Raw genomic sequence first — 57,671 nt, 5'->3', positions numbered from 1 at the left:
GTTATTCGGACACGCGCTGCGTGCGATAAAAATAGGTGCAGGCTTACACCCGCTGCAGGGTGCGCATCTTTAATTCACATTCGAAAAGAAACTCGAACGCCTCGATTTGCCGTAGTGCGTCGCTCATTTGTGCGCCCCAGGTATACAGACCGTGCCCCCGGATCAGATAGCCGACGCAGTCGGGATGCTCGTCCAGCCAGGGCTGGACGCGTGAGGCGAGCCGCTCGATGTCCTGATCATTGTCGAAGATGGGCACGGTGACCCGCGACTCATGAGTCGCGACGCCACTGAATGCCTTTTGCAGCTCGTAGTCGGCGAACACCAGCGAATCGCTCAAGCACAGGCGCGATAGCACGGTAGCGTTGACCGAGTGAGTGTGCAGCACGGCACCGATTTCCGGCTTCCAGCGATACAGCTGGGTGTGCAGCAAGGTCTCGGCCGACGGTTTCTTGCCCGTTTCCAGGCTACGACCATCCATGTCGACGGCCAGCAGGTCATCCATCGTCAGCTGACCTTTGTGTTTGCCGGAAACGGTCAGCAGCGCTTCGCTAGGGGTCAGACGCGCCGAATAATTACTGCTGGTTGCCGGCGACCAGCCGCGGCCATAGAGAAAACGACCCGCGTCGATGATGGCCTGTGACAAGTGTTCACGAATGGCGGTCATGCCCGGTTCTCCTGCTTGGGGATGGCAATGATAACGGCTGCGGCCAGTGCCGCCAGACTGGCGATGGCGAAGGTCCATAGCGGCCCGAGGCTGGCCCAGCTGTAGCCGGAATAAAGGGCGCCGATAGCTCCGCCGACACCCGCGAGCGTCGCGTACAAGGCTTGGCCCTGCCCTTGCTGACGATGGCCGAAACTACGTTGGACGAAATGGATCGCGGCGGCATGAAAGCTGCCAAAGGTTGCTGCATGCATCAACTGGGCGACCAACAATACCGCCAGATGATCAGCCAGCGTCCCCAACAGCAACCAGCGTATTGCCGCCAACACAAAGCTCGCCGCCAGCACTTGGCGTAGCGAGAAACGCGCCAGCAGCGGAGCCATCACCAGAAAAATCAGGATTTCGGCGACTACGCCCAGCGCCCAGAGCAGCCCGATGGTGCCCCTGCCATAACCAAACGCTTCGAGATGGATGGAGAAAAAGGTGTAATAAGGCCCGTGACTGACTTGCATCAGGCCAACGCAGACGAAGAACGCCAGTACACCGGGACGACACAGCTGGCCAAGAAAACCGCCCTGCCCGTCCAGCTCCGGCCGCTGCTCCGGCACGGCGTCAGGCACCCAGACGCTACTGATGAGGATGCCGGCCATTACCCACATTACCGCCGCGGGATATACATCCAGGCCCAGGCGTTCGAACAGCGCACCGAGCCCCACTACCGCCACGATGAAACCGATGCTGCCCCACAGGCGGATCTGACTATAGCGTGACGCCTGCTCGCGCAGATGCGCCAGGGTGATCACCTCGAATTGCGGAAGCACCGCGTGCCAGAAGAACGCGTGCAGCGCCATTACCAGCGCGAGCCAGGCGTAGCTCTTACTGTAAAAGATGAGGCTGAACGAAAGCAGCGTACAGAGTGCACCGATGCGAACGATCGCCAGGCGCCGCCCCGTGACGTCACCGAGCCAGCCCCACAGATTCGGCGCCAGGCAACGCATCAGCATCGGGATTGCGACCAGCTCACCAATCCGCTCGGCGGTGAAGCCCAAGTGATCGAAGTACAGTCCTAGAAACGGTGCGGCCGAGCCGAGCAGTGCGAAGTAGAAAAAATAGAAGCCGGACAGGCGCCAATAAGGAAGGGAGACAGTCATAAGCGGAAAGCCAGAAGCTGGAAGCGAAACCGTGGCGTAAAGATGAACTCCACCCCCGGCCTCAGGCTCCCAGCTGCAAGCTCATCGTTGTCCTAGCACCGGGGTCGTCACCCGCACATCGGCATTCTGGCCACGATGACGCAACAGATGATCCAGCAACACGATCGCCATCATCGCTTCGGCGATCGGTGTGGCGCGGATGCCGACACAGGGGTCGTGTCGGCCTTTGGTTACGACATCCACCGAGTTGCCGGCAACATCGATCGAGCGTCCCGGCGTGGTGATGCTGGACGTCGGCTTGAGCGCCAGATGCGCAACGATCGGCTGACCGGAAGAGATGCCGCCGAGCACGCCGCCGGCATTGTTCGACAGGAAACCTTCCGGGGTCATCTCGTCACGGTGCTCGGTCCCGCGCTGGGCGACACTGGCGAAACCGGCACCAATTTCCACGCCCTTGACGGCGTTGATGCTCATCAGCGCATGCGCCAGGTCCGCATCCAGGCGATCGAAGATCGGCTCGCCAAGACCGGGAGGTACGCCGTCGGCAACGACGCTGATTTTCGCACCGACCGAGTCCTGATCGCGCCGCAACTGGTCCATATAGGCTTCGAGTTCCGGCACCTTGTCCGGGTCGGGACTGAAGAAAGCGTTCTGCTCGACGCTGTCCCAGGTCTTAAACGGAATCTCGATCGGACCCAACTGGCTCATGTAACCACGTACTTGAATGCCCAGGCTTGCCAGGTATTTCTTGGCGATGGCACCGGCGGCGACGCGCATGGCCGTCTCGCGCGCCGAACTGCGTCCGCCGCCGCGGTAATCGCGCAGACCATACTTATGGTGGTAGCTGTAGTCGGCATGGGCAGGACGAAACTGATCCTTGATGGCCGAGTAGTCCTTGGATTTCTGATCAGTGTTGCGGATCAGCAAGCCAATCGGGCAACCGGTGGTGTACCCGTCGAATACTCCGGAGAGAATCTCCACCTCGTCCGCTTCCTGGCGCTGGGTGGTATGCCGGCTGGTGCCTGGCTTGCGTCGATCAAGGTCTCGCTGCAGATCCTCAACGGTCAGTTCCAGCCCTGGAGGGCAACCGTCGACGATGGCGACCAGCGCCGGACCATGGCTTTCGCCAGCAGTGGTGACGGTGAACAGCTTGCCGTATGTGTTGCCGGACATGCAGGGCGCTCCGCGATCGACCTAAACAGGGGCCGGAAGTATACCCGAGCCGCCGTAGGTTTCACTGCCCCTGGTGACGGCGCATACTGCCGATCGGCGAACTCATTTGCTCGCCTCGCATCCAACCCGCTCCCCCGACGGTTGACTTCCTACCCATGCGTTTCCTCTTACTGTTCACCCTCCTCGCCATGCTCGCCTCTCATACACAGGCCCGAACGCTGCTCAACCAGACGATTACCGTGCAGGTCCCCGAAGGCCGTTTGCACGGCAGCCTGTTGCTTCCGAAATCCCACGAGCCCTTGCCAGTTGCCCTGCTGATAGCCGGATCGGGTCCGACCGACCGCGACGGCAACAACCCAATGGGCCGCAACGATAGTCTCAAGCGATTGGCGCAAGCGCTGGCCAGGCGCGGTATGGCCAGTCTGCGTTATGACAAGCGCGGGGTTGGTCGGAGTCTGGCGGCGGCGCCAGACGAGCGCCAATTGAGCGTGGATCGCTATGTCGCCGATGCAGTGGCCTGGACCAGGCTGTTGAAGGCGGACCCGCGTTTCTCCAAGGTGGTGCTGATCGGCCACAGCGAGGGCGCATTGATTGCCAGCCTGGCGGAGCCGCTCGTGAAACCCGCCGCATTGATCAGTATTGCAGGCAGCGGTCAGCCCATCGACCTGCTGCTACGCGAACAGCTTCAGGGTCGCCTGCCACCACCGCTACTGGCGACCGCGCAATATTTGATCGACGAACTCAAAGCGGGACGCACGCATGAGCAGGTACCGGAGCCGCTGCAGGTCCTGTTTCGTCCGAGCGTACAGCCCTATCTGATCACCCTGTTCGGTCAGGATCCGGCACGAGCCCTTGCCAACACAACAGCGCCTGCGTTGCTCATCCAGGGGACGCATGACATCCAGGTTGGGCGCGACGATGCCTACGCTTTGCAGCGTGCCCGGGAAGACGCCGAGTTGGTGCTGATCCCAGGAATGAACCACGTCCTGCGCATCATCCCGATGGAGCGCGACCGGCAGAGAGCATCCTACAACCAACCCGAACTGCCCATCGCGCATGCTCTGCCCCAGCAGATCAGCCAATTTCTGCGGAAACATAGCTTATTGCCATCCTCCAGTTAGTCATCCGTCAGCCGATACGCTGCTTGCCTGCCGCAACGACTCGACCGCGCAGGCCCAGGACGCCGACATGACCGATAGCTCACCAGCACCAACCGACAGTAAGGCCCAAACGCCCGCCACACCGCAGCCGCATCCTTGGGCAGCCCTTGCTCCGGATCGTTTTCGATTGCTGCGTCTGTCGCCATTGCCTACCGACCGGGATACCGGTACTCGGCCGTTGAGGTTCGTTGAGCTGGCCCAGATCGAGCGGCACACGCCACAGCAGAGCCTGCTGAGGCTTTTCGTCCGGCTGCCGGGTCAGATCGTGTCGAAGAAGCACAACGTGCTGGAAATTTGGGCGGACCATCGCGCCAAGGAGGTGCGCTTCGGTCCCGACTCCGGCCTGCATGTAGAACCGATCAATCGCGGCCTCGGACGTTTTCTCCTGGCGCAAGGAGCGCTCTGGGCGCAAAGGCGCTGGGCGCACTATCTGGTGGAAGGCGGCGCACTCCCGGCCAAGGACATAACCGCCAACGACATGCGTCTGCGACGCGACCACTGCCTGCTGAGTCAGGGTTTCGAGGTGCTATATCCAGACCCTCAGCAACTCAAGGCAACCTACGGGGCCCCTCGCGTCAGCACGCTGCGCCCCGACTGGAACAACGACAAAGTACAGATCATCGAGTTGACGGACGCCGCCGCAATGCTCGAACAAGCCGATCGCAATCTACTGGAGCAGGAAAGCACGATTCGCGACATGCAGGAGCGTCTGAACAGGTTTCGCCGCGAAGATGGCGGTCTCAGGTTCACTATCGCGTGTCTCATCGCATTTGCGCTATTCCAGGCGGGGCTGCTGATCTGGATCGCGACTCGCTGATGATACCGGCGCCCAACATGACGTTGCCTTATTACAACTAATCCCTGAGCCGCTCGCGAAACAGTGCCTGGTGCTCACGGCACTGGCTCGCCGCAAGCAAAAACACGCCATGGCCACCCTCGGCGAATTCCAGCCAAGTGAAATCCACCTCGGGATAAAGCGCCGCTACATGTACTTGGCTGTTACCGACTTCGACGATCAGGGTGCCGGTTTCAGTGAGGTGGTCTGCGGCCTCAGCCAACATGCGCCGCACCAGATCCAAGCCATCATCGCCGCAGGCCAGCCCCAACGCCGGTTCATGATGGTATTCCTCAGGCATGTCGGCGAAATCTTCGGCATCCACGTACGGCGGGTTAGACACGATCAGGTCGAAGCGCTGCCTCGGCAAGCCGTTGAATCCGTCGCTCTGCACCGTATAGACCCGATCCTCCAGCCCGTGCTGCTCGATGTTGCGGTTGGCCACCTCGAGCGCGTCGAAGGACAGATCCGCCAATACCACCTCGGCGTCGAGAAACTCATAGGCGCAGGCAATGCCGATGCAACCGGAGCCGGTGCACAGATCGAGGATCCGTGCAGGGACGCGCGACAACCAGGGTTCGAAGCGTCGCTCGATCAATTGCCCAATCGGCGAACGTGGAATCAGCACGCGCTCGTCGACGATGAATGGAAGCCCGCAGAACCAGGCCTGCCCAAGAAGATAGGCGGTGGGCACGCGCTGCTCGATGCGCCGACGCAGCAAGCCCTGCAGATGCTCCCTTTCATCATCTTCAAGGCGGCAATCGAGATAGCTATCGGCCATTTCCCAAGGCAGGTGCAGAGCGCCGAGCACCAACTGACGCGCCTCGTCCCAAGCATTGTCCGTGCCGTGGCCAAAGAACAATTGCTCGGCATGGAAGCGGCTGACTGCCCAGCGAATGTGGTCACGTAAGGTGCGCAAGCGGGAAAGCGAAGCGGTCACGAATCATCTCCTGTCAAAAAGCGCGAAAGTTTAGCCGATGGCCGAGAGAGTTTCTCAGCGTTATCTGGCGACCATAGTGGCGTATTGCCGGTTATCATCGATTCAGATGGCGAATTCATTACGTTGGGCTGTTCACATATCGCTCAACTGGCGCCACAATCATGCCCCTCTCAAAACAAGGAGTCAGTCATGTCCAAGCCACAGACCATGCTTCAGCTCAGTGGCCGCAGTTATGCACCGGCGACTCTGGCTAACGCGACCCTTGTGGTCATTGACGTTCAGGAAGAATATCGGACCGGGACCCTTGCACTACCGAACCTGAGCTCAGCACTCGAAGAAATCAGCACCTTGCTGGCTACAGCCCGGGCCGCTGGCGCTCCCGTCGTACATGTTCATCATCTTGGCATTCCAGGCGGTCTCTTCGATCCGCAGGGCCTGCGCGGCCAGATCATGCCGGAGGCAGCTCCTCTTTCCGGCGAAACCGTGATTGGCAAAACGCTGCCCAATGCGTTCGCTGGCACCAAACTGCACGAGCTGCTGCAGCAACACGGGCGATTGGATCTCATCGTCTGCGGCTTCATGACTCACTCCAGCGTGAGCACCACGGTCCGCGCGGCGAAAGACTATGGCTATCGCTGTACCCTGATCGACAAGGCCTGCGCCACCCGCGATCTACCGATGGGAGACGGTGCGATCGAGGCGGCACAGGTGCATCGCATGGAAATGACCATTCTTGCGGACAACTTCGCCGTCTGCGTGGCTGATACCGGAGCACTGGCGTAAGCCTTCGAGCTGTAAAGCGTTACCCGAGAATGATGAACCTGACCGGACGGCCCCGGTCATAGCCTGTTCTGACGAGGTAACCGGAATGAAACGAACCGATGGATTCGATGCACGCCGCCTCCGGCCTCGCCAGCAGCGGAGCTGGGGCGCACGCATCGGCGCAGTGCTCGGCCTGTTGCTGATCATCTTCGGCGTGCTCATGACCGGCTCTGGCGCGATATCCTTGTTCAGCAACAACGAGGCGCTAGCCAACATGGCGCTGGATCGCGAAGCTGCCGTGACACTGTTAGCACTCGGCCTGTTCCTTCTTATGCTCGGCATGTTCATCCGGCGCCGCGTTCGCAGGCGCTTGAAGGGACCCGTCGGATTGAGCCTGTCTCCCAGACTGAAAAACAAGCGCTGATTGCGCAGCCGCACCGTCCGGGCCCGCCTGTGGGAGAAGCGGTAACGACAAAAGCTTTGGGGTAAAATTACCCGCAATGCGGAGGCCCCAATGAAAGAAGATGATTTTTCCCTGTTCAGATCGGCTGTTCGCGGCGTCAAGCCGATCGAACACGATCGCGCGGACACCGGTAAACCGCGTGGCAACAAAGCGCAGATAGCCACGCGGCGAGCTAATGCCGTGATCATCGGGGACGAAACCCGTATCGACGGGCTTTCCGATCAATTTGTCATCGATGTCGCCGCAGAAGACGAATTGTACTGGGTACGCGACGGGGTTCAGGACAGTCAGATGCGCAAGCTGAAGGCTGGCCAGATTCCCTTCGAAGGCAGCCTGGATCTGCATGGACTGAGCGTCGAGAAAGCCCGCGAGCTGCTCTGGGATTTTCTCGCCGAAGCGTGCAAATTCGAGATCCGCTGCGTGCGGGTCACCCATGGCAAGGCGGCGCGAATCGACGGCAAGCGCCCCCTGATCAAGAGCCACGTCAACACTTGGCTACGCCAGCATCCCCAGGTGCTCGGTTTCACTTCATCCCTGCCGAGGCATGGCGGTACCGGCGCCGTTTATGTGATTCTCAAACGAACCATGCTCGAAGGACGCGATGAGTGAGCAGCGTCAGGCGCATCGATCGGCTCATGGTACCGCGTATTGCTTGCAGCCCAGCGGCCGAGCCCCTAACCTTCGCATTCGCGCTCTCTTGCATGCCTGACAGGTAGTTATATGTCCCTGGAAACACATTACACCGCGATCCTTGGCCAGCTGGGTGAGGACGTCAACCGCGAGGGCCTGCTCGATACGCCCAAACGCGCCGCCAAAGCCATGCAATACCTGTGCAAGGGCTATCAGCAGACACTCGAGGAAGTCACCAACGGTGCGTTGTTCAGCTCCGACAACAGCGAAATGGTTTTGGTGAAGAACATCGAGCTTTATTCGTTGTGCGAACACCATATGCTCCCGTTCATTGGCAAGGCACACGTTGCCTATCTGCCCAACGGGAAGGTGCTCGGTCTCTCGAAGGTTGCGCGTATCGTCGATATGTACGCTCGCCGTCTGCAAATTCAGGAAAATCTCACCCGGGAAATCGCCGAGGCGATTCAAACGGTCACGGGTGCCTGGGGCGTGGCAGTGGTCATCGAGGCCCAGCACATGTGCATGATGATGCGTGGCGTCGAGAAGCAGAATTCTTCGATGGTCACTTCGGTCATGCTTGGCCAGTTCCGCGAGAACGCTGCTACCCGTAGCGAGTTCCTCGGCTTGGTGAAGTAGTCCAGCTGGCGGCTGGACAGCCTCTAGACCTTTGGTCTTCTTTTATTCATACATACCCACATGTCGCGGATGGCTTGCAACGCGCTGTAGCCAAGCACAGATCGCAGGGTACCTGGCCAGCCAAAAGCCACCCTCTTCAGCCACGTGCGTGTAGGCATACAGCGCTATATCCGCAATCGAGTAGCGGTCGCCAACGAGAAACGGCGTGCGCTGCAGTTGCTGCTCCATGACATCCAACGCGCGATAGCCGTCCAGTTGCTTGGCCGCATACTCATCGAGGCGATCATCGGGCAACCCCAGATAAACCTTGATGAATCGCGCTACAGCAATAAACGGCTCATGGCTGTACTGCTCGAAGAACTGCCACTGTAGAACCTGGGTGCGCAGACGCGGATCCGTGGGCAAGAGCTCGGATCCCTCCGCGAGGTAATTGAGAATCGCGTTCGACTCCCACAAGCAGGTACCGTCTTCCAGTTCGAGCACGGGAATCTTGCCGTTGGGATTCTTCTTCAGAAACGCGTCCTCACGGCTCTCACCACGAAGAATGTCTACTGGCACCCACTCGTAATCTCGCCCGAGTAGATGCAGCATCAGCTTCACCTTGTAACAGTTACCGGAACGATAATCGCCGTAAACCTTGTACATCTCCCCCTCCTGCGCAACGCAAGCACCCGCGCCTTGACTAGGCCGCATCGACCATCTCGTACCCGCGAACCACTTTAGCCAACCGATGCACGCCTTCGTCCAGCCGCTCCGGAGCGACATGACTGAAGTTCAGCCGCAGATAGCCGAGATTCTGTTCGGGATCGATGAAAAAAGGCTCACCTGGCATGAATACCACATTCTGTTCCAGGGCCGGCCTGAGCAAGGTTCGCGTGTCGATAGGGCGTTTCAGCTGCAACCAGAAGAACAAACCGCCCTGCGGGACCTGCCAGTTGGCCAGATCGCCGAAATGCTCCTCCAACGCAACCTGCATCGCATCGCGACGCAGACGATAGAAGCGGCGTAGTTCGCTCAGGTGCGAACGATATCGTTCGCTTCCCAACCACTGCAGCGCCTGCCACTGACCAATGCGGTTGGTGTGCAGGTCAGCCGACTGCTTAAGCCGCAGCAAGAGGGGGAAAAGATCGGGCGTTGCGATCAGGTAACCCACCCGCAGCCCTGGCAGCAACGTCTTGGAGACTGTGCCGGTATATATCCAGCTTGCCTTGCGCATGCGGCTGACGATGGGCCTGGCGCTGCTTTCGTCGAAAACCAGTTCGCGATAAGGCTCATCCTCAATCAGGACTACATTGAACTCGTCGAGCATAGCCGCGACCGCATCGCGCTTTTCTTCGCTGTAACGCACCGCGGAGGGATTTTGAAAAGTCGGAATCATGTAGGCAAACGCTGGCTTGTGCTGCTCCAGCCGTTGGCGCAACGCGACCAACGATGGACCGTCGGTCTCTTGTGGCACAGCCAGACAGTCCGCACCGAACAATTGAAAGATTTGAAGCGCAGCCAGATAGGTCGGGGCTTCGAGCAGCACCTCGGTACCGACGTCGATGAACAGCTTCGATGCGAGATCCAACGTCTGCTGAGAACCACTGACGATAAGCACTTGGCTAGCGGAGCAATCAACGCCGAGTTCGCGCGCTTCGGCGGCGATGGCTTCGCGCAGTGCCGGCTCGCCCTCGCTCATGCCGTACTGCCCCATGCTCGCCGGCATCTGCGCCCAGTCGACCTTGGGCAACATCGACTCGGCAGGCAGCCCTCCGGCAAACGACATCATCTCCGGACGCTGCGCTGCGGCAAGGATTTCGCGGATCAGCGAGCTTTTCAGGCGGTCGACACGTTCGGAGAAGGCCATGGGGCACCAGATGCAGGAAGGAATAAAATGAGTCAAACTACTTGACCAAAATTACGCCCACCGCCGCGAATACGTCAATATGCCTGACCTAAAAAAAAGCACGATTCAACGCCAGATCATGGAAAATTTCTTCCTCGGTTATCAGGCCTTCACCGCCAAGCCGGACGAAATGCTCGCGCGCCGAGGCCTATCCAGGATGCACCACCGCGTTCTGTTCTTCATCGCCAGTTATCCCGACCTCAGCGTCAAGGAACTGCTCGGATACCTGGGCGTGAGCAAGCAGGCATTGAACATACCGCTGCGACAGCTTATCGAAATGCACTTGGTCGAAAGCAGAACGGCGGAGGACGACAAGCGCAAGCGCATGCTGCGCTTCACCCCCGAAGGCGCCAAACTGGAGCAGGTACTCAGACGCGAACAGGTGCGCCTGTTCGAGCGAGCGTTCAAGCAGGTGGGCGAAGATGCGGTGACAGGCTGGCTGGCGGTAAACCAGGCACTGGCGGCCGGTACCGTTCGAGATTAGCTGAGTGCGAATAGTCCCGCTGGCTGCGCGGCGCACCTTCTGTATGAGCGTTCTCGCGATGAGTAAGGTATGAAGGTGTAAACCCTATTCAGGACGGGACACGGGACAACAGACAAAAAAAGGGCGACCGAAGTCGCCCTTTTTTGATGGATTGCAGAACTTAGTTCTGGTTTTCCATTTGCGCGCGGATCAGATCACCAATGGTGGTCGGACCAGCAGCCGGCTCTACGTCCTGCTTGGTACGCAGTTCCTTCATCGCGTCCTTCTCGTCTTCTACGTCTTTCGACTTGATAGACAAGCTGATTACGCGGCTCTTGCGGTCGATGCTGATGATCTTGGCTTCGACTTCTTCGCCTTCCTTCAGAACGTTACGCGCATCTTCAACGCGGTCACGGCTGATTTCGGAGGCTTTGAGCGTCGCTTCGATGTCGTTACCCAGGTCGATGATGGCGCCTTTTGCGTCAACTTCTTTCACGGTACCGCGAACGATGCTGCCCTTGTCATTGACGGCGGCGTAGTTGGAGAACGGATCGTCTTCCAGCTGCTTGATGCCCAGGGAGATACGCTCACGCTCCGGATCGACCGACAGGATGACGGTGTCCAGCTCGTCGCCCTTCTTGAAGCGACGCACGGCTTCTTCGCCGGCTTCGTTCCAGGAAATGTCGGACAGGTGAACCAGGCCGTCGATGCCGCCGTCCAGACCAATGAAGATACCGAAATCGGTGATCGACTTGATGGTGCCGGAGATGCGGTCGCCCTTGTTGAACTGGCCAGAGAAGTCTTCCCATGGGTTGGACTTGCACTGCTTGATACCCAAGGAGATACGACGACGCTCTTCGTCGATGTCCAGAACCATGACTTCCACTTCGTCGCCGACCTGTACGACCTTCGACGGATGGATGTTCTTGTTGGTCCAGTCCATTTCGGAAACGTGCACCAGACCTTCGACACCCTCTTCCAGCTCGGCGAAGCAGCCGTAGTCGGTGAGGTTGGTGACGCGGGCCATGACACGGGTGTTTTCCGGGTAGCGAGCCTTGATAGCAACCCATGGGTCTTCGCCCAGCTGCTTCAGACCCAGCGATACGCGGTTACGCTCGCGGTCGAACTTCAGCACCTTGACATCGATCTCATCGCCAACGTTGACGATTTCCGATGGATGCTTGATGCGCTTCCAGGCCATGTCGGTGATGTGCAGCAGGCCGTCTACGCCGCCCAGGTCCACGAAGGCGCCGTAGTCGGTGAGGTTCTTGACGATACCCTTGACCTGCTGGCCTTCCTGCAGCGATTCCAGCAGCGCTTCACGCTCGGCGCTGTTCTCGGCTTCCAGGACGCTACGACGGGAAACGACAACGTTGTTGCGCTTCTGGTCGAGCTTGATGACCTTGAACTCGAGTTCCTTGCCTTCCAGGTGAGTGGTATCACGCACTGGACGGACATCAACCAGGGAACCTGGCAGGAACGCACGGATGCCGTTAACGTCGACAGTGAAGCCGCCTTTAACCTTACCGTTGATAACGCCCTTGACCACTTCCTCAGCTGCGAAAGCCGCTTCCAGAACAATCCAGCACTCTGCACGCTTGGCTTTTTCGCGGGACAGCTTGGTTTCACCGAAGCCATCTTCAACCGCGTCCAGCGCAACGTGAACTTCGTCACCCACGCTGATGGTCAGCTCGCCCTGCTCGTTGTAGAACTGCTCGACCGGGATGACGCCCTCGGACTTCAGACCGGCATGGACAGTGACCCAGTCACCGTCGATGTCGACCACGATGCCGGTGATGATCGCACCCGGCTGCATGTCGAGGGTTTTTAGGCTTTCTTCAAAAAGTTCTGCAAAGCTTTCGCTCATGTTTATTCCTGCTGTTTTCGGGCGAGGATCCGCCCAATCTCCACATCCCAGATAGAAGTGGGTTCATTCATATAAAAAAAGGCTTGCGGGACTAGATCTGGTCTCCCACATGCCTCCTTGTTAACAGCCCTGAATCTCAGGAGCCGTCATGGCCGCCCGCAGCGACCGGTCATCAGGCGAAATCGCGCTTGGCAACCTCGCTCAGAATCTGTCCTAACACCTGCTCGATAGAGAGATCCGTCGAATCCAACTGCACCGCATCATCTGCAGGCTTCAACGGAGCCACTTCACGCTGGGTGTCGCGCTCATCGCGCACCCGTATCTCATCGAGAAGACTCGCGAGATTAACATCATCACCCTTGTCCTTCAACTGCAGGAAACGGCGGCGAGCCCTTTCCTCGGCACTTGCGGTGAGAAATATCTTCAAGGGCGCGTCAGGGAAAACAACAGTTCCCATATCTCGGCCGTCCGCGACCAGCCCAGGTGCTTCGCGAAACGCTTTCTGGCGCTGCAACAACGCCTCACGCACTACCGGCAATGCAGCGACTTGAGAGGCTCCAGCACCGACCTGCTCGTTACGAATTGCAAGAGTGACATCTTCGCCCTCGAGAATAATTTGCATGCCATGGCCGCTTTTTGCTGCGCCGAATTGCACATCCAAATGAGCCGCCAGCAGCTTGAGCGCCTCCTCGTTGGTCAGATCGACACCATGATTACGCGCAGCAAAGGCAAGCAACCGGTAAAGCGCACCGGAATCGAGAAAATTCCATCCCAGTTTCGCCGCCAACAGCGCCGCAACCGTACCCTTGCCGGAACCGCTCGGGCCGTCGATGGTGATGACCGGGATCTGGCTGATCATGAGTTACCCTCCACACCCACCCGCATCCCGGCCCGCTCGGCCAGCGCAAGGAAGTTCGGAAACGAAGTGGCCACATTGGCGCAATCATGAATGCGGATCGGTGCACTGGCTCGAAGCGCAGCAACACTGAAAGACATCGCGATCCGATGATCGCCGTGCGCCCAGACTTCGCCGCCTGCAATGGGACCGCCGCCCTCGATGATAATCCCATCCGGCGTCGGTGTGGCCTTCACGCCCAGCGCCTGCAGACCGTCGGCCATAACCTGAATACGGTCGGACTCCTTGACCCGCAACTCTTCGGCGCCACGCAAGGTGGTTCGGCCTTCGGCGCAGGCGGCGGCCACGAACAGCACTGGGAACTCGTCGATCGCCAGCGGGACGAGACTTTCAGGTATATCGATGCCCTTGAGCTGAGCAGCGCGTACACGGATATCGGCAACCGGCTCACCGCCCACTTCACGCAGATTGCTCAGCTCGATGTTGGCGCCCATGAGTTTGAGAATATCGATAACACCGGTACGCGTCGGGTTGATCCCGACATGCTCCAGGGTAATGTCGGAGCCCGGTGCGATGCTGGCTGCAACCATGAAAAAAGCCGAGGAGGAAATATCGGCCGGCACTTCGATCTGGGTCGAACGCAACGTATGACCAGATTCGACCCTCGCGGTATTGCCTTCCACATGCACCGGATAACCGAAACCTTGCAGCATCCGTTCGGTGTGGTCCCGCGTCGGGGCCGGCTCCGTGACCGAGGTTTTTTCTGCCGCATAAAGCCCAGCCAGGAGCAGGCAGGATTTGACCTGAGCGCTGGCCATCGGCATTAGGTAATGCATCCCCGAAAGCTTCTGGCCGCCACGGATGATCAACGGCGGGCGCCCTTCGGCAGCAGTCTCGATCACCGCACCCATTTCGCGTAGCGGCTTGGCCACACGGTTCATAGGGCGTCTGGACAGCGAAGCGTCGCCTGTCAGGGTGGTATCGAACGGCTGGGCGGCGAGCAAACCCGACAGCAGGCGCATCGAGGTACCGGAATTGCCGAGATAGATCGGGCCCGGCGGCGGCTTCAGGCCATGCAGACCAACCCCATGAACGGTAACGCGCCCCTGATTTGGCCCTTCGATGACCACACCCATGTCACGGAATGCCTGAATGGTCGCAAGGGCGTCCTCACCCTCGAGAAAACCCTCTACCTCGGTAGTACCTTCAGCAAGCGAGCCGAGCATGATCGAACGGTGGGAAATGGATTTGTCGCCTGGCACACGCAGTTGGCCGCTGAGGCTGCCGCCAGGGCTGGCGAGGAAGATCAGATCTTTGGAATGCATAACGTCCACATAGGCTCTGCGAGCCAGTATTTTGCTGAAATGTTCTCGGGCTGCCTTGGCGCGCGTGAACACGCCCAATAAGGTATGCCCGTCTCCTTCATCGACCGCGGCGCGCAGCGCGTCGAGGTCGGCACGAAAATCGTCCAGCGTATGTAACACCGCCTCACGATTGGCGAGAAAGATGTCATGCCACATCACCGGATCACTACCCGCTATACGGGTGAAATCACGAAATCCACCCGCTGCGTAGCGGAATATTTCGAGATTCTCGTTGCGTTTCCCCAGCGAATCCACCAGGCCAAACGCCAACAGGTGCGGCAGATGACTGGTAGCTGCCAATACTTCGTCATGGTGCCGTACTTCCATGTGCTCGACATCAGCCTCCAGCAAGCGCCACAACCCGTCGACAAGCGCTAGAGCGGTTGGATCGGTGTCCGCCAACGGCGTCAGAATCACCTTATGCCGTCGAAAAAGCGTGCTTTGGGCAGCCGAGACGCCGCTCTGTTCCGAGCCGGCTATCGGATGGCCGGGCACGAAACGTGGCGGTGTCCGGCCGAACTGCTCGCGGGCACAGCGCACCACGTTGCCTTTGGCGCTGCCGACATCGGTCAGCACTGCATTGCCGAGATCGAGCGCCGCTAGCTCTGCCAGCAAACGCTCCATCGCCAGGATCGGTACAGCCAGTTGAATGACGTCCGCCCCCCGGCAGGCCTCTGCGAGACTGTCAGCACAGCGATCCACGACGCCGAGCTCGACGGCCAGTTCGCAAGATCGTGGATCCAGGTCGAAACCGATCACTTCGCCGCAATGCCCGCCTTCGCGCAGCCCTTTGGCGAACGAGCCACCAATCAGCCCCAGGCCGACGACGACTAGCCGCCGCACCATGGGCACGCTGGGAAGCGGTTCCACCTTTCGGCTCAACGCCCGAGCGCCTGGCGCAGGGCGCTCAGGAAGCGGGTGTTTTCCGCTTCGGTGCCGATGGAAACCCGCAAAAAGGTCGGCATTCCATAACCAGCGATCGGTCGAACAATGACGCCGTCGCGCAGTAATGCCTGGTTGATCGGAGCCGCGTCGCGACCGAAATCGACCGCAATGAAGTTGCCTTTCGAGGGTATCCAGTTTAACCCCAACTGCCTGAAACCGGCCTCGAGCTGAATCATGCCATCCGCGTTGCAAGCCCTGCTTTGGGCCAGATAGCGGTCATCGTCGAGCGCGGCACAGGCGGCCGCAAGCGCCAGGCTGTTTACATTGAACGGCTGGCGTACACGATTCAGCACGTCAGCGATCTGCGCCGAACAGATCGCATAGCCCACCCGCAGCGCAGCCAGTCCGTAGGCTTTGGAGAACGTCCGAGAAACCAGCAAATTGGAATGCGATGCCAGAAACGCCAACCCATCCGGCAGCTCACCGCCCTCGGCGTACTCGATATAGGCCTCGTCCAGTACGACCAGAACGCGCTCCGGAACGCTGGCAAGAAAGCTGCCCAGCGCATCAGCGTCGAACCAGGTACCAGTGGGGTTATTAGGATTGGCGATGAATACGACACGGGTGTTTTCGTCGATAGCCGCCAGCATGGCCTCGAGATCGTGCCCCCACTGGCGGGCCGGAACAGCCTTCGCTCGCGCACCCACTGCCTGCGTAGCAATCGGGTAGACCGCGAACGCATGCTCACTGAAGACTGCGTTGAGACCAGGCGCCAGATAAGCACGTGCGACCAGCTCGAGGATGTCGTTGGAGCCGTTACCGAGCGTCACCTGCTCGATGCCGACGCCGTATCGCTCCGCCAGCTTATGCTTGAGCACGAAGCCATTGCCATCCGGGTAACGGGTCAGTTCGTCGAGCTGCGCCTTGAGCGCTTCGATGACTTTAGGGCTGGGGCCCAGCGGGTTTTCGTTGCTGGCCAGCTTGACGATCGTCGCAGGATCGAGATCGAGCTCACGCGCCAGCTCGTCCACCGGTTTGCCCGGCACGTAAGGCGACAGCTTTTGCACACCCGGTTGAGCCAGGGCGAGGAAATCACAGGACATGTTCGGCTCCGCTGAAGCTGAAAGCCTGAGCCTGAACCTGAAACCTGAAGCACTCGGCGTTGCTCACGGCTTCCAGCTCCCAGCGTCCGACTTCCAGCTGCTTTTTAAAGTACCGCTTTCGGATAAGACCCCAGCACCTTCAATGCCACCGCTTCGCGGCCGATCTTCTCCAGCACGTCTTTGATCAGCGGATCCTGGTGATGGCCTATGCAATCGATGAAGAATACGTAGGTCCATTTTCCGCTGCGTGAAGGACGGGTTTCGATCCGCGTGAGATCGATGCCATTGGAGTGAAACGGCATCAGCAACTCGTGCAGTGCGCCCGGCTTGTTACGCATAGAGACGATGATCGACGTCTTGTCGTCGCCGGTGGGTGGCACTTCCTGGTTGCCGATGATCAGAAAGCGCGTGGAATTGTCCGGGCGGTCTTCGATCTTCTCGGCGATCTTGGTCAAGCCGTAAAGCTGAGCCGCCATATCGCCCGCAATCGCGGCGGAGTTCCACTCGCTCTTGACGCGTTTGGCCGCGTCGGCATTGCTGGAAACCGCCACGCGTTCGACGTTCGGGTAATGCGCATCAAGCCACTTGCGGCACTGCGCCAGCGACTGTGCATGGGAATAAATACGTGTGATGCGATCCGTCTTGGTCGTTTCGCCCACCAGCAGATGATGGTGGATCCGCAACTCGACTTCGCCGCAGATGACGATATCGTGCTCGAGAAAACTGTCGAGGGTGTGGTTAACCGCGCCTTCGGTAGAGTTTTCTACAGGCACCACGCCGAAATTGACCGCACCGGCGACCACTTCGCGAAAGACTTCGTCGATCGCTGCCATCGGCTTGCTGATCACCGCCTGACCAAAATGTTTCAGTGCAGCAGCCTGGGAGAAAGTCCCTTCAGGTCCGAGATAAGCGACCCGCAGCGGTTGCTCCAGCGCCAGGCAGGACGACATGATTTCGCGGAAAAGGCGCGCCATCTCCTCGTTATCGAGAGGCCCTTTGTTCAACTCCATGATGTGCTTGAGGACCCAGGCTTCACGCTCGGGACGGTAAAACACCGCCTCCTCACCCTCGGCCAGTGATGCGGTCTTGACTCGCGCCACGTCCTGAGCGCAACGGGCCCGCTCGCTGATCAGCTCGAGAATCTTCTCGTCGAGACTGTCGATGCGTACACGCAGCGCCTTCAGCCGATCGACATCGCTCATCAGCCGTGCTCCTTCTCGAACTCGCGCATGTAGGCCACCAGAGCTTCGACGGCATCCAGGCCGACCGCGTTATAGATGGAGGCACGCATGCCGCCCACCGAGCGATGACCTTTCAGGTTGAGCAGGCCGCGCGCCTCGGCGCCAGCGAGGAACGCCTTGTCCAGCTGCTCGTCGGCCAGCCTGAACGGCACGTTCATCCAGGAGCGGGCGTTCGTGGCGATTGGATTGGAATAGAAGTCACTGGCGTCAATTACGCCGTAGAGCAGTTCCTTCTTGGCGCGATTGCGTTGCTCCATCGCCTCGACGCCGCCCTGTTCCTTCAGCCACTCGAAGACCAGGCCAGAGAGGTACCAGGAGAAGGTCGCCGGCGTGTTGTACATAGAACCATTGTCGGCTGCGATCTTGTAATCCAGCATGGTCGGGCAGCTGGAACGCGCGCGACCCAGCAAGTCCTCGCGAACGATGACCACCACCAGCCCCGACGGGCCGATATTCTTCTGCGCGCCGGCATAGATCAGACCGAACCGGGAAACATCCAGCGGCCGCGAGAGGATGTCCGAGGACATGTCGACCACCAGCGGTGTGTCGCCAAGCTCCGGTATCCAGTCGAACTGCAGTCCGCCGATGGTCTCGTTGCTGGCGTAGTGCAGGTAGGCCGCATCCGTACTGAGCTTCCACTCGTTCTGCCCGGGGATGGCGAAATAGTCGTAGGGCTTGGCGCTGGCAGCAAGGTTGACATGGCCGAAGCGCTTGGCCTCTTCGATGCTTTTGCGCGACCAGATGCCGGTATCGATGTAGTCGGCGACACCACCCTCGGGCAGCAGATTCAGCGGAATCTCGGCGAATTGCTGGCTGGCACCGCCCTGCAGGAACAGCACCTTGTAATTGGATGGGATGCTCAACAGATCGCGCAAGTCCTGTTCGGCCTTCTCGGCGATCGCCGTGTATTCGTTGCTGCGATGGCTCATTTCCATCACCGACAGGCCTCGACCTTGCCAGTCGAGGAGTTCGGCCTGGGCGCGCTGCAGGACGGCCTCGGGGAGCGCAGCCGGACCGGCGCAGAAATTAAAGGCGCGTTTGCTCATCATCGTTCTCTCAAAAACGGTCGATACCATGCTCGCTCCGCCCGTCGCCAAGGCGCTCAGGTCCAGCGCTTGCAATCCCTTCACCCACAGCGGGTTTCCGTTCGATACCGACATGCGTAGCCCGAAAGCTTCGCATGCCGTCCGAATCAGTTTTCGTCGTCGGTAGGCACTACGTCCGGCGGAACGTCTCCGCCCCCTCCGAGCAGCTCATCCTCGCTGGGCTCGGTGCTGACGACAGGCATTTCCTTCTCCAGTGCCTCGTCATCGAGAACCGCCTCGATATCTTCCAGAACGTCCTCTTCGGAGGGTTCCTGAACTCTTTCGAGGCCGACCAGATGCTCGTTCTTGCCAAGCTTGATCAGCGTCACGCCCTGGGTATTTCGGCCCAGCGATGAGACCTCATCGACACGGGTACGAACCAGTGTGCCCTGATCGGAAATCAGCATGATTTCCTCGCCCTGCTGCACCTGAACGGCACCGACCAGTCGGCCGTTGCGCTCGTTGGTCACCATGGCAATGACACCCTGACCGCCACGCCCGCGGCGCGGGAACTCATCGATCACCGTGCGCTTGCCGTAGCCGTTGAGGCTCGCGGTGAGAATCTGGGCATCCGGCTCGGGAATCAGCATGGAGATCAGGCGCTGCCCTTCCGGCAGACGCATGCCGCGAACGCCACGGGCGGTTCGACCCATGGTGCGAACGTGCTTCTCCTTGAAGCGGATCACCTTGCCTCCGTCGGAGAACAGCATGACTTCACGCGCGCCATCGGTCACCGCAGCGGCGATCAGGGTATCGCCCTCTTCCAGGCCGAGCGCGATCAGACCGACACTGCGTGGGCGGCTGAATTGCGAAAGTGGGGTCTTCTTCACGGTGCCCTTAGCGGTCGCCATGAAGATGTAGGTACCGGTCGGCTCGTCTACCGACTCGTCGGACTCTTCGCCCTCGAGCGACTCTTCCGCCTCATCGGCCTCGCTGATGATTTCCGCATCCTCGACATCGTCCTCGCCGTTCAGCTGCTGCTGACGCGCAGCCTCGATATCGACCTGCAACATGGCGGTGATGTGCTCGCCTTCGGAAAGCGGCAGTAGATTGACCAAAGGGCGCCCGCGGGATGTGCGGGAAGCTTCGGGAATTTCGTAGGTCTTGAGCCAGTACACCTTGCCCTTGCTGGAGAACAGCAACAGCGTCGTGTGGCTGTTGGCGACCAGCAGATGCTCGACGTAATCCTCTTCCTTGACGCCGGTGGCCGCCTTGCCACGCCCACCGCGACGCTGCGCCTGATAAGCAGCCAACGGCTGCGACTTGGCGTAGCCGCCGTGGGAAATGGTGACGACGCGCTCTTCTTCGGTGATCAGGTCCGCCAGGGTCAGATCCAGACGTGCATCGAGGATTTCGGTACGACGGGCGTCGCCGAAGTCGCGCTTGACGCCTTCGAGCTCCTCGCGAATGACTTCCATCAGACGCACAGGGTTGGTCAGAATACGGATCAGCTCACCGATCTGGGTGAGAATCTCCTGGTATTCGCTGAGCAGCTTTTCGTGCTCCAGGCCCGTCAGGCGGTGCAGGCGCAGATCGAGAATAGCCTGAGCCTGCTCCGGCGACAGGTAGTACTTGCCATCACGCAGACCGTACTGCGGATCGAGCCCCTCGGGGCGACAGGAGTCGGCACCGGCACGCTCGACCATCGACTCGACGGCGCTCGACTCCCAGGCCTCGGCAATCAGCGCTTCCTTCGCCTCGGCCGGGGTCGGCGACGCCTTGATCAGGGCGATCACCGGGTCGATGTTGGACAGCGCGACCGCCTGGCCTTCGAGAATATGCCCACGTTCGCGCGCCTTGCGCAGCTCGTAGACCGTCCGGCGGGTCACGACTTCGCGGCGATGGCGAACGAAGGCCTCGAGCAGTTCCTTGAGGTTCAGCGTACGCGGCTGGCCATCGATAAGCGCCACCACGTTGATACCGAACACACTCTGCAGCTGGGTCTGGGCGTAGAGGTTGTTGAGGATGACCTCAGGCACCTCACCGCGACGCAGCTCGATCACCACGCGCATGCCGTCTTTGTCGGACTCGTCGCGCAACTCGGTGATGCCCTCGAGCTTCTTCTCTTTAACCAGCTCGGCGATCTTTTCGATCAGACGCGCCTTGTTCAGCTGATAAGGCAGCTCGGTGATGACGATCTGCTGACGACCACCGACCTTGTCGATATCTTCGATGATCGAGCGGGCACGCATATATATGCGCCCGCGCCCCGTGCGGTAGGCCTCGACGATACCGGCGCGGCCATTGATGATGCCGGCAGTGGGAAAATCCGGGCCCGGGATGAACTGCATGAGTTCGTCGATGGTGATGTCGGCGTTCTCGATCAGCGCCAGGCATCCATCGATCACTTCACTGAGGTTGTGAGGCGGAATGTTGGTCGCCATGCCCACGGCGATACCGCTGGAGCCGTTGACCAACAGGTTCGGGATCTTGGTCGGCATGACCGCCGGAATCTGCTCGGTGCCATCGTAGTTGGGCACCCAATCGACGGTTTCCTTGTCCAGATCGGCCAGCAACTCGTGCGCCAGCTTGGCCATCCGCACTTCGGTGTAACGCATGGCGGCAGCGTTGTCGCCATCGACCGAACCGAAGTTGCCCTGGCCATCGACCAGCATGTAGCGCAGCGAGAAAGGCTGCGCCATCCGAACGATGGTGTCGTATACCGCCGAGTCGCCGTGAGGATGGTATTTACCGATCACATCACCGACCACACGGGCGGATTTCTTGTATGGCTTGTTCCAGTCGTTACCCAGTTCGCTCATGGCAAAAAGCACACGGCGATGCACGGGCTTCAATCCGTCGCGCGCATCCGGCAGCGCTCGACCGACGATTACGCTCATGGCGTAGTCGAGGTAGGACTGCTTGAGTTCGTCTTCGATATTGACCGGGAGGATTTCTTTGGCCAGTTCGCCCATGGAAGCCTGGTTCCTTGTAGTCAGCAGGGTCCTGCGATTAAGCGCGGGATGGTATCACAGCTGGCGAGCCGGAGGCTCCAGGATGCACACCCGAGAAGAGATGTCCGGGTTTTGCCTAAAGTAATCAATGAAGTCGTTTGCGGCTCATCAAAGCGGCGAGCTTGGCTGCGTTCGGCCGTTCGACCACGCCCTTTTCGGTCACAATGGCATCGATGAGGTCCGCCGGTGTCACATCGAAAACTGGATTGAACGCATCGACTTGCGCCGCAAACCGCTGGCCGTTGACTTCCAGCAACTCGCTGCCGGCACGTTCTTCGATGGGAATGTCGTCGCCGGTTTCCAGCTCCATGTCGATGGTGGAACTGGGCGCTACCACCATGAATCGCACACCATGATGCATGGCAAGCACGGCGAGCTGATAGGTGCCGATCTTGTTGGCGACATCGCCATTGGCCGTGATTCGGTCGGCCCCCACAATTACCCAGGTAATGCCGCGCGTCTTCATCAGGTGCGCCGCGGCCGAGTCGGCATTCAGTGTGACCGGCACGCCCTCGCCGGCCAGCTCCCAGGCTGTCAGACGCGAGCCTTGCAGCCATGGACGGGTCTCATCGGCGTAAACGCACTCGACAAGCCCCTCCAGATGCGCCGCACGGATCACGCCGAGCGCGGTTCCGAACCCCCCTGTAGCCAGTGCACCGGTATTGCAGTGTGTGAGCAGATTTTGCGGATTGCCCTGATGCTTGCGAATCAGGTCGACACCGAATTGCGCCATGGTCAGATTGGCTTCGCGATCACTGGCATGGATGGATGCCGCCTGAGCTTCGGCAGCAGTCAACGGGTCCTCACCTGGCTTCAAGCGGTCGAGACGCTCGCGCATCTGATTCAGCGCCCAGAATAGATTGACTGCAGTTGGACGCGAATCGGCGAGCACCTTGAAATCGGCTTCCAGCGCCGTACGCCAGTCATCGCCTTCGGCGAGCCGAGCCCTGAGTCCCAGAACCAGTCCATACGCCGCGCTGATGCCGATCGCCGGAGCACCCCGCACGACCATTTCGCGAATGGCCGTGGCTACAGCAGCTGCGGAATCGTAGGAGTGCCAACGCTCTTCCAGCGGCAACTTGCGCTGGTCGAGCAAACGCAGCTGCCCGTTCTGCCACTCGATAGCCTTCACCTTTTCCGCGGCCAGCAAGCGTTCGCGCATGGCAATCCCCTCATTTGTTCACTGATTCCCCTGTCATTCAGGGGCGGAACCGGTCCGTAGACAGATTGCGGGCCGGCACAAAAAAGCCCGGTCGTCTCCGAACCGGGCTTCAACATTCGAAAGGGTCATGCGGAGTGATATGGCACTCACGCCCCATACCCGGGCGCGAATCCTAATCGACTGATTTTTCCAGCACAAGCAAAGGCCGCCTGGCGTGATCGATAGGCGTGAAGCGCTTCACCTCGCAACCTAGTCGCGATTCGGCTGTGGGGTGAGGCGCAGATAAGGCTTCACCGCGCGGTAGCCCTTCGGGAAGCGCTGCTTGAGCTCCTCTTCATCCTTGAGCGAAGGCACGATCACCACTTCGTCGCCATCCTGCCAGTTAGCCGGCGTCGCGACCTTATGGTTATCGGTCAGCTGCAGCGAGTCGATCACGCGCAGAATCTCGTGGAAATTGCGGCCAGTGCTCGCTGGGTAGGTAATGGTCAGTCGTACCTTTTTATTCGGATCGATGACGAACAGCGAACGAACCGTCAGCGTGTCGTTGGCATTGGGATGAATCAGGTCGTACAGCTCGGACACCTTGCGATCGGCGTCAGCCAGAATCGGAAAGTTGACTTGCGTGTTCTGGGTTTCGTTGATGTCATCGATCCACTTCACATGCGAATCTACCGGGTCCACTGACAGCGCAATGGCTTTGACGTTGCGCTTGGTGAACTCGTCCTTCAGCTTGGCGGTAAAGCCGAGTTCGGTGGTGCAGACCGGCGTGAAGTCCGCCGGGTGCGAAAACAGCACGCCCCAACTGTCGCCGAGCCATTCGTGAAAGCGAATGCGTCCTTCGCTGGAGTCCTGTTCGAAATCGGGGGCGATGTCACCGAGACGGATGCTCATGTCTTCACTCTCCTCATGCGGTTGATGCTGATAACGACCACGTTAGAGTGGTCGGGTCCTTGTCCTTTGTTTCATGCCCTCTTGCGGTCCTGCCGGACAATGCGATTCTGCAGGCGATACAAGTAGGCAAAGCCCTGTTCCCAGCGGCTATGCCCCGACTCGGTATTGATGTGGCCGACACCGCTCAGGATGACGATGTCGCTCCCCCAGTCCGTACCCAGCTCGGCGGCTCGACAGGCTGTCGCGGCGGCATCGTTATCGGAGCCGACCAGCAGACTGGGAAAGGGTAGTACCTGGCGTGGAATCGGCGCGAAATTGCGCAGAGCGTCGGGGCAGCCGTCACGCTGCACGTCAGCCGGAGCGACCAGCAGCGCACCACGAACCCGCTGCAGTCTGTCGACCGACGCCTGCATGGCCCAATGGGCGATGGTGATGCAGCCCAGACTGTGCGCGACGAGAATTACAGGTTGGGTGCTCATTGCGATGCTGTGGTCGAGTTCGGCAATCCATTGTTCACGGCGAGGGTTTAGCCAGTCGGCCTGTTCTACCCTGGCGCTGTCAGGAAGCCTGCTCTGCCAATGGCTTTGCCAGTGAGCGGCAGGCGAGCCTTTCCAGCCAGGCACTATCAGATAACGGACCGATTCGCTGCGCATCGAGGTGTGCTCCCGAAATAATGGGAGCCAGTCTAGCCACTTGCACATCTCCCCCAAAAAGAATAAGAAATTATTTATTTATAACTTAAAAATGTTTTAGATCACGCAACGTCAGCACTCGACCAGCGCCAGAGTAAGTCGCCCCCCTCAGGTGACCGGCATGGCACCTTTCTCACCTGCCCTGACGCTGCGCTTTTCATCGCACCAACTTGACCGGCATTTCGCGAACCCAAATACTGTATCCATATACAGTATTTGGAAGATCCCATCGCCATGGCATCTGTGGTCGCACTCAATCATCTGCTCGATGCGCGCCGTATATGGCGCGGCCAGTCCAGCCTCGTCTCGACCAGTAACCAGCCGACCGGACACCCAGCGCTGGATGCCGCCTTGCCCGGCGGCGGTTGGCCGGAATCGGCACTGAGCGAACTGCTGATCGCCACGACCGGTATCGGCGAATTGCGCCTGCTCTGGCCGACCCTGGCGCGATTGACCGCTGCTGGTGAACGCGTGGCGCTGGTAGCGCCCCCGCATGTGCCCTACCCCCAAGCTTGGCTGGCAGCCGGTGTGGACTTGCGTCAGCTGTCGATCATCAACGCGGAAGGCCGCGAGGCTTTGTGGGCCGCCGAGCAATGCCTGCGCTCGGGCAGCTGCGGCGCGGTACTGTGTTGGCCGCAACAGGCCGATGACCGAGCCCTGCGCCGCCTGCAAGTCGCCGCCGAGACCGGTCAAACCCTGGCCTTCGCCTATCGACCACTGCGCGAGGCGATCAACCCCTCGCCGGCGGCACTACGCCTGGCGGTCGAAGTTCAGCCGGCACAATTGCGTGTACTCAAGTGCCGCGGTGGGCTGGCTCAGGCGCGTCCGATTCCCGCCGCGGCGTGGCTTTGAGATGGGCACGCTCTGGGCCTGCATCCTGTTGCCACAACTGGCCATGGACGGCGTGCTCCGCGGTCGGGCCGATGCCGGCACGCCGCAGCGCCGGGTGCTGCAAGCGGTCAACCCGGCGGCGCGGGCGCTCGGCCTCAAGCCAGGGCAATCGCTGATCGCCGCCCAGGCGCTGACTCGCACTTTCACGACGGCTGAATATGATCTGGCTTCGATTGAGCGCTGGCAGCAATTCCTTGCCGCCTGGGCCTACGGCTTCAGCTCGCATGTCAGCCTGCATTACCCGCGCTGCTTGCTATTGGAAGTGCAATCCAGTTTTGGCCTGTTCGGCCCTTGGCCTTGCCTGGAGGCGCGCCTGCGGGAGGAACTGCATGCGCTGGGCTTTCAGCATCGCATTACGCTGGCACCGAACCCTGCCGCTGCACGGGTACTGGCCAACGCGCATGACGGCTTGGCCGTGACGGATACCGAGACGCTGCAGAGCATGCTGAATCCATTGCCAGTAGAGCGCATCGGTCTGCCGCGCGAAGTGACAACCGCCTTTGTGCGCATGGGCTTGCGCACCCTGAAGCAGGTGCTCGCGCTACCACGAGCGGGTCTTGCGCGACGCTTTCCGGCAGAAGCGCTGAAGCACCTCGATACCTTGCTCGAGCATCGTCCCTTGGCGCTGGACTTCTACCGCCCGCCAGACCGCTTCGATGCCCGGATCGAGCTGAACTTCGAAATAGAGTCCCACCAGGCACTGCTGTTCCCACTGCGTCGTCTAACCGCCGATCTTGCCGCCTACCTGGCCGGTCGCGACAGCGGAGTGCAACGCTTCACCCTGCATCTGGAGCACCGCAGTCTGGCCGATAGTCAAATGACGGTTGGCCTGCTCAGCGCCGAGCGCGATCCGGCCATGCTATTCGAGCTGACACGTGGTCGGCTGGAGCATTTGCAACTGCCGGCGCCGGTACTCGCGATGCGCCTGGTCGCACGCGAATTGCCAGCCTTCATCCCGGAGCACCGTCAGTTATTCGAAGAACGACCGCAGCAGTCGCTGCCTTGGGAGCAGCTACGCGAACGCCTGCGGGCCCGATTGGGCGACGCCGCCGTACAGGGGCTCTGCGCACGTGCCGACCATCGTCCCGAATGCGCCTGGCAGCCGCAACATGCCATTCAGCATGAGCCTTCGACAGCCATCGCCCTGCGCCCTGGCTGGTTATTGTCCGAGCCCAAAACGCTGCATGAAGCATCGCTGCGCATACTCGCCGGCCCCGAGCGCATCGAATCCGGATGGTGGGACGGCCGCGATGTGCGCCGCGATTATTATCTGGTGGAAACCCGTACCGGGCAGCGCGGCTGGGCCTTTCGCGCGGTCACTGGCGCAGGGCCGTTGCTGCTGCATGGCTGGTTCGCATGATGGCCGATTACGTCGAACTGCATTGCCTGTCCAACTTCAGTTTCCAGCGGGGCGCGTCCAGCGCTCGCGAGTTGTTCGAGCGCGCCGCACTGCTCGGCTATCGGGGCCTGGCAATTACCGACGAATGCACCCTGGCCGGCATCGTTCGGGCCTGGCAGGCTTCGAAGGATATTGGTCTACCACTGGTCATCGGCAGTGAGATTCAGATCGAAGACGGGCCCAAGCTGGTCCTGCTGGTGGAGGACCTGACCGGTTATCAGGCCTTGTGCCGCTTGATCACCCGCGCCCGCCGTCGCGCCGAAAAAGGCCGCTACCAGCTTCTAGCTGAAGATCTGAGCGAGCCACTGGATGGATTGCTGGCCATCTGGATTGCAGGCCAACCCGAGGCTGATCTCGAGGGCCGCTGGCTACGCGAACGATTTCCGGAACGCCTTTGGCTAGGCATCGAACTGCACCGCGGGCCAGACGACGAACGCCACCTGCGCCAGTGGCAGGCACTGGCCGCGCGCCTGAACCTGCCCGCGGTGGCCTGCGGCGATGTGCATATGCACGCTCGTGGCCGGCGTGCGCTGCAGGACTGCATGAGCGCGATCCGCCAGCACCTGCCGGTGGCAGAGGCCGGTCGCTACCTATTCCCTAACGGCGAGCGCCACCTGCGCCGATACGAGGAGCTGACCCAGCTGTATCCACCCGAACTGCTCGGCGAAACACTGCGCATCGCCGAGCGTTGCCAGTTCGACCTCAAGCAATTGAACTACCAATACCCGCACGAACTGGTGCCCGCAGGCCACAACGCCACCACCTGGCTGCGCAAGCTGGTCGAAGAGGGGATTGGCTGGCGCTGGCCTAAAGGCGTCACGGAAAAGGCCCGAGCGCAAATCGAGCATGAACTGAAGCTGATCGCCGAACTGCGCTACGAAAGTTATTTTCTCACTGTGCACGACATCGTTCGCTTCGCCCGTGACCGGGCAATTCTTTGCCAGGGCCGCGGCTCGGCAGCCAACTCGACCGTATGTTTCGTGCTGGGCATCACCGAGCTCGACCCGTCACGCAGCAAGCTGCTGTTCGAGCGTTTCCTGTCCCGCGAACGCAACGAGCCACCTGACATTGATGTCGATTTCGAGCACGAACGTCGCGAGGAAGTCATTCAATATCTGTTCCGCCGTTATGGCCGCGAGCGGGCCGCGCTCACCGCTGTAGTCAGCACCTATCACGCCACCGGAGCGATGCGTGATGTGGCCAAAGCCCTCGGACTGCCGGCGGACCAGATCAACGCCCTGGCCGACTGTTGTGGCCGCTGGAGCGACCGAGTGCCCGATAATGAGCGTCTGCTTGAGGCCGGCTTTGATCCCGGCAGTCCGGTGCTGCGTCGGGTGCTGACGCTGACCGGCGAGCTGATCGGCTTCCCCCGACACCTGTCGCAGCATCCAGGTGGTTTCGTCATCTCCGAGCAGTCATTGGAAACACTGGTGCCGGTGGAAAACGCCAGCATGGCCGAACGCACCGTGATCCAGTGGGACAAGGACGATCTGGACGCCGTAGGCCTGCTCAAAGTCGATGTGCTCGCTCTCGGCATGCTCAGCGCATTGCGCCGCTGCTTCGACCTGATCGAACACTATCGCGGCACGCGTTGGTCGATTGCCAGCCTGCCGCAGGAAGATCGCGCGACCTACGACATGATCAGCCGTGCCGATACCGTCGGTGTGTTCCAGATCGAATCTCGGGCGCAGATGGCCATGCTTCCGCGCCTGCGCCCCAGGGAGTTCTACGATCTGGTAATCCAGGTCGCCATCGTGCGTCCAGGGCCGATTCAGGGCGATATGGTTCATCCCTACCTGCGACGGCGCAATCGTGAAGAACCAGAGGACTACCCTTCCGAGGAACTCAGACCGGTCTTCGAGCGCACACTCGGTGTGCCGCTGTTCCAGGAACAGGTGATGGAGCTGGCGATCGTTGCCGCCGCCTACACGCCCGGCGAAGCCGACGAGCTGCGTCGATCCATGGCCGCCTGGAAGCGCCATGGCGGTCTGGAGCATCACCGCCAGCGCCTGACCGAGCGTATGCTCGCCAAGGGCTACGAGGCGGACTTCATCGCCCGCATCTTCGAGCAGATCAAAGGGTTCGGCAGTTACGGCTTTCCCGAATCGCACGCAGCGAGTTTCGCCCTGCTCACCTACGCCAGCTGTTGGCTGAAATGCCACGAACCGGCCGCCTACGCCTGCGCATTGATCAATAGTTGGCCGATGGGTTTCTACAATCCCGACCAGATTCTTCAGGACGCTCGCCGTCACGGTCTGGAAATCCGTCCGGTGGATGTTCGTCACAGCGATTGGGATTGCAGCCTTGAGCCGACCGCAACCGAGCAACCCGCGATCCGCATGGGCTTGCGTATGGTGCGAGGCTTTCGTGAAGTGGGTGCGCGACGTATCGAAGCGGTGCGAAAAGTTCGACCATTCATTGCCGTCGATGATCTGTGCCTGCGCGCCGAGCTGGATGCCCGCGCCCGCGAACAACTGGCTGATGCCGGCGCCCTGCGCGGCCTCGCCGGACATCGCCACCAGGCGCGCTGGGCGGTGGCCGGAGTCGAGCCACAGCTGCCGTTGTTCGCCAACCACACCGCATCGCAGGAAGCGCCGGTACCGTTGCCGCCGCCCAGCGTCGGCGAAGATCTGGTGACCGACTACGCCACCCTCGGTACCACGCTCGGCCCCCACCCACTGGCCCTGCTACGCGACCAGCTCAGGAGTCGGCGCTGCCGCAGCTCTCGTGAATTGGCCACCATCGAGCATGGCCGCCCCGTTAGCGTTGCTGGTCTGGTCATTGGTCGCCAACGCCCACAAACGGCCAGCGGCGTGATCTTCGTCACCCTGGAAGACGAGTTTGGCATGATCAATGTGGTGGTCTGGCGCGATCTGGCCGAGCGCCAGCGGCGGGTGCTGATCCAGTCGCAGCTGCTGCGGATCGACGGCCACCTGGAATCGGCGAACGGTGTTCGCCACGTCATCGCCGGGCGCTTGAGCGACCTCACGCCACTACTGACCGGCCTGGATGTTCGCAGTCGAGATTTCCAATAACCCGATGCTTCGAGCGACTCGCTTCTACTGGAATTACGCGTGGCATTTAAACCGTGCCGATCGAGGAACTTGGTCGGACAAAAAGTGATTCACCGCCCCCCTGGGCAAGCGCCCGCTCTAAGCTTTCAGGAAGCCTGGCGCCGCTCAGCGGCGTGCGCCTCCGAGTCGCCAGCGGTTAAAACGCTCGGCCCAGCCGAGCGCGCGCGTCGGTCTGCGCTGCTGCCGCCAAGCTTCGGCGACCACCCGACTGGCCTCGCCCAGGGTGGCGCCAAGCTGTACGGTCTCGGCAAGCTTGTTGAGTCCAAGTTTGTGCTTCATCGCCACGACGAATCCGGCCAGGGTTTCACTGGCCTGCTCGCCGACGATGGTGACCCCGAGGATGCGATCCTCGCCCTTTTCCGTGAGCACCTTGACGAAGCCTTGACCGGCGTCTTCGGCGACCGCACCGGCCAACGATTTCAGGTCCAGCCGGATCACTTCGAACTCCATCTCGAGCGCTCGCGCCTCTGCCTCGGTCAGCCCTACCGACGCTATCTCGGGAGCAGTGAAGACGGCATGCGGTATGACCCGCTCGCTCACCGCGAACCGTCTGAACCCACCGAACAGGGCATTGAACGCCGCGTACCAGGCCTGATGTTCAGCCACGTGAGGCGCCCCGTATGGCCCGGCAACGCTGCCTACCGCGTAGATGTTCGGGAAGCGGGTCGCCAGGTATTCATCGACTTCGAGGCTGCCATCATCTCCGCAGCGCAACCCCAACGCGTCCAGGCCCAACCCCTCTACATCTGCGCCTTGCCCGAGCGCCAGCAATACCCGGTCGAACGGCAACGTCAGCTCACCCTCATCTTTATCACTACAGATCAGGCGCCGCTCGCCCTCGATCACCTCGACACGCAGCGGCGACAGGCCGAGCCGCAGTTCAACGCCATCGGCACTCAGGGCGGCGGTCACGGCTCGTGCCGCTTCCGCATCCTCCTGTTCGAGCAGGACCTCATGTTCGCTGGTCAGGGTGACCTGGCAGCCTAGCCGCTGAAAGGCTTGAGCGAATTCGCAGGCGCCAGCCCCGCTGCCCAATACCAGCAACCTCTGGGGGCGCTCGCGTAGACTCCAGAGGGTATCGCACGTCAGCGGCTCCACCGCATCAAGGCCGGGAATCGGCGGGACCCACGGCCGGCTGCCTGTCGCGATGACGATGGCACGGCTAGTCAACGTGCGGCCTTCCACCTCGACCGTCCACGGCGAGCTTAATCTGGCCTCGGCCATGACAACTTCCACACCCAGGCGAGTGTAGTGTTCGGCCGAAGGGCAACCCATTGCCTCATCGGAGAGCCGCCTCACTCGGCCTATTACCTCAGCGAAATCCATCTCATCGACCCGGTGCTCGTCACCTTGCTGCTGACCGTGGCGTAGCGCATGAATGAGGTTCGCCGAGCGGCTCAATGCCCTGGCCGGCACGCTACCTTCGTGCACGGCTACACCACCCAAGCGCTGCCGTTCGAACAGACTCACCCGTGCTTTTAATGAGGCGGCGATCCGCGCCGTTGCCAGCCCCCCAGTGCCGCCACCGATCACGACCAGATTGTGCTCAAAGCGTTTCGGTTTGTGCCAGCCGCGGTACGCCTGGCGTGCCTTGTACAGAGTCAGCAGCCGAGTGGCCAACAACGGGAACACCGCCAGCAGCACCAGCGTGCTGATCATGCTTGGGGACAGGATGCCGGACAACGACTGCAGCTGGACCAGCTGCTGCCCGGCGTTCACGTAAATGGCATTGCCCGGCAACATACCCAGCTGGGTGGTCCACCAGAACGTCCACATGCCCACCCGAGTCAGACCGAGTGCCGGATTCAGCAGTACGAAAGGCACCAGCGGAATCAGTCGCAGCGAGACCAGATAGAAGGTGCCTTCACGCGCCAGGCCCTTGTTGATCGCAGTGACTTGCTTGCCGAAGCGCTTCTGAATCCAGTCACGCAGCATGAAGCGGCTGATCAGCATCGCCACCACCGCACCGACATTCGACGCAAAGGACACAAGCAGCGTGCCTTCCAACAGTCCGAACAGGGCGCCTGCCAGCAGCGTCAGCACCACCGTGCCGGGAAACGACAATGCGGTAAGCGCGACGTAGGCCAGGAAGAACGTCCCACGGGCCCACCAAGGATGGGCCTGTACCTGCCCATGTAAAGCACCGCTGTGCGATTTGATCGACTCGAGGGTGAGGTACTCGCCGAGATCGAAGATGAAGAAGCACGCCACCGCCGCGATGAGCACGGCCAGGATAATGAGTCGGCTGGCTTTCATCCGCGTCTGGCCCTCGACGGTTCGGACATGGATTGAGACAGGATGTGACGGGGATTGGCGGTACGACTGAAGAAATGCATTGACGAAGCGCTCTCATGGCTCTCGCATTGGAGCCCCGAAGCGCATGGACGTTCCGATAAGGATAACTCTGCGAGCACAACGATCTGCGGACGATGCAGCCCTGGCGGGCGCAAAGCCCGGCCAGGGCCCCAGGCGTTGCTCAAACGCCCTGCGAGATCCGGAGATCGCCTTGCCGACAGCGGGCGCTGTCAGCTCACTCACACTCCTGGGCGGTCTGCTGCCAACACTGCAATCGCTGCGGATGAACCAATCTCTAATGCTGCGCGAGGGCTAGATGGAGATCAGGACGATCATGTCGTATCAGCCGCAACCAACCGGAATCAAGTGCGCGTGCTGTAAGCCCAGAACTGAGCAGTCCGCTGCCACTCCAAGCTCAATCTTCTCAGCGAGTCTGGAGGTTCATAGCGAAGCGCCTTCGGTAATCAGCTGTCCGCGTCACCAGGGGCCGAAAGCGCGCAAAGGGCAGTAGCGATCCAGGCCGCATGGGTCCGATCCGGTCGCTTCCGGCCGTTAGGACCGGCACGAGCGCTCGGACGTAGCGGGCCTGATCCGCAAGAGCTGAAGCATGCATTCAAGGGAACCCACATGACTCTCCTAGCATGCCGGTAAGCAGAAAGGGACCAATACGGGACCGCTCAGACGGATCGAGAGCTTGCTGACGGCTGCGAGTCCTCGGACCGACGGCCTAAGTCCGCCTCTAAGCCAAGGCTAGCTCTCTCATAAAACGAACCGACGAAAGCTAGCCTAAAGAGGTCATCGACGCCCCGGCAACTGTCCACTCAGCTGCGGTTCAGTTCCTTGAGCAATACCTTGTTGAAGGCGCCGGGATCTTCCATCTGCGGGGCGTGCCCCTTGCCCGGGAACTCAACCAGTCGTGCATCTGGAATCAGTTTTGCAGCTTGCTTGCCCATCACTTTGTAATTACCAATTTTCGCCTTGATGTCGGGGGACGCAATGTCGCTGCCGATGGCGGTAGTGTCGGCGTCACCAATGATCAGCACCGTGGGCATTTCAAGGTTGGGCAGTTCGTAAAACACCGGTTGGGTAAAGATCATGTCGTAGATGAGTGCCGAGTTCCAAGCCACCCGTTTGTGACCAGGGCCTTTGTTAAGTCCGGCAAGCATGTCGACCCAGCGATCATATTCAGGCTTCCATTGGCCTGCGTAGTAGGTCTTCTGCTCGTATTTCCGTACGCCGTCCGCACTGAGCTTGAGCTCATACCATTGATCAACGCTGCGCCAGGGCACACCCAGCGCTTTCCAGTCTTCCAGCCCGATCGGGTTGACCAGTATCAGTTTTTCCGTAGCTTGCGGATAAATCAGACCATAACGGGTAGCAAGCATGCCGCCCGTGGAATGGCCGATGAGATCGACCTTGGCGACACCAAGGCTGGCGAGCAAAGCATGGGTGTTGGCTGCAAGCTGATGGAAGCTGTACTGATAGTGCTCTGGCTTACTAGAGGTGCAAAATCCGATCTGATCAGGCGCCACGACCCGATAACCGTCATCGGCCAAGGCCTTGATGCTGGTTTCCCAAGTAGCCCCGCAGAAGTTCTTGCCATGAAATAGTACCGCCGTGCGGCCATTGGCCGGCACCGTCGGGGCGATGTCCATGTACCCCATTTTCAGGCTTTGACCTTGTGAGTCCAAAGCGAAGTGATGTACCGGATAAGGGTATTCAAAACCTTCAAGTTGCTCACCATAGCCTGCGTCGTTGGCGGAAGCTGCGGTGGCCATTGCAGACAGTGCGAACGCGAGCGCCACACACCTGGATTTCAATCGGAACATGGAGAGTCCTCGTGAAAAAAGTAGCCTAGCACCGGATCATTACCGCAGGTCCAACGCAGCCTTGTGTATCGGCCCTACCTGCCATGCGCTACACGCATGCGGCACGGAGGCGACCTATACTGCCCGCATATACGGGTGAGTTACCTGCCCACCAATCCCCGCCGGAGCACGTATGAACTCGGATGACCTCGAACTCTTCGCCCAGGTCGCCAAAAGCGCGAGCATTTCCCGCGCCGCCATTACGCTTGGCGCCGATCAATCGACAATAAGCCGCCGGGTCGGGCTGCTGGAAGCCAACCTGGGTGTCCGACTGTTCCACCGCAGCGGGCGTGGCGTGACGTTGACCGATCGTGGCAAACAGTTGCTGGGTTTCGCCATGACTCTGAGCGCCACCCTGTCGGAGGCCGAGCGGGCTATGCGTGATAGCGCCCATCAGGGGCCCTCTAAACTGTGCATCGCTGCCCAGCCGACCATTGCCCGAATTCTCTTCGGGCGGCTGGGTCATGATCTCAAGGCGCGGTATCCGCTGACTCAGGTCCGCTTCATCGAGGGCCTTGCCGCCGACATCCTGCCCCGTCTCAGCGAAGGCCTGGTCGATATCGCCCTGCTGTATCTGCCCGAGCATCCCGGAGCGCTGCAATACGATCCTTTACTCATTGAAAGCGTGCGTCTAATCACACCCGCCGATTATCCGCTGCCGGGCGATAGCGTCGATGTCTGTGAACTTGGCGATATTCCATTGATTTTGCCTAGCACCCACCATGGCTTGCGCTTGTTGGTCGAGTCGTTGGCCAATCGCCATGGTTTTTCGAGCAACGTCGCGCTGGAGTGTGACGGCTCGATTTCGATCACTAAACGCCTTGTTCTGGAGAAATGCGGCTGCACGGTCCTACCTGAAGCCGCTGTGATCGAAGAGGTACAGGCCGGCCGTTTGAAAACGTACCGTCTGGCAGGCCATGACGTGCAACGCACAATCGCCATGGTATGGCCGAAAAATCGGATAGCCGCCGACGGGCTCTGGGTCGTCTCGCAAATCATCCGACAACGCGCCACTGATATGGTCGAACAGGGCATGTGGCCGGGCGCATGCTCACCGGTACCCGGCCAGGCAACACCTAGTCCTTGATCGGTACGCCGTCACGCAAGTGCCACAATGCCCATGCAAGGTCACGGTCAACTGGTCTCCGACGGTCTGACGCCGAGTTGCAATTCCTCGGCACTGTCGCACTCGACCAACAGCGCGCTAGGGCAAAATTCTCCTGAGCTGATTGCTGTTGAGCCAGAAAACTAGCCAACTCGTTACGAAACACCGCAGCGCGTGCCTGAAAGCCCCCATCCGGATCGCCCGCTTGGCCAACCTGGATCACACCCTCTCCTAGTATCTGATGTCACTTAACGCCGCTACGGATCGAATGCGCTGTTAGCCAATTCACAAGCGCTGTCGACATCAGCCAAAGTGCTGCCATCAAACGTGGGTGGCAATGGCTTGCCCGTCGCAGCGGCAATTGCCTGCGTAGTATCACTGCCCTACGACCGTTCTCTGGCCGATCACCATCTCGCCAAGAACCATTTCAGTGTTATCCATCAAGGCGCGCCTGCGGAGTGATTTGTTTGGGATCAGTGCGCAAATCGAGCAGAGCCGGAATACCAGACTCGCGTGCACGGGCAAACGCGGCTGCGAAATCCTCGGTGCGATCGACCCGTTCGGCGTAGGCACCGAAAGCCTTGGCCAGAGCGACAAAGTCAGGATTGACCAATTCTGTCGCCGAGATGCGGCCCGGGTACTCACGCTCCTGGTGCATACGGATGGTCGCCAACATGCCGTTGTTGACCACGATCACCACGATTGGCGCGCCGTACTGCATGGCGGTGGCTAGCTCCTGCGGGTACATCATGAAACAGCCATCGCCAGCGAAGCACACCACGGAACGCTCGGGTGCATATAGCTTGGCGGCGATCGCGGCCGGCAAACCGTAGCCCATGGCGCCGTTAGTTGGGGCCAGTTCAGTTGCGGGCTTACGGTAGCGATAGAAACGATGCACCCATACGGTGTAGTTGCCCGCTCCGTTGGTAATGATCGCGTCGTCCGGCAGCACGTCGTTCAAATGGGCGACCACCGCGCCCATATCAACTCCATCCAATTGCACGTGAGCAACAGGCGGCGTGGAATGCTGCACATAGTCCGCCCTCGCCGCGGCAGTCCAACTTGCCCAGCGACTGGTGTCCAGCGGTTCGAGCGCGGCCGCAGCGTGAGCAAAGGTGCTGAGGGCCGAGAGGATCGGTAGTTCGGCACGGTAAACACGGTTGAGCTCTTCAGGGTCCGGGTGCACATGAATCAATTTCTGCCGCGTCGCTGGAGAAGTAATCAGCCCATACCCTTGCGAAACGGTTTCGCTCAATCGCGAACCAATCACCAACAGAAGATCTGCCTCATCGACCCGCTCTAGCAATTTTGGTGACGTGCCGAGCCCCAACTGGCCCACATAATGCCGATCACGGTTATCGAGCAGGTCTTGGCGCCGAAACGAGGAGGCAACAGGCAAGTCATTGGCTTGTATGAACTGTTGAAAGGCCTCGGTCGATGAGGTATCCCAGCCGGTCCCACCAACAATTACCAAGGGTTTGCTCGCACTCCCCAACACACTACGCAACTCCTCCAGAGCCTGCGGTTCGGGCGATGCACGGGCGATGCGCACCGCTGGCAGATCAGCCACGTCCGCGGTGCCGAACAGTACTTGTTCCGGCAAGCCAATCACTACCGGTCCCGGGCGACCCGACATCGCAATGCTGAATGCCTTGCTGACGATTTCCGGGATACGTTCGATGCTGTCTATCTCGGTAACCCATTTGGCGAGGTCGCCGAACATCTGGCGATAATCAACCTCCTGAAAAGCCTCGCGCCCCTTGAAACTGCTCTCGATCTGACCAACAAACAGAATCATAGGGGTCGAATCCTGTTTGGCCGTGTGCACGCCATTGCTGGCATGAGTCGCACCCGGACCGCGGGTCACGAAGCAGATACCCGGACGACCGGTGAGCTTGCCGTAGGCGTCGGCCATGTTCGAGGCAGCGCCTTCATGTCGGGTAACGACGGTTCTGATCGAACGCTTATCGTGCAACGCATCGAGTACCGGCAGGTAGCTTTCGCCTGGAACACAGTAAAGCGTATCGACCGCATTGCAGACCAACGCCTGTACGAGAATTTCACCGCCGTGACGGCCTTTCGAAGTATGGGACATGAGTTTTCAATTTCCTTGTTGCGTTTCCGGCAGGGATAAAGAGACGACGAAGACCTGTTCATAGGCGTAGGTAACCCATAGCCCTATGGTTGCGGCCTGGACGAGCGAGGCGATGGTCAGGCGGGCACCGGAGCGCACCAAGCTCTGTTGCCAGGGGCCAGAAAACCATGGCAGTGCCGCGGTACTGCGCCAGTATCCTCATCGAAGCAGGACGCCCTGAATGTCTCGCGTTGGCTGACGTGCCATACCGCTGTACCAACAACGGGGTACTGCCTCTACCTCGCTGGTGAGCCGTTGTTTGAATACGTTTGACGTCACTAAGCGACATCGCTGAGGAGTATGTGAGGCAATCTGAAGGGAATCAGTAGCGGTAAGCGCATAGCAGCTATGCAGGTGGGTCAGGTATCCGAAGCCTTTCTTTAACCGCAGAATACAAGCCAGTCGAAGCCACCCGCTCATATGCCCTACGGATGCTTCCGTTTCCTTATGACGTCGCGGTCTCATGAAGCCGACATAGAGCGGGACCTGCCAATAAGCCCCAGCAACATGAACACGAGTAGTTGGCAGGCACTTGAAATAAGCATTAGAGGTGACGCGGTAGTTGGGCGAACGACTAATTAATAGCAGCTTGCAGCGCGAGCAACTGGCAATCGAGGGCATTCGCCCGGGGTAACTTATTCACCAATCAAAAGAGCAACTGCTCAGAAGATCAAAACAATAAATATTCGGCTCAAGCCGATAGAGGTGAACGAATGAAAAAATTCCTGAGAACAGCTAGCCTGGCGGCATGTTACGGAGTCGTCGCGATGGCAACTTCTATCTCTACGGCACATGCCGCTGAATGGCCGAGCGACGACATACGGCTAGTGGTGCCTTACGCACCAGGCGGCACGACTGACGTATTGTCTCGTAGGGTCGCCGATCTGCTTGGGGATGTACTGGACGCCAATGTAGTAGTCGAAAATCGTCCAGGAGCAGGTTCAACCGTGGCGACGGGACGCTTCGCTCGGGGAGGACGTGGTATAGATCACACCCTGCTGATGGGCTCGGCGGGCCTCACAATCGGAGCGGCAATTTATCCTGGCCTAGCCTACGATCCGGTCGAAGACTTTACCTTCCTGCAAAACCTGATCGACATACCCAACGTCATGGTTGTTCCGGCCAATAGCCCCTACAACAGCGTAGCCGAGTTCGTGGAAGCGGCCAAAGAGAAGAACATGGCCTTCAGTCACAGCGGCGTGGGTAGTTCCATCCATATGTCCGGCGAGCTGTTCAAGACCCTGACCGGAGCCAAAATGACGGCCGTCCCGTTCGCTGGTAGCGCGGCGTCTCTTCCGGCGCTTCTGAGCGGGGATGTCGACGTGTCATTCGAGAACATGCCAGCCGTGCTGTCACACATCAAGTCTGGTGATTTAAAGGCCTTGGCTGTTACATCTGCCGAGCGCTCCAAATACTTGCCGGACGTGCCGACACTCCGTGAAGTTGGGGACTATAACCTTGACCAATTCGTGACTACCGCTTGGTTCGGCCTGATCGCTCATAAGACATTCCCGCAGGAAGCGCAGGACACCATGAGAAAAGCGCTTGATACCGTAATGCAGCGTCAGGAGTTCCTCGACTTCGTGTCCCAACTGGGTGCCGAACCCGGCCAGGTATCAGGTGAAGAATTCCGAAAGTTCATCGCCGCCGATGTGGTGCGCTGGCAGAAAGTAGCTGAACAGGCAGGCATCAGCCAATAACACCTCGACCGCTCAACCAATGGACTGGGCGAGGCCCTATCCTCGCCTGTCTCAAGAGAGGTAGCTATGTTTACATCCGGTCGCAGGCTAGGTGGGCTAGTACGGGACCCCGGGGACGCTCTGGCGGGCGCCGTGTTGCTGAGCATTTCCCTGTTCTTACTGTTTTATCTGGTGCCCAACCATATCGCCGAGCCACCAATCTTGCAGAACCCTATGATGTCGCCGCGCTGGCTGCCAAGTATCGTGGGGTGGCTGTTGCTTGGCTTTTCCCTCTTGCTGCTTCTACAGGGGATGCTGGTCGATAACACCGAAAAGGACGATGGCCGCAAAATCATAAAAGGGCCGCCACGGCGTTTTTTTCTAATGGTAGGCGCACTACTGGCTTACGTAGCTCTATTCGAGACCTTGGGCGCTATGGCCAGTAGCATATTGGCCATGCTGATCTTGTTCATCGCGCATCCCGTACGCACTTGGTGGGTATATGGGCTGGCCATCGTCTTTCCTATAGCCGTCACTCTTTTCTTCGTCAAAGTTATGAACGTGCCCCTACCGGGTTTACCGTTCTGACAGGCAAAGCTTAAATCCAGCATGAGCTATATATGGAAAATTTATCAGAAGTAATGCAGCTCTTCCTTGCCTGGGAAAACTTTCTGGCGATCTCGATAGGCGTGCTAATAGGAGTAGTTGTTGGAGCAATCCCTGGCCTCACGGCAACAATGGCGGTGGCATTGGCATTACCGTTCACCTTCTCGATGCAGCCCGTAGCGGCCATTTTGCTCTTGGTCGGCATTTATAAGGGCGGCATGTACGGGGGCTCTATTACCGCGATTTTAATCCGTACGCCGGGTTCGCCTGCATCAGCCTGCACATTGCTCGACGGCTATCCAATGGCCCAACAGGGGCACGCCAAGAAGGCGCTTAAGACAGCTCTTTATTCTTCGGTAATAGCCGATTTTATTTCCAACATTGCCCTCATCTTCTTTGCCGCTTACTTGGCTGAAATTGCTCTTAATTTCGGCGCTCCCGAGTTTTTCTGGCTGATCTGCTTCTCGCTGACCATCATCATCTCGCTAGCCAGCGGCTCGATGATCAAGGGCCTGCTGGCGGCTCTGATGGGGATTTTGCTCTCGCTAGTGGGACTGGATGATGTTTTCGGCTCACAACGATTAACCTTCGGCAACTACAACCTGATGGACTCCATCTCATTCATTCCCCTGCTCATTGGGCTGTTCGCGATACCGGAAATTATCGAGTTCTATCGCAAGAAAGCGGTGCCGCACATCAAGGCCAAGGCCAGCGGGGCCGGACTTTCCTGGGTCGAGCTCAAGCGTTGTATGAAGAGCATTATCCGCGGCAGTCTGATCGGCGTGATTATCGGTGCCATTCCTGGTACCGGAGCTACCGCCGCAGCTTTTATCTCCTACAGCGATGCCAAGCGGCGCTCGCCCCGGCGGGATAATTTCGGCAAAGGTGAGGTAGAAGGCGTGGCAGCCGCAGAGGCCGGCAACAACGGCGTGGCTGGGGCGACCCTGATCCCGCTGCTGTCGCTCGGCATTCCTGGCGACGTGATCACCGCCATCATCCTCGGCGCGTTCATGGTGCACGGCCTAACTCCCGGCCCGCTCCTGTTCCAGGAAAATCTACCACTGATCTACGCATTGTTCATGGGCATCATGTTCAGCTCGCTAGTGTTGCTGGTGGTGGGTAATGGTGCGATCAAATATTTCTCGCTAATCGCCGACATTCCCAAGAGTATCCTCTTCCCCATAGTGCTGATGTTTTGCGTCTACGGTGCCTACGCCGTGAACAACGACTCGTTCGATGTGTGGCTAATGATGGGCTTCGGGGTGATGGGTTATATCTTTAGCCGGGCGGGAATTCCTACCGCCCCGTTCTTGATTGGCTTCATCTTAGGGCCGATGTTTGAGAGCAACTTGCGCCGATCACTATTGATTGGTGACAACGATCTGTCGATTTTCGTACGCGGCCCGATAACCTGGTTCTTTATTGCCCTGACGCTGGGTTCGATCTCGCTAGCGCTGCATCGCTACGTGACCGCGCGACGACGTCCGACTCAGCCCGACACGTCAGTAAATGCCGAAGAGGAGAGAACAAGGTAAGCCACCCAGCGAAGAGGCCAAGAAGCGTTTCACCAAGAACAGGAGCCGCTTCAGCCTCGGCGATTCCGGCCGGCGTCGCTGCGCCCGAATTGGCATTATTAGAGGTGGTAACGGCGCGCTTTCGAATTAAGCCCACCTATCGACTCGCTACTACGAGCTGTGTAGTAGCCAGGCCGGCAAGAGAGTCTCGAAAGATACCCCTTCGCTCGGTCTTGCTAGAACAGACTGCGATTTCCAAGCATGTCGCTTGGGAGAGAACCCCGGCCCGAATCCAGATCTGAAACAGACTGTTATTTATCAATCGATGGGCGTCAGCAAAACGAGACTGCTTGGTCCCAGACCATTACCGCAGTGGGCGACACCTGGCAGCAAGTAAAGGCGCCCGAATGCCTGCACGTTGGCTCGATCATCGCCTTGTGCGATGCGACGGTATTGGCCGGTGAGATGTGTGGATCGGCGAGCCCGTGCCATATGATCAGCTTGCAGCGGATCTCTCGAAGGCCGATAGGTTCGGATTGGTCGCATCAAACAAGTCATGGCAGGCGCAGCGCATCGAGTGTAGTGCGGGTAAACGCGAATGATGCCAAGTCGGCCCGGTGCGCGGCTGTTCAAACGCCAGATAGCGCGGCCTGGCTATTCATCGGCTGGCCATCGGCAGCGCTGGCGACATAAACGCCGGCCCAGTCGAGTTTCAAGCCGAGGCGTTTGGCCTAGAGCCCGGCAGCTTTTTGCGCTCGAAACTTTGGCTCTACTGATAGAATTGGACACCACTCTCCTGATACGGATTTGGGCCGTGTGAACCACCGATCCATCCCGTTTCTTCCTAGCTCTGATCGTTGCCAGCTAGCGCGCTTCTCCGTGCATGGTAAAAGCATTTCTGGAGGTGGTTAATTTATTAGCAAGCTGCCAAAACGCACGGATTTTCCATGATAAACCACCAAAATCCATCAAATATTTAACGATTAAAAATGACAACTTCCCGGTCAAGCCCAGAGAATACGCGGCCTACAGTAGATAGGCGTTTTAGTGTCGCCCCAATGATGGATTGGACTGACAGACATTGCCGGTATTTTCTAAGGCAGCTGTCCCGCCATGCCCTGCTCTACACCGAAATGGTCACTACCGGCGCGCTGATCAATGGCGATGCCGGGCGCTTTCTGCGTCACGACGAGGTGGAATACCCGCTGGCGCTACAGCTCGGCGGGAGTGTGCCGGCGGAACTGGCTGCCTGCGCGAAAATGGCCGAAGCGGCGAATTACGACGAAGTGAACCTCAACGTCGGTTGCCCTAGCGATCGCGTGCAGAACAACCTGATCGGTGCGTGTCTCATGGCGCATCCGGCATTGGTGGCCGATTGCGTAAAAGCGATGCGAGATGCCGTCGGGATCGACGTAACGGTAAAGCATCGGATTGGTATCAACGGGCGCGACAGTTATAGCGAGCTCTGCGACTTCGTTGGTCAAGTACGCGAGGCTGGCTGCCGCAGCTTTACCGTGCATGCGCGAATCGCCATCCTCGAAGGGTTGTCGCCAAAGCAAAATCGCGAAGTCCCGCCGCTGCGTTACGAAGTGGCCGCCCGGCTCAAAGCAGATTTCCCGGACCTTGAGATCATCCTCAACGGCGGTATCAAAACATTGGATGAATGCGAAGCGCATCTGGAGCGCTTCGATGGCGTGATGCTCGGTCGCGAGGCGTATCACAATCCATACCTGCTTGCGCAAGTAGACAACCGGTTATTCAACAGTCAGGAGCCCGTCATCAGCCGCTCCGATGCGCTGAGGCGGATGCAGCCCTATATCCAGCGGCATCTGGAGGCTGGTGGGTCAATGCATCACATCACTCGACATGTATTGGGTCTCGGCCAGGGCTTCCCCGGTGCGCGCCGCTTTCGCCAATTGCTCTCAGTCGATATTCACAAAACCAAGGAACCCCTGGCGCTGCTGGATCAGGCGACCCGCCTGCTCGAAGGGCACTGACAATATTCAAGGAACACCCGGGTACATTTTCAATCCAAGTGCAGTCCGCCCGGACCATCCGCTTATTGAGCGGCTCGGTGGCCTCGGGTTAAGGTCCTGCCAACTCAGAGGATAGAGCGCTCCCATGACATCCAAGCTGGAACACCTCAAGCAGTTCACCACCGTCGTCGCCGACACTGGCGATCTCGATGCCATCACCCGTCTGCAGCCGGTAGACGCCACCACCAACCCGTCGCTGCTGCTCAAGGCCGCTGCCCTGCCCCGCTACGCGGAACATCTGCAGTCGGCGATGTCCCGCTGCGCCGGCGATATCGGGCTGGGCTGCGATCTGTTTGCTGTCGCGGTAGGACAGGAAGTGCTCAAGCTGATTCCCGGACGCGTTTCCACCGAGGTCGATGCACGCCTTTCCTTCGATACCGAAGCGATGGTCCAGCGCGGCGAACGCCTGATCGGTCTGTATGAGCAGGCGGGCGTATCCCGTGATCGCGTGCTGATCAAACTGGCCTCTACTTGGGAAGGCATCCGCGCGGCCGAGCATCTGGAGAAGTCCGGCATCCAGACCAACCTGACCCTGCTGTTCTGCTTTACCCAGGCCGTGGCTTGCGCCGAAGCCGGCGTGTTTCTCATTTCACCGTTCGTGGGTCGCATCTATGACTGGTACAAGAAGCATGAAAGTCGCGACTACACAGGCACTGAAGACCCAGGCGTGCAGTCGGTCAGCCGTATCTACGACTATTACAAGGCGCACGGCTACAAGACCGTGGTGATGGGGGCGAGCTTCCGTAATACCGGGCAAATCGAAGCCTTGGCAGGCTGCGATCGCCTGACTATCAGCCCCGAATTGCTCAGCCAGCTGGCTCAGGAAGAAGGGCCGCTGGAGCGCAAGCTCTCGCCGGGCCGCGCATCAGAGCCGCGCATCGCATTGGATGAAAATAGTTTCCGCTGGGGATTGAACGAGGATCCGATGGCTACGGAGAAGCTGGCCGAGGGTATTCGCCAGTTCGCGCGCGATCAGGAGAAGCTCGAGGCGCTGCTAGAAGCGAAGCGCTGAGTCAGGAGCGTTCCAGCGCCGTCACGAGGTCGCGAAACGCCTCGCGATTGGATTCATTGAGGCTCATCAGGATGCGGTGAGCCTCAAGTACCTTGTTCTTCACCACTTCTTCGGACTGGTCCTGGCTCGGCAGATCAGCGAGCTGTTCAGGCGATGGCAACGGCTGGTCGACGATATTGAAGACCTGATCGAAGCCCATCGACTGCAGCAGACGGGTGATGTCGGCGTGCGTGGTTACAAGCGTCGGCAACATGCCGACCTTCTGCCGCGAAAGAATCGAGAGTTTGGCCAGCAGTCCAAGCGTCGTGCTGTCGATGCTACGGCTCTCGGTGAGATCGATAACGATCGATGAGAAATCCAGCGACGAAAAAATCTTCTCGATCGTTGCATCCAACGCCGAGCAAAGTGTCAGCCGGATTTCGCCGACGAACTTGAGAACGAACGTACCGTCCTGCTCCGCGAACTGGATTTTACCAGTGCTCATGCAAGATTCCTGCTCAAAACCAGCAACGCGATGTCATCGGGCATATCCTCCAGATCGGCCAAGCCAAATACTCGCTGAAGCCCTTCCAACGTACCGCCTGCTTCGCAGATCAGGCCGGGCAGTCCTGCTTCCTTATCTTTGAGGGCTTCGCCCGGCAAAAGGTCCAGAATGCCATCGGAAAGCAGGGTCAAGCTGAACGAGTCCGGAAGTTCGATTTCATAGTTATCGTAGGTCGCCTCGACGAACAGGCCAACCGGCAAGCCTCGCCCCTCCAGGTATCTCGCCGTTTCGCCGGTGTAGAGCACTGGCATCGGAAGATGTCCGCCGATGCTGTAATGCAACAGGTTGCGCTCTTGATCGATCACTCCACCGAGCATGGTCACGTGCTTGCCAAGCTTGCAGTTGATCAGCCCGCGGTTGATGTGATCGAGCACCTCGGACGGCTTGAACGCGCGCAGAGTCCCTCCCCGCCGGGACTCGTACAGCAAGCGCGTGGTCATGAACTTCAGCAAGACAGTGACGAATGCTGAAGAGGCGCCGTGGCCGGAAACATCGGCCAGATAGAAGCCGATACGATGCTCATCGACCCGGAAATAATCGACGAAATCTCCAGAGAGATAGAGAGACGGAATAATCTGGTGGGCGAAGTTGAAATCGTCGAGGCTGCACGGCGTGACCGGCAGCATGTTCATCTGTACCTGGCGACCGGCATCCTGGTCTTCCTGCAACAGATGCAAGCTGGCCTGCAGGTCGCGGTTGGCCGTTTCCAGTTGCTCACGATAGCGACGGTTCTCCAGGCGCAACCGTGAACGATCGAGCGCCCGGCGAACCGAATGTTCCAGCATCGCCAGGTCTTCGAGAGGCTTTATCAGGTAGTCGGCTGCCCCCAGACGCAGCGCCTCCACCGCATCGCTCATCACACCGGCGCCGGACACCACGATAACCGGAAGGTCGACCTGGCGCTCGCTGATCAGCCGGATAAGCTCCAGGCCATCCATCTGCGGCATGCGCAGATCGCAGATCACCAGGTCAGGCCGCTCGGCGTCAAACAGCTCCATGCCCCGCCGCCCATTGGGCGCCTGCAGGACCTTGAAACCACTGTCATCCAGATAGGCGGCCAGACTGGCTCGTACCACATCGTCGTCATCTATGATCAGCAGGGTCGCGCTTGGGTTGTGCATGTTCCTACCAGGCGGTATCGCCAGGATGATTGGCGAAAGCATCGGCCCCGCGCGAACGCTGGGCAAGGGATCTTTTCAAGGCGCAGACGGTACTCCCATACGATCTGCGTTTCAAGCCGAGCACGCCCGCTCCGTCTGTGCTTTACAGGTCGAATTGGCGGGCGTTATAAGAACGGGCACAAGCAGAACTTAGAGGACGAAAAAGATGACCCAGACTGATCGGGACTACAGCGAAAAACGCGACTTCATCCGTATGCAGATCGAGACCGCGATCACCCTCGTTCAAGACGGGCAGCATTACGAGGCGATCTGTCAGGATCTTTCAAGCACCGGCATGCAGGTGCTTGCGGCGACACACCTGCAAATCGGCGACAAAGTGCAGGTGCACATCCCTTCCGAACACAAGGAACTGAAGGGTCTGGAAGCTGAAACCGAGGTGGTACGGGTCGACACCCATGGAGATGGTCGACAAAGCCTTGGGTTGACCATCCTCTCGATGAGCTAAGCGGCAACTGCTCCTACCATTGTTACGCCCCACAGCCGGCTGCGTGGGGCTGACAGCGCGGGCCAGAACGCTCCTACTCGATCAGAAATCGTCTTCGACCTGGCCGTCCAGCGTGCGGAACTCACGATTCTGCAGATAGGCATTGCGGACGAAGATGTATTTGTCGCCAGTAATCATCTTCTCGGCCGAGAGCAAACCGGCGCGCAGGTCGACCACGTTCACCGCTCGGGTCACATTGCGAGTCGGCACATGGTCCATGTAGGGATAAGGCTGCAGGAAGGAGTCAGGCACGCGCCCCGCCGCGTCGCGCACGGTGCTCGGCCCAAGCAGCGGCAATACGACATAGGGTCCGTTGCCCAGCCCCCAGACACCCAGGGTCTGACCGAAGTCTTCATCGTTCTTTTGTAGCCCCATGCGGGTCGCCACATCGAAGAAGCCCAGCACGCCGAAGGTGCTGTTGAACAGGATACGGCTGGTGTCGATGCCGGCATCGCGGACCTTGCCTTGTAGCAAATCATTGGTCAGCACCACGACGTCACCAAGGTTGCTGAACACGTTGCCGATGCCGTCTTCGAGGAAGTTCGGCGTGACCTTCTGGTAACCCTGCGCGAGCGGCTTGAGGGTATAGGTGTCCACTTTGTCGTTGAAATTGAACACTACGCGGTTGACGCCTTCCCACGGATCTTCCTCAGCCGCCTGCAGCGACGAAGCGCCGACCAGTGCCAGTGCCGCAACGAGGGTCATTCTGAAATATCCGATCCAGTCCTTGTCGATCAGTCGCATCACGGCCTTCCCCTTGTTCGATAGTGGTGTCTGTCCATCAAAGCGCAGCAGTATAAATCCATTCCACTCGTTTCCGGCAGCGTCCGGACCTGCGGAACGGCAACGAACTTCCCGGCGTTGTGTGTCATCAAAGAAAAGACAACACCAGACCCCTGGTTTACCCTTCATTTATCGAGCGCCGGCGACTAGATCGCCCCGAAACCACAGAGGGAAGCAATATGCCGGAACATGATCTGCAGTCGCAGCTAGCGGAGTTGCGTAATCAACTGGCTCAGGACACACCGCTGACCGAAGAGGAGCGTGCATCGCTACAGGTGATCGCCCACGACATCGAACTTCGCCTGGCCAACCAGGGCGTGGTGGACCAGAACGATTCGCTGGTCGATGGTGTCAACCTGGCGGTGGAGCGTTTCGAGGTCAGCCACCCCAACACCGCCATGACGCTGCGCAACATCATGCAGACATTGGCCAACATGGGCATCTGAGCGGAACGCAGCCAACCACGAAGACCAGAGCGCGCAGGAACCACGCTCCATTTGCCCGCTATTGCCGGACCAGCCGCCCATTGCCCGGCGCGTCGAAATCGGTGCTGCGGTAGGGGTTGATATCCAGCCCACCACGGCGGACATAGCGGGCATGGACGCTCAGCTGTTCCGGCTTCAGCAACCGCTGCAAGTCGAGGAAGATGCGCTCCACGCACTGCTCATGGAAGTCCGCGTGTTGACGGAAGCTCACCAGATAGGCAAGTAAACTGCCGTGATCCAGCGCAGCGCCGCGATACTGGACGACCACTGTTCCCCAATCTGGCTGGCCGGTAACAGGACAGTTGGATTTCAACAGATGGCTGTAAACACATTCCTCGACCTGGCGTGCCGGGTCACAGCTCAACAGATCGGCTCGTGGCGAGTCGTAGTGTTCGATGGCAACATCCAACTCATCGATGCAGCGTCCCGCCAGCGATGCAATCCCCTCTCGGGCGACCTCGACCAGCGTCCGCAAGCGCACACCGACGGGCTTGCCTGCTGCGGCCGACAGGTCTCTGGCCATGGTCTCCGCAAGGGCCTCGCGGCTGTCGAACACCGACTGGTTCAGCGAATTCAGATAGAGCTTGAACGACTTGGACTCGATGATGTTCGGCGAGTCCGCCGGGATGCTGAACTCGCCAATGGCGACCACCGGTTTGCCGGACGGCAGCAGCCAGGACAGCTCATAGCAATTCCAGATATCTATGCCGCGGTAGGGCAAGGTATCGGCTGTCAGCCCCAACTCAGCCCACTTCGGCGCGCGTGGAATCGGAAACAGCTGCTCAGGACTGTAGGTCGCAACATAGGCGCTGGACTTGCCCAGCGGTGAGAGTTCGGCGGGGTGTTGCATGGCAGGAACCTGTACGAAAAATGACCGCAAGTGTATCGGTTCCCGCCGCGTTTATCACCGCCAAACCCCCAGGTCGACGCCACAACGCCCACAGGCGGGCCCGACAATTACTGACGCATTCCACGGCCGCTCTTGAGTAAGCGGATGCACCACAAATACATCAACACCGCAGCCACCGCCATAAAGCTGATAGCGATCCCGATGCGGATGTCCGAAACCCCGAGGATGCCGTAGCGGAACGCATTGACCATATGCAGGATGGGGTTAGCCAGCGACAAGGTCTGCCAGAACGGTGACAGCAGCGTGATCGAGTAGAAGACACCGCCCAGGTAGGTCAGGGGCGTCAGCACGAAGGTCGGAATGATCGAGATGTCATCGAAATTGCGTGCGAACACCGCATTGATGAATCCACCCAGCGCGAAGATCGTCGAGGTCAGGGTGATCACCAGGAGTGTGACGCCCAGGTGATGGACCTGCAGATCGGTGAAGAACATCGACAGCAGCGTGACGATCAACGCAACGGCCAGTCCACGAGTGATGCCGCCCAATGCAAAGCCGATGAGAATCACATGCGGGGACACCGGCGAAACCAGCAGTTCTTCGATGGAACGCTGAAACTTGCTGCTGAAGAAACTCGACACCACGTTGCTGTAGGAGTTGGTGATCACCGACATCATGATCAGCCCCGGCACGATGTACTCCATGTACGTGAAGCCACCCATCTCGCCAATCCGGGCACCGATCAGATTCCCGAAGATGACGAAGTACAGCACCATGGTGATTGCTGGGGGTAACAAGGTCTGCGGCCAGATTCGTGTATAGCGACGAATCTCGCGATGAACGATGGTTTGTAGTGCAACCAGATTGGGCCGGAATTCAGCGTTCATTTGGCCACCTTGGGCAGATTGTTCTCTACCATCGAAACGAACAACTCCTCCAACCGATTGGTCTTGTTGCGCAGACTCAGCACCTCAATGCCCTGCGCCGAAAGCATGCGGAACAGGTCGGTCACGCCCTGGCTCTTGTCCACTTGTACTTCCAGGGTGTGGTGATCGACCAGACGTGCCGGATAGTTGCCGAGTTCTGGCGGCACCAGCTGCGACTCTTTCAGATCGAGCAGGAAAGTCTCGACATGCAACTGCTTGAGTAGCTCACGCATGCTGGTGTTCCTGACGATTTTTCCGTGGTCGATGATGCCGATATTGCGGCACAGCTGCTCGGCCTCTTCCAGATAGTGAGTCGTCAGAATGATGGTGATGCCTTCACGATTGAGTTCGGTAAGGAATGACCACATCGAGCGACGCAGCTCGATGTCCACGCCGGCGGTGGGTTCATCGAGAATCAGCAGGCGTGGCCGGTGGATCAGCGCGCGCGCAATCATCAGTCGTCGTTTCATGCCGCCGGACAGCATGCGCGAAGACACATCGCGCTTGTCCCACAGCCCGAGCTGGTTGAGGTATTGCTCGGCGCGCTCTTTGGCCACCTTGGCCGGAATGCCGTAGTAACCGGCCTGCGTCACGAGGATGTCGAAGGCCTTTTCGAACTGGTTGAAGTTGAATTCTTGCGGCACGACGCCCAGGCACCGCTTGAGGCCAGAAGGGTCTCGGTCAAGATCACGGCCAAATACATTGACCGTGCCGCCGGTCTTGTTCACCAGCGTTGAAAGGATGCCAATGGTGGTGGACTTGCCGGCTCCGTTGGGGCCTAACAATGCAAAGAAATCACCTTCGGCCACATCCAGATCGATACCCTTGAGGGCCTCGAAGCCGTTTCCGTAAACCTTGGTCAACTGCCGAATGGACAGAGCAGTACTCATAAAGAATGCACACAACGTGGAGAGATTCAGATTAGATAAGGGCACCTTGGCGCAATTGCAACATTAGCGCGAGGCTTTGTCCCAACGTGGCCAGTATTGCACCCCTGCGATGGAGGGCCCTGATAACTCCAGGATCCGTATGGGAAAGCAGCCCCCGCTCAATTGTCATGCGCGCGGCGTGCCCGCGCTAAGGCAGCCGTCGTTAGCAAGACCAACCCGCTCTAAAACGCAACACGTCGCGACAACCCCTTACGGTCACTCTCGAACTCGCCAGCCCCGTTCCGGTCACTATCTGATATCAGTAGCACTGCTCCGTCCCGTCACCGCTCACCCCAAAAGCCTATGCTCAAGTAGGACGCCATTCGCTCAACAAGGAAATCCACATGACCCTGCTCTGGCTGCTCGTATTACTGCTCGGCATCGCCGTCATCGCTCACCTACGTCTATCCCCTGTGCCCGCGCTGGCCATCGTCGCGGCGTATCTGGTGCTAATGGGGGCAGCCGAGGATACCCCGACCTGGCTGATGGTCATCCTCTGGCTCATGCTGATCGCCGTCGCGGTCCCATTGCTGGTGGCCGACTTGCGGATCAAGTATTTCAGCGGCCCGATGTTCGATTGGTTCAAGAAGGTGCTGCCACCCATCTCCGACACGGAGCGCGATGCCATCGACGCCGGCACCGTCTGGTGGGATGGCCAGCTGTTCAGTGGCAAACCCGATTGGGACGTCCTGCTGAACTACCCGAAAGCAGCCCTCACCGCAGAAGAACAGGCCTTCATCGACGGCCCAACCGAAACCCTCTGCGCGATGGTCAGCGACTGGGAAATCGGCCAGCGAATGGACCTGCCTGAGGAAGCGTGGAACTACATCAAGGCCGAAGGCTTCTTCGCCTTGATCATCCCCAAGGAATACGGCGGCAAAGGCTTTTCGGCCTATGCGCACTCGCAAATCGTCATGAAGCTGGCCACCCGCAGCGGTGATCTTGCGACGACCGTGATGGTACCCAACTCCTTGGGGCCAGCCGAGCTACTGATGCACTACGGCACCGAGGAGCAGCGCAACCATTATCTGCCGCGCCTGGCCAATGGCACTGACATCCCCTGCTTCGCCCTGACCGGCCCCTATGCAGGTTCCGACGCTGGCGCGATGAACGACAGCGGGGTGATCTGCAAAGGTCAATGGCAGGGCGAGGAAGTGATCGGCCTGCGCCTGAATTGGGAAAAGCGCTACATCACACTGGGCCCGGTCGCGACCCTGCTGGGCGTGGCCTTCAAGACCTACGATCCTGAGCATCTGCTTGGCGATCAGGAGGAACTCGGCATCAGCCTGGCGCTAATTCCGACCGACACCGCGGGCGTCGAGATCGGTCGTCGCCACCTCCCCCTGGGTGCGGCCTTCATGAATGGCCCTAACTGGGGCAAAGACGTATTCGTCCCGCTGGAAGCCATCATCGGCGGGCGCGACATGATCGGCAAAGGCTGGATGATGCTGATGAACTGCCTGTCCGTCGGTCGCTCCATTTCGTTGCCGGCTACCGGCGCGAGCGCGGCCAAGACCTGCAGCTACGTCAGCGGTCGTTATGCGCAGATCCGCGAGCAATTCAATGTGCCGCTGTCGGCGTTCGAAGGCATTCAGGAGCCGCTTGCGCGGATCGGCGGCAATGCCTGGCTGATGGACAGCGCCCGGATTCTGACAGCCAACGCGGTCGACCTGGGCGAGAAGCCTTCGGTCCTCTCGGCCATCCTCAAATACCACCTGACCGAGCGCGGCCGCGAGTGCATCACCGACGCCATGGATATCCACGGCGGCAAAGGGATCATCATGGGACCGAACAACTACCTTGGCCGCCTGTGGCTGTCAGCACCGATCTCGATCACGGTTGAAGGCGCGAACATCCTCTCGCGCAACCTGATGATCTTCGGCCAGGGTGCGATTCGCTGCCATCCGTTCGTGCTTCGTGAGATGGAGTTGGTGCACGAACCCGACCGCGAGGCTGCTGTGAATAAATTCGACAAGCTGTTAATGCAGCACGTCGGCTTCGCTGTCAGCAACACGGCCAGCACATTGGTGCTCGGGCTGACCTTCGGCCTGCTCGGCAAGGCGCCAGGCAACGACCTGACACGGCCTTACTTTCGTTCACTGAACCGGATTGCCGCGGCATTTGCCATGCTCGCGGACCTGTCCATGATGTTGCTCGGCGGCGAACTGAAGCGCCGGGAACGCTTGTCGGCACGGCTCGGCGATGTGCTCAGCCACCTATACCTGGCATCCGCGGCGCTCAAGCGCTACCACGACCTTGGCCACCCAATCGAGCAGGCGCCGCTGCTGCGCTGGGCAATGGAAGATTGCCTGTGCAAAGCCGAGCAAGCGTTGGCCGACACGCTGGCGAACTTCCCCAACCGCATCCTCGGCGGTGTGTTGCAGGTCTTGGTGTTCCCCTTCGGTGCGCGCCATAAGGGTCCGTCTGACATGCTGGATGCCGAAATTGCGGGCATTCTCGGCCGCCCCGAAGGCGATCCGGCGCTGGAGCAAATCTTGGATGGGGTCTATCGCCCGCTCGGCACCGACGAGGCCTTCGGAGCCTTGCGAGACGCCTTCGACACCATAGCCGCTGCACAACCACTGCAGAAGAAACTGCATAAAGCGCTTAAGAGCGGTGAGTTCAAACCCACCGCAGGAGAAGATCCGATCGCTGCGGCACTGGTCGCCGGTGTCCTTGATGCAGAAGAGGCACAACAACTGACCACAGCGGAGGCGGCGCGGCGCAAGGTCATCAGCGTCGACGACTTTGCCAAGGAACCATTAGCGCTGAGTCCCGGAAAGATCCGCTGAGCCATCGAGGGCCAGTGCACGAATGAGTGCTCTGCACCCGCTATCAATCAACCGGGGCGCCAAAGCGCCCCGGTCCTTCGTCGAACATAGTCATCGCGCCAGACGCCTCGCCGCTACATGCATTCCATCCATTGGGCCGAACCCAGCCCCAGACCACGAGTCAACTAGACACGCCCCAATCAATCCGCGCGCCTTTATAATCGCGCGCCCAATCGACTCAGGTGAACCATGGCCAACCCCTATCACGATCACAACCTGGCACTTCTGGCCCATCTGCGCGGCATCCTGCTTGCAATGGGTGAAACCGAACAGGTATCCGAAGAAAGCCATGCGCTGTTCCTCGAGCGCTTCGATGAACTGATCATGAATTTGAAAGACGTGCCGGAAGAACGGCACATGGGTCAGGACATGATCTGCCAGGTCTTCCACCGCTACCCACAGATCGCTCACCTGGTCCCGCGCGACCTGCTCTGGTACTTCGGCGGCGACTGCTTGCATTTCATGCCGGACGAGGAAATCGAGATCTTCCAGCAGCTGGAGGAGCGCCGTTACGAAGCCGAGCAGAACGACGAACCCTTCGACTGGAACATGGAAAAGCAGCTGTTGAGCATGCCGGAAGAAAGCCCGAGGCACTGAGCCTCAGAGCGCCTCCGTTCGGCAGCAGGCTTTGACTGCTGAACGGAGCGACGAGGAAATCGAGCAGGCTGATCGGAAAGCTGCGGCAAGCCGCTCGATACCGAGCAGCCCCCCGCTCTGCATAAAGCGTCGACTTCATGCCTTCGCTTTGACGCCCTACCATCCGCTTCTCAGGGAAAAGTTTCTATTCCGCCCAGCTTACGGCTGGTTGGCAGCCTCGGCGGCCTTGATCAGATCGGCACCGATTTCTCCTTCGAACTTCTTCCACACCGGTCGCATCGCCTCGCGCCACTGGCCACGTTGCTCCGGCGTCAGTTCGATGATTTCGCTCTTACCTGATTCGGCAATGGTGCGCTTGGCCTTCTGATTGAGCTCGTCAGCCCGACGATTCACCTCGACCGTCACCTCCTCCATGATCTGCTCCAGCTCGCTGCGCACATCGTCCGGCAGGCCGCGCCAAAACTTCGTATTGGTGATGACCATGTAATCGATCAGGCCATGATCGGATTGAGTGATGTATTTCTGCACCTCGTGAACCTTCTGGCTCTCATAGTTCGACCAGGTGTTCTCGGTGCCATTAACGACCCCGGTCTGCAGTCCCTGATAGACCTCGGCGAAGCTCATCTTGCGCGGATTGGCACGCACCGCCTTGAACTGCTCTTCCAGTACTTGAGACGCCTGCACCCGGAACTTGAGTCCGCGCGCATCGCCGGGCTCGCGCAATGGCTTGTTCGCCGACATCTGCTTGGTACCGTTGTGCCAATAGGCCAGGCCGGTAATGTTCTTGTCTTCCATCGAGGTCAGGAGCGCCTTGCCCTGCGGGCTGCTCTGGAAGCGATCGGCCGCAGCCAGGTCATCGAACAGGAACGGCAGGTCGTAGATCTGAATGGCCTTGGCGTAGTGCTCGAACTTCGCCAGCGACGGCGCCAGCATGTGCACGTCGCCGAGCAGCAATGCTTCCATCTCCTTGCCGTCGCCAAACAACGACGAGTTCGGGTAGACCTCGACTTCAACCTGACCCGGCAGACGTTCTTCAGCGAGCTTCTTGAACAGCAGAGCGCCCTGCCCTTTGGGCGTGTTGTCCGCCACGACGTGGGAAAACTTGATGATAATCGGCTCCGCCTGGACGAAGCCGGCAACGGAGAGCGAAAGCGCGCAGACGAGTGCTTTAAGACTGGTTCGCAGCATGGTCAGTACCCCTTTTGTTTTTGTCGGTTGGTACGTTTGCGGGCGATATCAGCGGTCAGGGGACCGCTTGCCCGGCACGTTGCAGCAGGCGACGGGCGCGGCCGAGCACCGGGGCGTCGACCATTTGTCCGTCCACCACGAAGACCCCGTCGCCTGACGCCCCGGCCGCTAGGACGCGTTGCGCCCAGGCCAGTTCGTCAGCGCCGGGCATCAGCGTTTCGTGCACCACAGCCACCTGGCTGGGGTGAATGCACAGCAGCCCGCCGAAACCCATGTCGCGGGCGTCCGCAACGAACTGGGCGAGGCCGTGCAAGTTCTTGATATCCGGGAAAACACTGTCGAGCGGCGGCGCCAGCTGCGCCAGCCGGGAATGTAGCAACAGCGCATAGCGCGCCTGGTCGAGCATGCGCTCTGCCGATGCGGTACCGCTGGCCAATCCAAGGTCCAGGCCTAGGTCCAGCGCGCCGAAGGACAACCGCTCGACGCCATCGGCAACGGCGATTTCAGGCAGCGCAGCCAACCCGCGGGCGCTTTCGATGATCGGCCAGACCGGCTTGCCGCAGCTTGCAGCTTCCGCCACCTGGGCGGCGCTTTCGACCTTGGGCAGCAGAACGCCGATCACGCCGGAATGGGCTGCGCAGACCTTCAAATCTTCGGCCTGCTGCAGGTGTCCCGCGGCATTGATGCGGACCAGTATCCGCGCAGACGGATCGGCAGCAAGAAAGCCGTCCAGATTGTTTAGCGCCTCAGCCTTCTGGTTTTCCGCTACGGCATCCTCGAGATCAACGATCACCGCATCGGCGCCAGTCGCCAGCGCCTTGGAGATCCGATCCGGGCGCGTGGCAGGGACGAACAATGCGGTGCGGACGATGCTTGAATTCATGGCTTTGCCTTTTTATCTATGGGCTCATAGCTACCTGAAGCACCGCCTTTGTAGATGCGAGCCTGCTCGCAACCAAGTGGCTGCATTATGGCGGTCGGATCGGCAGCAAGCGGGCTGCTCCACAACAGAAGCGGTTTCGCCCGGCCTGTCACACCGCACCCTCCGCATGCAGACGCTGTATGTCGTCCGGCCCATAGCCCAGCTCCGTCAGCAGCGCATCGGTGTGCTGGCCGAGCGCGGGGATTGGGTCCATACGCGGGGTAAATGCAGCGTTACGCCCTGGCGGCAGCAGCGCGGGTAGACGCCCGGACGGGCTGTCCACTTCGCTCCAACGTTGACGCGCCTGAAGTTGCGGATGGGCCCAGACACCAGCCATGTCGTTGACGTGAGCATTGGCAATGGAAGCCGCCTCGAGACGTTCGATCACCTGTTCAGCGGTAAGCGTAGAGAAGGTCTCGACGATGATCGCGCGCAGTACCTCGCGGTTCTCCGAGCGCTTGAAATTGGCGGAAAAGCGCTCGTCATCCGCCAACTCAGATTGCAGCAGCACCTTGTCGCAGAACATCTGCCACTCACGCTCGTTCTGCAGGCCGAGCATCACGGTGCCGCCATCACCAGCGGGAAACGGCCCATAGGGGTAGATGGTGGCGTGCGCGGCGCCGGCACGCGGTGGTGGCGCCGCGCCTTCGTAGGCGTAGTACAGCGGGTAGCCCATCCACTCCACCAGACTTTCCAGCATGGTCACGTCGACGCGACTGCCCTCGCCGGTTTTGTCACGCAGCATCAGCGCCGAGAGCACGCCGGTGTAGGCATACATGCCAGCGGCGATGTCGGCGATCGAGCAGCCGGCCTTGGCCATCTCGGTCTCGCCTGGCCCGCCCGTGACGGAGAGAAATCCGCCCTCGCTCTGGATCAGCAGGTCGTAGGCCTTCTTCTGCTCGTAAGGGCCGCCCTCGCCATAGCCGGAAATATCACAGACGATCAATCGAGGGAAACGCTCGTGCAGCGTTTCGAACGACAGCCCCATCCTCGCCGCAGCACCCGGTGCGAGGTTCTGCACCAACACGTCAGCGGTGGCGAGCAGCTGCTCGAGCACGCCATTGGCGGCTTCCTGCTTCACGTCGAGCGTCAGGCTCTCCTTCGAGCGGTTGGTCCAGACGAAGTGAGACGCCAGACCATCGACGCGCTCGTCATAGCCACGGGCGAAATCGCCGGAGCCGGGTCGCTCGATTTTGATCACCCGAGCGCCCAGGTCAGCCAATTGCCGTGTGCAGAACGGCGCGGCGATAGCGTGCTCGAGGCTGACCACGGTGATGCCATCGAGTGGGCGGGGTTTGGCTTGGGTGTCGTTCATGTTCGGTTCCTGCAATTCGGCGTAGGGTGGAAAACGACGAAGGCTTTTCCACGCGTCTGTTCAAGTCTCTGCGAAGCTGGCGCTGTTCTGGTGGGTGAGGCTTCGCCGTTATTCACCCAACGACTCAGGCCAGCGTGTCCAGCTGCCGCAGCTCACGCAGC

The 57,671-nt window shown here is 59.7% G+C and carries 49 protein-coding genes (1 of these 49 only partly in view); 20 read left to right on the top strand and 29 right to left on the bottom strand.

Features of this window, described 5'->3' with window-relative positions:
* Window positions 1–43: 43 nt before the first annotated feature.
* The 3 genes from CH92_RS08305 to aroC all read right to left on the bottom strand — a co-directional run bounded on the left by CH92_RS08305 (window position 44) and on the right by aroC (window position 2,985).
* Entirely contained in the window at window positions 44–664 is a 621-nt protein-coding gene (locus CH92_RS08305) for a methylthioribulose 1-phosphate dehydratase (protein ID WP_025241310.1), read from the bottom strand.
* A complete protein-coding gene (locus CH92_RS08300) occupies window positions 661–1,812 on the bottom strand; it encodes an MFS transporter (RefSeq protein ID WP_025241309.1) in 1,152 nt (383 codons plus the stop codon). The genes CH92_RS08305 and CH92_RS08300 overlap by 4 nt, the downstream gene beginning before the upstream one ends.
* A gap of 81 nt (window positions 1,813–1,893) precedes the next feature.
* On the bottom strand, window positions 1,894–2,985 hold the full coding sequence (gene aroC, locus CH92_RS08295; protein WP_025241308.1) for a chorismate synthase: 1,092 nt from the start codon (window positions 2,983–2,985) through the stop codon (window positions 1,894–1,896).
* Window positions 2,986–3,140: 155 nt separating this feature from the next.
* On the opposite strand from aroC, the gene CH92_RS08290 reads away from it, so the two are divergent.
* Complete coding sequence (locus CH92_RS08290) at window positions 3,141–4,106, top strand: alpha/beta hydrolase (protein WP_025241307.1); 966 nt, start codon at window positions 3,141–3,143, stop codon at window positions 4,104–4,106.
* 67 nt (window positions 4,107–4,173) lie between these two features.
* The gene (locus CH92_RS08285; protein ID WP_025241306.1) at window positions 4,174–4,962 is read left to right on the top strand and encodes a hypothetical protein; all 789 of its coding nucleotides are present in this window, start codon (window positions 4,174–4,176) and stop codon (window positions 4,960–4,962) included.
* A gap of 37 nt (window positions 4,963–4,999) precedes the next feature.
* On the opposite strand, the gene prmB is transcribed toward CH92_RS08285, so the two are convergent.
* Entirely contained in the window at window positions 5,000–5,920 is a 921-nt protein-coding gene (gene prmB, locus CH92_RS08280) for a 50S ribosomal protein L3 N(5)-glutamine methyltransferase (RefSeq protein WP_025241305.1), read from the bottom strand.
* Window positions 5,921–6,109: 189 nt separating this feature from the next.
* Here prmB and CH92_RS08275 point away from each other — a divergent pair, with 189 nt between their 5' ends.
* The 4 genes from CH92_RS08275 to folE all read left to right on the top strand — a co-directional run bounded on the left by CH92_RS08275 (window position 6,110) and on the right by folE (window position 8,411).
* A complete protein-coding gene (locus CH92_RS08275; RefSeq protein ID WP_025241304.1) occupies window positions 6,110–6,703 on the top strand; it encodes a cysteine hydrolase family protein in 594 nt (197 codons plus the stop codon).
* Window positions 6,704–6,788: 85 nt separating this feature from the next.
* Window positions 6,789–7,106 (top strand): hypothetical protein, encoded by a 318-nt coding sequence (locus CH92_RS08270; protein WP_025241303.1) that lies wholly within the window; start codon window positions 6,789–6,791, stop codon window positions 7,104–7,106.
* A 90-nt stretch (window positions 7,107–7,196) separates the two neighbouring features.
* Window positions 7,197–7,754, top strand: a complete 558-nt coding sequence (locus CH92_RS08265; RefSeq protein ID WP_025241302.1) for a Smr/MutS family protein — start codon at window positions 7,197–7,199, stop codon at window positions 7,752–7,754.
* Window positions 7,755–7,865: 111 nt separating this feature from the next.
* A complete protein-coding gene (folE, locus tag CH92_RS08260) occupies window positions 7,866–8,411 on the top strand; it encodes a GTP cyclohydrolase I FolE (RefSeq protein ID WP_025241301.1) in 546 nt (181 codons plus the stop codon).
* Window positions 8,412–8,453: 42 nt separating this feature from the next.
* Here the strand turns inward: folE and CH92_RS08255 are convergent, their stop codons facing one another.
* Together CH92_RS08255 and CH92_RS08250 are read right to left on the bottom strand one after the other, a co-directional pair.
* Entirely contained in the window at window positions 8,454–9,056 is a 603-nt protein-coding gene (locus CH92_RS08255; protein WP_025241300.1) for a glutathione S-transferase family protein, read from the bottom strand.
* A 37-nt stretch (window positions 9,057–9,093) separates the two neighbouring features.
* A complete protein-coding gene (locus CH92_RS08250) occupies window positions 9,094–10,260 on the bottom strand; it encodes a PLP-dependent aminotransferase family protein (protein ID WP_025241299.1) in 1,167 nt (388 codons plus the stop codon).
* Between the two features lie 79 nt (window positions 10,261–10,339).
* On the opposite strand from CH92_RS08250, the gene CH92_RS08245 reads away from it, so the two are divergent.
* Window positions 10,340–10,783 carry a MarR family winged helix-turn-helix transcriptional regulator gene (locus CH92_RS08245; RefSeq protein ID WP_025241298.1) on the top strand — a complete coding sequence of 148 codons (444 nt, stop codon included), beginning with the start codon at window positions 10,340–10,342 and terminating at the stop codon, window positions 10,781–10,783.
* Window positions 10,784–10,943: 160 nt separating this feature from the next.
* On the opposite strand, the gene rpsA is transcribed toward CH92_RS08245, so the two are convergent.
* From rpsA to CH92_RS08195, 10 genes are all read right to left on the bottom strand, one after another.
* The gene (gene rpsA / locus CH92_RS08240) at window positions 10,944–12,629 is read right to left on the bottom strand and encodes a 30S ribosomal protein S1 (RefSeq protein ID WP_019339331.1); all 1,686 of its coding nucleotides are present in this window, start codon (window positions 12,627–12,629) and stop codon (window positions 10,944–10,946) included.
* A 172-nt stretch (window positions 12,630–12,801) separates the two neighbouring features.
* Entirely contained in the window at window positions 12,802–13,488 is a 687-nt protein-coding gene (gene cmk / locus CH92_RS08235) for a (d)CMP kinase (protein ID WP_025241297.1), read from the bottom strand.
* The gene (locus CH92_RS08230; protein ID WP_051517553.1) at window positions 13,485–15,695 is read right to left on the bottom strand and encodes a bifunctional prephenate dehydrogenase/3-phosphoshikimate 1-carboxyvinyltransferase; all 2,211 of its coding nucleotides are present in this window, start codon (window positions 15,693–15,695) and stop codon (window positions 13,485–13,487) included. Before CH92_RS08230 ends, cmk begins: the two co-directional genes overlap by 4 nt.
* A 32-nt stretch (window positions 15,696–15,727) precedes the next feature.
* Window positions 15,728–16,837: a histidinol-phosphate transaminase gene (gene hisC, locus CH92_RS08225; protein ID WP_025241295.1), complete on the bottom strand. Its 1,110-nt coding sequence runs from the start codon at window positions 16,835–16,837 to the stop codon at window positions 15,728–15,730.
* A gap of 104 nt (window positions 16,838–16,941) precedes the next feature.
* Window positions 16,942–18,039: a prephenate dehydratase gene (pheA, locus tag CH92_RS08220; protein WP_025241294.1), complete on the bottom strand. Its 1,098-nt coding sequence runs from the start codon at window positions 18,037–18,039 to the stop codon at window positions 16,942–16,944.
* Entirely contained in the window at window positions 18,039–19,124 is a 1,086-nt protein-coding gene (serC, locus tag CH92_RS08215; RefSeq protein WP_025241293.1) for a 3-phosphoserine/phosphohydroxythreonine transaminase, read from the bottom strand. The genes pheA and serC overlap by 1 nt, the downstream gene beginning before the upstream one ends.
* A gap of 146 nt (window positions 19,125–19,270) precedes the next feature.
* Window positions 19,271–22,078: a DNA gyrase subunit A gene (gyrA, locus tag CH92_RS08210; RefSeq protein ID WP_025241292.1), complete on the bottom strand. Its 2,808-nt coding sequence runs from the start codon at window positions 22,076–22,078 to the stop codon at window positions 19,271–19,273.
* A 124-nt stretch (window positions 22,079–22,202) separates the two neighbouring features.
* Window positions 22,203–23,279, bottom strand: coding sequence for an S-methyl-5-thioribose-1-phosphate isomerase (gene mtnA, locus CH92_RS08205; protein ID WP_025241291.1), 1,077 nt, complete (start codon window positions 23,277–23,279; stop codon window positions 22,203–22,205).
* A gap of 249 nt (window positions 23,280–23,528) precedes the next feature.
* Window positions 23,529–24,170: a peroxiredoxin gene (locus CH92_RS08200; protein WP_025241290.1), complete on the bottom strand. Its 642-nt coding sequence runs from the start codon at window positions 24,168–24,170 to the stop codon at window positions 23,529–23,531.
* 71 nt (window positions 24,171–24,241) lie between these two features.
* Window positions 24,242–24,823: an alpha/beta hydrolase gene (locus CH92_RS08195; protein WP_025241289.1), complete on the bottom strand. Its 582-nt coding sequence runs from the start codon at window positions 24,821–24,823 to the stop codon at window positions 24,242–24,244.
* Window positions 24,824–25,096: 273 nt separating this feature from the next.
* Between CH92_RS08195 and imuA the strand changes: the two genes are divergently transcribed.
* From imuA to CH92_RS08180, 3 genes are read left to right on the top strand one after another with little or no spacing between them, the layout of a single operon-like run.
* Complete coding sequence (gene imuA, locus CH92_RS08190; protein WP_025241288.1) at window positions 25,097–25,714, top strand: translesion DNA synthesis-associated protein ImuA; 618 nt, start codon at window positions 25,097–25,099, stop codon at window positions 25,712–25,714.
* Window position 25,715: 1 nt separating this feature from the next.
* Window positions 25,716–27,113: a Y-family DNA polymerase gene (locus CH92_RS08185; protein ID WP_025241287.1), complete on the top strand. Its 1,398-nt coding sequence runs from the start codon at window positions 25,716–25,718 to the stop codon at window positions 27,111–27,113.
* Window positions 27,110–30,187 carry an error-prone DNA polymerase gene (locus CH92_RS08180; RefSeq protein WP_025241286.1) on the top strand — a complete coding sequence of 1,026 codons (3,078 nt, stop codon included), beginning with the start codon at window positions 27,110–27,112 and terminating at the stop codon, window positions 30,185–30,187. Before CH92_RS08185 ends, CH92_RS08180 begins: the two co-directional genes overlap by 4 nt.
* Window positions 30,188–30,331: 144 nt before the next feature.
* On the opposite strand, the gene CH92_RS08175 is transcribed toward CH92_RS08180, so the two are convergent.
* Together CH92_RS08175 and CH92_RS08170 are read right to left on the bottom strand one after the other, a co-directional pair.
* Entirely contained in the window at window positions 30,332–32,482 is a 2,151-nt protein-coding gene (locus tag CH92_RS08175) for an FAD-dependent oxidoreductase (RefSeq protein ID WP_025241285.1), read from the bottom strand.
* 860 nt (window positions 32,483–33,342) lie between these two features.
* Window positions 33,343–34,350 (bottom strand): alpha/beta fold hydrolase, encoded by a 1,008-nt coding sequence (locus tag CH92_RS08170; RefSeq protein WP_025241284.1) that lies wholly within the window; start codon window positions 34,348–34,350, stop codon window positions 33,343–33,345.
* Between the two features lie 172 nt (window positions 34,351–34,522).
* Between CH92_RS08170 and CH92_RS08165 the strand changes: the two genes are divergently transcribed.
* Window positions 34,523–35,476 carry a LysR family transcriptional regulator gene (locus CH92_RS08165; RefSeq protein WP_025241283.1) on the top strand — a complete coding sequence of 318 codons (954 nt, stop codon included), beginning with the start codon at window positions 34,523–34,525 and terminating at the stop codon, window positions 35,474–35,476.
* Between the two features lie 451 nt (window positions 35,477–35,927).
* Here CH92_RS08165 and CH92_RS08160 read toward each other — a convergent pair whose 3' ends face one another.
* Window positions 35,928–37,589: a thiamine pyrophosphate-binding protein gene (locus CH92_RS08160; RefSeq protein ID WP_025241282.1), complete on the bottom strand. Its 1,662-nt coding sequence runs from the start codon at window positions 37,587–37,589 to the stop codon at window positions 35,928–35,930.
* A 752-nt stretch (window positions 37,590–38,341) separates the two neighbouring features.
* Here CH92_RS08160 and CH92_RS08155 point away from each other — a divergent pair.
* From CH92_RS08155 to tal, 5 genes are all read left to right on the top strand, one after another.
* Window positions 38,342–39,328, top strand: coding sequence for a Bug family tripartite tricarboxylate transporter substrate binding protein (locus CH92_RS08155; protein ID WP_025241281.1), 987 nt, complete (start codon window positions 38,342–38,344; stop codon window positions 39,326–39,328).
* Window positions 39,329–39,460: 132 nt separating this feature from the next.
* The gene (locus CH92_RS08150) at window positions 39,461–39,895 is read left to right on the top strand and encodes a tripartite tricarboxylate transporter TctB family protein (protein WP_200869646.1); all 435 of its coding nucleotides are present in this window, start codon (window positions 39,461–39,463) and stop codon (window positions 39,893–39,895) included.
* Window positions 39,896–39,927: 32 nt separating this feature from the next.
* On the top strand, window positions 39,928–41,448 hold the full coding sequence (locus CH92_RS08145) for a tripartite tricarboxylate transporter permease (protein ID WP_025241279.1): 1,521 nt from the start codon (window positions 39,928–39,930) through the stop codon (window positions 41,446–41,448).
* Window positions 41,449–42,488: 1,040 nt separating this feature from the next.
* Window positions 42,489–43,424 carry a tRNA dihydrouridine(20/20a) synthase DusA gene (dusA, locus tag CH92_RS08140; protein WP_025241278.1) on the top strand — a complete coding sequence of 312 codons (936 nt, stop codon included), beginning with the start codon at window positions 42,489–42,491 and terminating at the stop codon, window positions 43,422–43,424.
* 124 nt (window positions 43,425–43,548) lie between these two features.
* Window positions 43,549–44,475 (top strand): transaldolase, encoded by a 927-nt coding sequence (gene tal / locus CH92_RS08135; protein ID WP_025241277.1) that lies wholly within the window; start codon window positions 43,549–43,551, stop codon window positions 44,473–44,475.
* A 1-nt stretch (window position 44,476) separates the two neighbouring features.
* Here the strand turns inward: tal and rssC are convergent, their stop codons facing one another.
* The gene (rssC, locus tag CH92_RS08130; RefSeq protein ID WP_025241276.1) at window positions 44,477–44,959 is read right to left on the bottom strand and encodes an anti-sigma factor antagonist RssC; all 483 of its coding nucleotides are present in this window, start codon (window positions 44,957–44,959) and stop codon (window positions 44,477–44,479) included.
* Window positions 44,956–46,140, bottom strand: a complete 1,185-nt coding sequence (gene rssB / locus CH92_RS08125; protein WP_025241275.1) for a two-component system response regulator RssB — start codon at window positions 46,138–46,140, stop codon at window positions 44,956–44,958. The genes rssC and rssB overlap by 4 nt, the downstream gene beginning before the upstream one ends.
* 205 nt (window positions 46,141–46,345) lie before the next feature.
* On the opposite strand from rssB, the gene CH92_RS08120 reads away from it, so the two are divergent.
* Complete coding sequence (locus CH92_RS08120; RefSeq protein WP_025241274.1) at window positions 46,346–46,645, top strand: PilZ domain-containing protein; 300 nt, start codon at window positions 46,346–46,348, stop codon at window positions 46,643–46,645.
* 81 nt (window positions 46,646–46,726) lie between these two features.
* Here the strand turns inward: CH92_RS08120 and CH92_RS08115 are convergent, their stop codons facing one another.
* Complete coding sequence (locus tag CH92_RS08115; RefSeq protein ID WP_025241273.1) at window positions 46,727–47,428, bottom strand: MlaA family lipoprotein; 702 nt, start codon at window positions 47,426–47,428, stop codon at window positions 46,727–46,729.
* 218 nt (window positions 47,429–47,646) lie between these two features.
* On the opposite strand from CH92_RS08115, the gene CH92_RS08110 reads away from it, so the two are divergent.
* Entirely contained in the window at window positions 47,647–47,913 is a 267-nt protein-coding gene (locus tag CH92_RS08110) for a DUF4404 family protein (protein ID WP_025241272.1), read from the top strand.
* Between the two features lie 58 nt (window positions 47,914–47,971).
* Here the strand turns inward: CH92_RS08110 and queF are convergent, their stop codons facing one another.
* From queF to CH92_RS08095, 3 genes are all read right to left on the bottom strand, one after another.
* Window positions 47,972–48,802, bottom strand: coding sequence for an NADPH-dependent 7-cyano-7-deazaguanine reductase QueF (gene queF / locus CH92_RS08105; RefSeq protein ID WP_025241271.1), 831 nt, complete (start codon window positions 48,800–48,802; stop codon window positions 47,972–47,974).
* Between the two features lie 107 nt (window positions 48,803–48,909).
* Window positions 48,910–49,689, bottom strand: a complete 780-nt coding sequence (locus CH92_RS08100) for an ABC transporter permease (RefSeq protein ID WP_025241270.1) — start codon at window positions 49,687–49,689, stop codon at window positions 48,910–48,912.
* Window positions 49,686–50,618 carry an ABC transporter ATP-binding protein gene (locus CH92_RS08095; protein WP_025241269.1) on the bottom strand — a complete coding sequence of 311 codons (933 nt, stop codon included), beginning with the start codon at window positions 50,616–50,618 and terminating at the stop codon, window positions 49,686–49,688. The genes CH92_RS08100 and CH92_RS08095 overlap by 4 nt, the downstream gene beginning before the upstream one ends.
* Window positions 50,619–51,001: 383 nt before the next feature.
* Here CH92_RS08095 and CH92_RS08090 point away from each other — a divergent pair, with 383 nt between their 5' ends.
* On the top strand, window positions 51,002–53,449 hold the full coding sequence (locus tag CH92_RS08090) for an acyl-CoA dehydrogenase (RefSeq protein WP_025241268.1): 2,448 nt from the start codon (window positions 51,002–51,004) through the stop codon (window positions 53,447–53,449).
* Between the two features lie 228 nt (window positions 53,450–53,677).
* On the top strand, window positions 53,678–54,085 hold the full coding sequence (locus CH92_RS08085; protein ID WP_025241267.1) for a PA2817 family protein: 408 nt from the start codon (window positions 53,678–53,680) through the stop codon (window positions 54,083–54,085).
* A 198-nt stretch (window positions 54,086–54,283) separates the two neighbouring features.
* Here CH92_RS08085 and CH92_RS08080 read toward each other — a convergent pair whose 3' ends face one another.
* From CH92_RS08080 to CH92_RS08065, 4 genes are all read right to left on the bottom strand, one after another.
* Entirely contained in the window at window positions 54,284–55,273 is a 990-nt protein-coding gene (locus tag CH92_RS08080) for a TRAP transporter substrate-binding protein (protein ID WP_025241266.1), read from the bottom strand.
* 55 nt (window positions 55,274–55,328) lie between these two features.
* Window positions 55,329–56,156, bottom strand: coding sequence for an HpcH/HpaI aldolase/citrate lyase family protein (locus CH92_RS08075; RefSeq protein WP_025241265.1), 828 nt, complete (start codon window positions 56,154–56,156; stop codon window positions 55,329–55,331).
* A gap of 148 nt (window positions 56,157–56,304) precedes the next feature.
* The gene (locus CH92_RS08070) at window positions 56,305–57,510 is read right to left on the bottom strand and encodes a CaiB/BaiF CoA transferase family protein (protein WP_025241264.1); all 1,206 of its coding nucleotides are present in this window, start codon (window positions 57,508–57,510) and stop codon (window positions 56,305–56,307) included.
* A gap of 124 nt (window positions 57,511–57,634) precedes the next feature.
* Window positions 57,635–57,671, bottom strand: the 3' portion of a protein-coding gene (locus tag CH92_RS08065) for an MmgE/PrpD family protein (RefSeq protein WP_025241263.1). The gene runs 1,316 nt beyond the window's last position; only the last 37 of its 1,353 coding nucleotides appear in the window; its start codon lies beyond the right edge, outside the window — the gene reads right to left on this strand; the stop codon is at window positions 57,635–57,637.

Source organism: Stutzerimonas stutzeri (assembly GCF_000590475.1).
Taxonomy (GTDB): domain Bacteria; phylum Pseudomonadota; class Gammaproteobacteria; order Pseudomonadales; family Pseudomonadaceae; genus Stutzerimonas; species Stutzerimonas stutzeri_D.
This window is presented reverse-complemented; position numbering and strand designations above follow the sequence as displayed.

What these genes read in the sequence shown, in the direction of transcription:
- rssB (WP_025241275.1), bottom strand. Translation starts at nt 46,140, where the DNA reads ATGCACAACCCAAGCGCGACCCTGCTGATCATAGATGACGACGATGTG.
- CH92_RS08170 (WP_025241284.1), bottom strand. Translation starts at nt 34,350, where the DNA reads ATGTTCCGATTGAAATCCAGGTGTGTGGCGCTCGCGTTCGCACTGTCT.
- CH92_RS08285 (WP_025241306.1), top strand. Translation starts at nt 4,174, where the DNA reads ATGACCGATAGCTCACCAGCACCAACCGACAGTAAGGCCCAAACGCCC.
- CH92_RS08110 (WP_025241272.1), top strand. Translation starts at nt 47,647, where the DNA reads ATGCCGGAACATGATCTGCAGTCGCAGCTAGCGGAGTTGCGTAATCAA.
- CH92_RS08080 (WP_025241266.1), bottom strand. Translation starts at nt 55,273, where the DNA reads ATGCTGCGAACCAGTCTTAAAGCACTCGTCTGCGCGCTTTCGCTCTCC.
- CH92_RS08075 (WP_025241265.1), bottom strand. Translation starts at nt 56,156, where the DNA reads ATGAATTCAAGCATCGTCCGCACCGCATTGTTCGTCCCTGCCACGCGC.
- cmk (WP_025241297.1), bottom strand. Translation starts at nt 13,488, where the DNA reads ATGATCAGCCAGATCCCGGTCATCACCATCGACGGCCCGAGCGGTTCC.
- mtnA (WP_025241291.1), bottom strand. Translation starts at nt 23,279, where the DNA reads ATGCGCGAACGCTTGCTGGCCGCGGAAAAGGTGAAGGCTATCGAGTGG.
- CH92_RS08115 (WP_025241273.1), bottom strand. Translation starts at nt 47,428, where the DNA reads ATGCGACTGATCGACAAGGACTGGATCGGATATTTCAGAATGACCCTC.
- CH92_RS08185 (WP_025241287.1), top strand. Translation starts at nt 25,716, where the DNA reads ATGGGCACGCTCTGGGCCTGCATCCTGTTGCCACAACTGGCCATGGAC.
- CH92_RS08305 (WP_025241310.1), bottom strand. Translation starts at nt 664, where the DNA reads ATGACCGCCATTCGTGAACACTTGTCACAGGCCATCATCGACGCGGGT.
- CH92_RS08255 (WP_025241300.1), bottom strand. Translation starts at nt 9,056, where the DNA reads ATGTACAAGGTTTACGGCGATTATCGTTCCGGTAACTGTTACAAGGTG.
- imuA (WP_025241288.1), top strand. Translation starts at nt 25,097, where the DNA reads ATGGCATCTGTGGTCGCACTCAATCATCTGCTCGATGCGCGCCGTATA.
- rpsA (WP_019339331.1), bottom strand. Translation starts at nt 12,629, where the DNA reads ATGAGCGAAAGCTTTGCAGAACTTTTTGAAGAAAGCCTAAAAACCCTC.
- CH92_RS08100 (WP_025241270.1), bottom strand. Translation starts at nt 49,689, where the DNA reads ATGAACGCTGAATTCCGGCCCAATCTGGTTGCACTACAAACCATCGTT.
- CH92_RS08160 (WP_025241282.1), bottom strand. Translation starts at nt 37,589, where the DNA reads ATGTCCCATACTTCGAAAGGCCGTCACGGCGGTGAAATTCTCGTACAG.
- CH92_RS08070 (WP_025241264.1), bottom strand. Translation starts at nt 57,510, where the DNA reads ATGAACGACACCCAAGCCAAACCCCGCCCACTCGATGGCATCACCGTG.
- rssC (WP_025241276.1), bottom strand. Translation starts at nt 44,959, where the DNA reads ATGAGCACTGGTAAAATCCAGTTCGCGGAGCAGGACGGTACGTTCGTT.
- CH92_RS08270 (WP_025241303.1), top strand. Translation starts at nt 6,789, where the DNA reads ATGAAACGAACCGATGGATTCGATGCACGCCGCCTCCGGCCTCGCCAG.
- CH92_RS08090 (WP_025241268.1), top strand. Translation starts at nt 51,002, where the DNA reads ATGACCCTGCTCTGGCTGCTCGTATTACTGCTCGGCATCGCCGTCATC.
- CH92_RS08120 (WP_025241274.1), top strand. Translation starts at nt 46,346, where the DNA reads ATGACCCAGACTGATCGGGACTACAGCGAAAAACGCGACTTCATCCGT.
- CH92_RS08275 (WP_025241304.1), top strand. Translation starts at nt 6,110, where the DNA reads ATGTCCAAGCCACAGACCATGCTTCAGCTCAGTGGCCGCAGTTATGCA.
- CH92_RS08095 (WP_025241269.1), bottom strand. Translation starts at nt 50,618, where the DNA reads ATGAGTACTGCTCTGTCCATTCGGCAGTTGACCAAGGTTTACGGAAAC.
- CH92_RS08195 (WP_025241289.1), bottom strand. Translation starts at nt 24,823, where the DNA reads ATGCGCAGCGAATCGGTCCGTTATCTGATAGTGCCTGGCTGGAAAGGC.
- CH92_RS08180 (WP_025241286.1), top strand. Translation starts at nt 27,110, where the DNA reads ATGATGGCCGATTACGTCGAACTGCATTGCCTGTCCAACTTCAGTTTC.
- CH92_RS08265 (WP_025241302.1), top strand. Translation starts at nt 7,197, where the DNA reads ATGAAAGAAGATGATTTTTCCCTGTTCAGATCGGCTGTTCGCGGCGTC.
- CH92_RS08145 (WP_025241279.1), top strand. Translation starts at nt 39,928, where the DNA reads ATGGAAAATTTATCAGAAGTAATGCAGCTCTTCCTTGCCTGGGAAAAC.
- hisC (WP_025241295.1), bottom strand. Translation starts at nt 16,837, where the DNA reads ATGTCCTGTGATTTCCTCGCCCTGGCTCAACCGGGTGTGCAAAAGCTG.
- CH92_RS08245 (WP_025241298.1), top strand. Translation starts at nt 10,340, where the DNA reads ATGCCTGACCTAAAAAAAAGCACGATTCAACGCCAGATCATGGAAAAT.
- serC (WP_025241293.1), bottom strand. Translation starts at nt 19,124, where the DNA reads ATGAGCAAACGCGCCTTTAATTTCTGCGCCGGTCCGGCTGCGCTCCCC.
- queF (WP_025241271.1), bottom strand. Translation starts at nt 48,802, where the DNA reads ATGCAACACCCCGCCGAACTCTCACCGCTGGGCAAGTCCAGCGCCTAT.
- tal (WP_025241277.1), top strand. Translation starts at nt 43,549, where the DNA reads ATGACATCCAAGCTGGAACACCTCAAGCAGTTCACCACCGTCGTCGCC.
- CH92_RS08300 (WP_025241309.1), bottom strand. Translation starts at nt 1,812, where the DNA reads ATGACTGTCTCCCTTCCTTATTGGCGCCTGTCCGGCTTCTATTTTTTC.
- dusA (WP_025241278.1), top strand. Translation starts at nt 42,489, where the DNA reads ATGGATTGGACTGACAGACATTGCCGGTATTTTCTAAGGCAGCTGTCC.
- CH92_RS08290 (WP_025241307.1), top strand. Translation starts at nt 3,141, where the DNA reads ATGCGTTTCCTCTTACTGTTCACCCTCCTCGCCATGCTCGCCTCTCAT.
- CH92_RS08165 (WP_025241283.1), top strand. Translation starts at nt 34,523, where the DNA reads ATGAACTCGGATGACCTCGAACTCTTCGCCCAGGTCGCCAAAAGCGCG.
- folE (WP_025241301.1), top strand. Translation starts at nt 7,866, where the DNA reads ATGTCCCTGGAAACACATTACACCGCGATCCTTGGCCAGCTGGGTGAG.
- aroC (WP_025241308.1), bottom strand. Translation starts at nt 2,985, where the DNA reads ATGTCCGGCAACACATACGGCAAGCTGTTCACCGTCACCACTGCTGGC.
- CH92_RS08200 (WP_025241290.1), bottom strand. Translation starts at nt 24,170, where the DNA reads ATGAGCATCCGTCTCGGTGACATCGCCCCCGATTTCGAACAGGACTCC.
- CH92_RS08155 (WP_025241281.1), top strand. Translation starts at nt 38,342, where the DNA reads ATGAAAAAATTCCTGAGAACAGCTAGCCTGGCGGCATGTTACGGAGTC.
- pheA (WP_025241294.1), bottom strand. Translation starts at nt 18,039, where the DNA reads ATGAGCGATGTCGATCGGCTGAAGGCGCTGCGTGTACGCATCGACAGT.
- CH92_RS08085 (WP_025241267.1), top strand. Translation starts at nt 53,678, where the DNA reads ATGGCCAACCCCTATCACGATCACAACCTGGCACTTCTGGCCCATCTG.
- CH92_RS08175 (WP_025241285.1), bottom strand. Translation starts at nt 32,482, where the DNA reads ATGAAAGCCAGCCGACTCATTATCCTGGCCGTGCTCATCGCGGCGGTG.
- CH92_RS08250 (WP_025241299.1), bottom strand. Translation starts at nt 10,260, where the DNA reads ATGGCCTTCTCCGAACGTGTCGACCGCCTGAAAAGCTCGCTGATCCGC.
- CH92_RS08230 (WP_051517553.1), bottom strand. Translation starts at nt 15,695, where the DNA reads ATGGTGCGGCGGCTAGTCGTCGTCGGCCTGGGGCTGATTGGTGGCTCG.
- gyrA (WP_025241292.1), bottom strand. Translation starts at nt 22,078, where the DNA reads ATGGGCGAACTGGCCAAAGAAATCCTCCCGGTCAATATCGAAGACGAA.